Consider the following 55,537-nt stretch of genomic DNA (forward strand, 5'->3'; position numbering starts at 1 on the left):
TTGACGCGCAGGGGCGCGGCGAAATCGTCTCGAGCCCGCGCGTGGTCACGGCGGACCGGATGAAGGCAGTCGTCGAGCAGGGCACCGAATTGCCGTATCAGGCGAAAGTGGGGCAGGGCGTGTCGGGCGTGCAGTTTCGCCGCGCTACCCTCAAACTGGAGGTCGAGCCGCAAATCATGCCGGACGGCCGGGTGGTTCTGGACCTCGACGTCGCCAAAGACAGCGTTGGCGAACAGACCGACGCCGGGCCCGCGATCAACACCAAACACGTGCAAACGCGCGTCGAAGTGGAGGATGGTGGTACGGTGTCGATCGGCGGTATTTACGCGACCGATGACCGGGACGATGTGACTCGAGTGCCGGTTCTGGGCAAAATACCGTTTTTAGGTGCGCTTTTCCGCCATCGGGCTCACCGCGACCACCGCAGCGAACTGGCTGTTTTCATCACGCCGCGCGTCGTTCAGACAAATTAGGGCACGCTCCCGCCGCTACCGGGAAAATGCTGGGCCGCCCTGGGTTTTTTGCTCCGCCGGACGTTCGCTTTGGGGATTCCCCGTTGCGGCGGCTGGCGCGAAGCGACAGGGCGGGTGGCGTTCCCAGGCGGCGCGCAGGCTCGACAAGGCAGCCGCTTTGCCAGTAAGCTGCGGCACGAACCATACCGGATTAGCCAGAGGACACCGTTGCAAGCGCGGGACGCACACGCCAATGTATTTTTCGTAGGGCTCATGGGGGCAGGAAAAACCACCGTGGGCCGGGCCATTGCGCGCCGTCTCGATCGCCCCTTCTTCGATTCCGACCATGAAATCGAGGCACGCACGGGCGCGCGCATCCCGGTGATCTTCGAGATGGAGGGCGAAGCGGGCTTCCGCGAGCGCGAAGCGAGCGTGATTTCCGACCTTACCGCGCGCGACAATATCGTGCTCGCGACCGGCGGCGGCGCCGTGCTGCGGCCGGAAAACCGCGAGGCGCTGCGAAATCGCGGTCTGGTGATCTATCTGCGCGCCAATCCTCACGACCTGTGGCTGCGCACCCGGCGCGACAAGAATCGCCCGCTTTTGCAGACCGAAGACCCCAAAGCGCGTCTCGAAGCACTCTACGAAGTGCGCGACCCGTTATATCGGGAATGCGCGCATTTCGTGATCGAAACCGGCCGGCCTTCGGTCAACGGACTCGTCAACATGGTTCTGATGCAGCTCGAGATGGCCGGCGTCGCCAAACTTCCTGCGTCATAATGGATCGTATGATTACCGTCAATGTCGAACTGGGCGAGCGCGCCTACCCCATCCATATCGGTGCCGATCTGATCGGCCAGACTGCGTTGTTCGCGCCGCATATCGCCGGCAGTTCGGTCACCATCGTCACCAATACCACCGTCGACCCGCTTTATGGCGACACGCTGCGCGCCGCGCTGGCGCCGCTTGGCAAGCAGGTCTCCACGGTAGTTTTGCCGGACGGCGAGGCATACAAGAACCTCGAAACCCTGAACCTGATTTTCGACGCGCTGCTTGGCGCCCGGGCCGATCGCAAGACCACGCTGATCGCGTTGGGCGGCGGCGTGATCGGCGACATGACGGGTTTTGCGGCGGCCTGCTACATGCGCGGCGTGCCCTTCATCCAGGTGCCGACCACGTTGCTTTCGCAGGTGGACTCGTCGGTGGGCGGCAAAACCGGCATCAATCACCCGCTCGGCAAGAACATGATCGGCGCGTTCTATCAGCCGCAGGCCGTGATCGCCGACATCGGCGTGTTGCGTACGCTGCCGGCGCGTGAACTGGCGGCGGGCGTCGCTGAAGTGATCAAGACCGGCGCTATCGCCGACGCGGGTTTCTTCAGCTGGATCGAAGCCAATATCGAAGCATTGAATCGCTGCGAACCCGCGGCGCTCGCCGAGGCGGTCAAGCGCTCGTGCGAGATCAAGGCGTCGGTGGTCGCGCAGGACGAACGCGAAGGCGGACTGCGCGCCATCCTCAATTTCGGCCATACCTTCGGCCATGCGATCGAAGCCGGTCTTGGTTACGGCGAGTGGCTTCATGGCGAGGCGGTCGGCTGCGGAATGGTGATGGCGGCAGATCTGTCCGTGCGGATGGGCTATCTCGACGAAGCGGCGCGCAAGCGTCTGGTCGACGTGATCGTCGCCGCGCATTTGCCGATCCGGGCGCCGGCGCTCGGCGACGCGCGCTATGTCGAACTCATGCGGGTCGACAAGAAGGCGGAAGCCGGCGCGATCAAATTCATTCTGTTGAAGCGTTTCGGTGAGACGCTGATCACCCAGGCGCCCGATGCCGAGGTGCATGCCACGTTGGCCGCCGCCGTCTGAATCGCGCGAGGCATCCAGCAACGCATCACGCACCAGCGTCACGAGGCGCCGCCCATGTTTCGGAGAACCCGGTGACTGACAGGCGCAGCGACGTTGTAAAGCATGACCCGGCGGCACGCGCGGCGACAGGCGGCGCGCCGACGCAGGAAGCACTCGAAGCCCATCTTGCGCCGTACGCGGCGCATTCCGCGCAATCGCGCGGCCGTCGCTATCCGGAAGCCGCGCCCAGCGCGCGCACCGAATTCCAGCGGGACCGCGATCGTATCGTCCATTCGACGGCATTTCGCCGGCTCGAGTACAAAACGCAGGTCTTCGTCAATCACGAGGGCGACCTGTTTCGCACGCGTCTGACTCATAGCCTGGAAGTGGCGCAGATCGCGCGTTCGGTTGCACGCAATCTGCGTGTGAACGAGGACCTCGTCGAAGCCATTTCGCTCGCCCATGATCTTGGCCACACACCGTTTGGCCACGCGGGTCAGGACGCGCTCAACGAATGCATGCGCGAACATGGCGGCTTTGAGCACAATTTGCAGAGCCTGGCGGTGGTCGACGATCTTGAGGAGCACTACGGCGCGTTCAACGGCCTGAACCTGTGCTTCGAAACGCGTGAGGGTATTCTCAAGCATTGCTCGCGCGAGAATGCGCGGCGGCTGGGTGCATTGGGCGAGCGCTTTCTCGAGGGGCGGCAGCCGTCCGTCGAGGCGCAGATCGCGAACGTTGCCGACGAGATCGCGTACAACAACCATGATGTCGACGACGGCTTGCGTTCGGGCCTGCTCACCGTGGAGCAGCTCGCTGAAGTGGAGTTATGGCAGGTGCACTACGAGGCGGCGCGCAACGACTTTCCTCAGATCGAGGGCCGGCGGCTCATTCACGAGACGGTTCGCCGCATCATCAATACGCTGATCGTCGATCTGATCGATACGACCAAGGTGAATCTCGAACGGCATGCGCCGGCGTCGCTGGATGCCGTGCGTTCATCGCCCGCGCTCGTCGCGCATAGCGAAGCGATTGCCGCGCAGGCGGCCGCGCTCAAGCGCTTTCTGTTCAAAAATCTGTATCGCCATTATCGCGTGATGCGCATGGCCAACAAGGCGCGCCGCGTCGTCGCGGGTCTGTTCGACGCATTCACCGACGATCCGCGGCTGTTACCGCCGAGCTATCAGTCAACGGACGCATCGCTGCAACCGCGGCTGATCGCCCATTACATCGCGGGTATGACGGATCGCTATGCGGTCAAGGAGTACCAGCGCCTGTTCGTGATTGACGATAACTGATCAGGCGTCGTTTGAGGTTTGCGTGCGGCTGGGCTGTCTTCTTTGATGTTCGCGTCCGCCGCACATTGCCTTGACGTCGACAGCACGCACGGAGCGGCTCTCCGCAACGATGGAGCGGCTGACCACACGTACACGAGCTGATGACCGCGCACGCGAGCTGCTGACCGCGCGCGCCCAAGCTGATGACCGTACGCACGCGAGCCGCTGGCCGCACGTACCCGAGTTGATGATCGGTACGCATGCGAGCCGCTGGCCATATGCACGCAAGCCGCTGACCGCACGCACGCAGGCCGCTGATCGCACCTACGCGAACTGCTACCCGCACGCATGCGACTTGCTGACCGCACGCCCCCAAGCTACCGACCTACGCACCCGAGCCAGCACCGCCGTCCGGCGACAGCCAGCCTCAGCAGGAATCGCCCGTTGGAGGCGACCCCGCTCGTCGTCTGCTCGCGCTTTAGCGCAACCGCGAAGCGAACAGCGCGCCGGCAATCAACGCCACGCCGCCGACGATCGCAATCGTCTGCCACGGATTTTCATGCACGTAGTCGTCGGCATCCGAGATGGCGACTTCGGCGCGTTCGCGCACGGCTTCGCGCGTGTCGCTCAAGCGGGCGCGCGCTACTTCGAGTTGCTTGCGAAGTTTGCTGCGCAGCGCCACTGCATCGGCCTGGGTGCCGTCCGCCAGCGTCGATTCGAGTTCCGACATTAGCGTGCGCAGTTCGCCTGCGATATCTTCGGCCGCATGGCGGCTATGGCGAGCGATACGCCGCGCACGGCGGCTGGTGCTGGTCCAGGATTCGCCGAGGGCGTCTCGCGTATTCGGAAGTGCAGTCATGGTCGCTCCGTCGATGAGGTGAAAGGGTCCCGCGCGTTGTCACGAAGACGCACTCTCACGTCCGAACGCGGGAAACACCCGGTGAACGCAACTTTGGTGCCAAACCCGGAGGCCCCATCCGCCGTGGCGCGGGCGCATATTCGTCAGCACATATTGCACTGGCTGGCGCGATTGCGGGTCAAATTTACAAACGCTTGCGCCTCGCCACGGCTTTGCCTGCAAAGGTGGCAAAGGAGACGCGTTCGGCGCGCGCCAAAAAGTAAAACGCCGCCATAGGATGCATGACGGCGTTGTCCAAGCCACGAAAATTCGACTACCCTAACTCAACGGCCCCTAATTTTTCCGAAGCGTTAGAAACGGTAACCGATATTGACGTAGGAAACGATCGGGTTCAGTTTGATCTTGGTTTGCGATTGCACATTCAGCGTGCCGACGGGCGTGTTCGCAGCAGTGTTGAGCTTCGCGGTCGTGCTGAGCGGCAGGTAGGAAATCGATACGCCCGCGAACCAGTGCTGGTTGAAGGCGTAGGTGAAGCCGGCATTAAACACCGGCTCCCACGAACTATCCGTAGTGACGCTGGTCGGACCATGCAGAACGTTTGCCTCGAATGCGCTGTTGGTGATCTTTTCGTCGGTGAACCAGATGCGGCTCACGCCAACGCCGAGATACGGCCGGAACGTGGCGGTCGGGGCATTGAAGTAGTACTTGAACAGCAGAGTCGGGCTCCACTGTTTTGCCTGACCCAGCTTGCCGAATTGTGCGAGGCTGCCCGAACCTTCCAGGTCGAACGAGGGCGGGATGCCGATCACGAACTCTGCTGCGATGTGGTCGGTGACGAAGTAGCCGGCAGTGAAACCAAGGGTGTCGGCTGAACTGAGTGTTGCACCGGTATTGGTTTCAGTGATGTTGGTCGGGCTACCACCAATGCTTGTTACTTTGAGCGGCTCGCTGCTCGATTGAGGCGCAAGATGGAACCAGCCCGTCGTGACGAAAAAGCTTCCGGCCGATTGCGCGTGAGCTGCCGTTGTCATGCAGGCTAGCGCCGCGATCCCCGTTACGGCCTGTTTTAATTTCATAAGTGCTCCTCCAAAAAAGGCCCGCTCATTATGACGAGAACGTTTGAAACAAACCATACGCGGCGGTTAGAGCTTTCTCCCTAAGCTCCGCGCGGTTTCTGGCTCTGCCGCGCCGCGTCTAACCTTGCGCGGATGCGGTTCTTCGGACCTTCGGGTATGTACCAACGCGACTATTGGATACTCCAGCATGGCACGGCTTGCACGTCTCTATGTCCCTGACCAGCCGCAGCACGTCATCCTCCGCGGGCTCGATCAGCAGCCCGCATTCGTCGACGACCAGGACTACGAGCTTTTCATCGATTGTTTGAAAGCGGCTTCACGCGACCACCATCTGTCCATCCACGCGTATGCGTTGATGCCAGGCGCGGTGCAACTGCTCGTCACGCCGACCGAGGAGTCGAGTCTGCCGAAGGCAATGCAGGCGGTCGGGCGCCGATACGTGGCGCACTTTAACAGGCGCTATGCGCGCCGGGGCACATTGTGGGAAGGGCGCTACAGAGCGACGGTGATCGAAGGCGAGCGCTACTTTCTGCTGGCGAGCCGTGTCGTAGAGATGTGCCCGGTGCGCGCCGGGCTCGTCGGCGCGCCGGAAGATTACCGCTGGTCGAGTTACCGCCATCACATCGGCCTGACACTCGACAGCCTGATTACCGATCATCCGCTGTACTGGTCGCTCGGCAATACGCCATTCGAACGGCAGCGCGCGTACCGGGAACTGTGCGAGCAGCCGCTCGATGAACGGGAAGCCAGCCAGCTTCAGCAGGCCACCCTGAAAGGCTGGGTTCTGGGCAGCGACACCTACCGCGAGTGGGCGGCGCGGGCCGCCAACCGGCGTGTATCGCCGCTGCCGCGCGGGCGGCCGCGGAAAGTCCGTGAGACGCCGCAACAGCAATAAAACGTTTCGCATCAAAGGGCTGCATCGAAACGGCATCTCCGCATGCCGTTTTCTTTTGCACGTTTTTGATGTGGCACCAATAAAAAATAGCCGCAATGCACCAACTTGATAATTGGGGTTCAATCATCACATTTTATTTGCTATTCCATTGATTCGTCGCGTATATTCCGAATTCCGGCGCTTTTTGACACGCGTAGCATCGAGCGTTGAGCGCGCCGTCGCGGTTGCGAACTCGGTTGTGAATCGCACTGCGGCAATAGAAAAACGGTTTAACGGCCTGTCCGGCCCCTTACAGACGGTGTCCCCATGAACGACCACCAGCAACCGATTCACCCGGTTCCCGCCGCGCAAGGTCTGTACGACCCGCAAAACGAGCATGACGCCTGCGGCGTCGGCTTTGTCGCTCACATCAAGGGCAAGAAAAGCCACGAGATCATCGAGCAGGGCCTGAAGATTCTCGAGAACCTCGACCACCGGGGCGCCGTCGGCGCGGATCCGCTGATGGGCGACGGCGCGGGCATCCTGATCCAGATCCCGGACGGCTTCTATCGCGAGGAAATGGCCAAGCAGGGCGTGGTGCTGCCGCCGCACGGCGAATACGGTGTCGGCATGGTGTTCCTGCCGAAGGAACACGCGTCGCGTCTCGCCTGTGAGCAGGAACTGGAACGCACGGTGAAGGCGGAAGGCCAGGTCGTGCTGGGCTGGCGCGATGTGCCGGTCGACCACACCATGCCGATTTCGCCTACCGTCAAGGCGAGCGAGCCGCTGATCCGCCAGATCTTCATCGGCCGCGGCAAGGACATCATGGTGACCGACGCGCTCGAGCGGAAGCTGTATATCATCCGCAAGACCGCGAGCCACCGCATCCAGGCGCTCAAGCTCAAGCACGGCAAGGAGTATTTCGTGCCGTCGTGCTCGGCGCGCACGGTCGTCTATAAGGGCCTGCTGCTGGCCGGCCAGGTCGGCGTGTACTACCGCGACCTGCAGGACGAGCGCACGGTGTCGGCGCTGGCGCTGGTGCACCAACGCTTCTCGACCAACACGTTCCCGGCGTGGGAACTGGCTCACCCGTACCGCATGATCGCCCACAACGGCGAAATCAACACGGTCAAGGGCAACGTGAACTGGCTCAACGCCCGTACCGGCGCGATCGCATCGCACGTGCTCGGCGACGACCTGCCGAAGCTCTGGCCGCTGATCTACCCGGGCCAATCGGACACCGCCTCGTTCGACAACTGTCTCGAACTGCTGGTGATGGCCGGCTACCCGCTCGTCCACGCAATGATGATGATGATCCCGGAAGCCTGGGAACAACACACGCTGATGGACGACAACCGCCGCGCGTTCTACGAATACCACGCCGCGATGATGGAGCCGTGGGATGGCCCCGCTGCGATCGCCTTCACCGACGGCCGCCAGATCGGCGCGACGCTCGACCGTAACGGTCTGCGTCCGGCGCGCTACATCATTACGGACGACGACCTCGTCATCATGGCGTCGGAAGCCGGCACGCTGCCCATTCCCGAGTCGAAGATCGTCAAGAAGTGGCGTCTGCAGCCGGGCAAGATGTTCCTGATCGACATGGAGCACGGCCGCATCATCGACGACAAGGAACTCAAGGACAACCTCGCGAACGCCAAGCCGTACAAGAGCTGGATCGATGCCGTGCGCATCAAGCTCGACGAAATCGAGGCGAAGGCCGAAGACGTCGCGACGGAACGCCGCGAGCCCGCCGCGTTGCTGGATCGCCAGCAGGCGTTCGGCTACACGCAGGAAGACCTCAAGTTCCTGATGGCGCCGATGGCGCAAGCCGGCGAAGAAGCGGTCGGTTCGATGGGCAACGACTCGCCGCTGGCGGTCATGTCCAACAAGAACAAGACGCTCTACCACTACTTCAAGCAGCTGTTCGCGCAAGTGACGAACCCGCCGATCGACCCGATCCGCGAAAACATGGTGATGTCGCTGGTGTCGTTCGTCGGTCCGAAGCCGAACCTGCTGGACACGAACAACATCAACCCGCCGATGCGTCTCGAAGTGTCGCAACCGGTGCTCGACTTCAAGGACATCGCGAAGATCCGCGAGATCGATCAGTACACGGGCGGCAAGTTCAGCTCGTATGAACTGAACATCTGCTATCCGGTGGCGTGGGGCAAGGAAGGCATCGAAGCGCGCCTCGCCTCGCTGTGCGCGGAAGCCGTGGACGCGGTCAAGTCCGGCTACAACATGCTGATCGTGTCGGACCGCAAGACCGATCGCGACAACGTGGCGATTCCGGCGCTGCTGGCCACCGCCGCGATTCACACGCACCTCGTGCAGCAAGGTCTGCGCACGAGCACGGGTCTGGTCGTCGAAACCGGCTCGGCGCGTGAAACGCACCACTTCGCGCTGCTCGCGGGCTACGGCGCGGAAGCCGTGCACCCGTACCTCGCAATGGAAACGCTCGGCCAGCTCGCAGCCGGCCTGAAGGGCGACCTGTCGCCGGAAAAGGCGGTCTACAACTTCACCAAGGCAGTCGGCAAGGGCCTGATGAAGGTCATGTCGAAGATGGGCATTTCGACCTACATGTCGTACACCGGCGCGCAGATTTTCGAAGCGGTCGGCCTGGCTGAAGACCTGGTGGTGAAGTACTTCAAGGGCACCTCGTCGAAGGTGGGCGGCATCGGTCTGTTCGACGTGGCGGAAGAAGCTATCCGTCTGCACCGCGAAGCGTTCGGCGACAACCCGATTCTCGCCAACATGCTCGACGCAGGCGGCGAATACGCATACCGCGTGCGCGGCGAAGAACATATGTGGACGCCGGACGCGATCGCCAAGCTGCAACACTCGGCGCGCAGCAACTCGTACCAGACGTACAAGGAATACGCGCATCTGATCAACGATCAGACCAAGCGCCACATGACGTTCCGCGGCCTGTTCGAATTCAAGTTCGATCCGACCAAGGCCATCCCGCTCGACGAAGTCGAACCGGCGAAGGAAATCGTCAAGCGTTTCGCCACCGGTGCAATGTCGCTGGGCTCGATCAGCACGGAGGCTCACGCCACGCTGGCAATCGCCATGAACCGTATCGGCGGCAAGTCGAACACGGGTGAAGGCGGCGAGGACGTGAACCGTTACCGCAACGAGTTGCGCGGCATTCCGATCAAGAACGGCGACACGATGAAGTCCGTGATCGGCGACGAAGTGATCGTGGACATTCCGCTGAAGGCGGGCGATTCGCTGCGCTCGAAGATCAAGCAGGTGGCGTCGGGCCGTTTCGGCGTGACGGCGGAATACCTCGCGTCCGCTGATCAGATCCAGATCAAGATGGCGCAGGGCGCAAAGCCGGGTGAAGGCGGTCAGCTGCCGGGCCACAAGGTGTCGGAATACATCGGCAAGCTGCGTTACTCGGTGCCGGGCGTCGGCCTGATTTCGCCGCCGCCGCACCATGACATCTACTCGATCGAAGATCTGGCGCAGCTGATTCACGATCTGAAGAACGCCAACTCGGCGGCCAGCGTCTCGGTGAAGCTGGTGTCCGAATCGGGCGTCGGCACGGTTGCCGCAGGTGTGGCCAAGGCCAAGGCCGATCACGTCGTGATCGCCGGTCATGATGGCGGCACGGGAGCGTCGCCGCTGTCGTCGGTGAAGCATGCCGGCACGCCGTGGGAACTGGGTCTGGCAGAAACGCAGCAAACGCTGGTGCTGAACCAGTTGCGCGGCCGTATCCGCGTGCAGGCCGACGGTCAGATGAAGACCGGCCGCGACGTCGTGATCGGCGCGCTGCTCGGCGCGGACGAGTTCGGTTTCGCGACGGCGCCGCTCGTCGTCGAAGGCTGCATCATGATGCGCAAGTGCCATCTGAACACCTGCCCGGTCGGCGTCGCGACGCAAGATCCGGTGCTGCGTGCGAAGTTCCAGGGCCAGCCGGAACACGTCGTGAACTTCTTCTTCTTCGTTGCAGAAGAAGCGCGCGAAATCATGGCGCAACTGGGCATTCGCAAGTTCGAAGACCTGGTCGGCCACGCCGAACTGCTCGATACGAAGAAGGGCATCGAACACTGGAAGGCGAAGGGTCTCGACTTTTCGCGCGTGTTCTATCAGCCGCAAGTCTCGGCGGAAGTGGCGCGCAAGCATGTCGACGTGCAGGACCATGGTCTGGACAAGGCACTCGACCACACGCTGATCGAAAAGGCGAAGGCGGCGATCGAGAAGGGCGAGCACGTCTCGTTCATCCAGCCGGTGCGTAACGTGAACCGTACGGTCGGCGCGATGCTGTCCGGCACGATCGCGAAGAAGTACGGCCACGACGGCCTGCCCGACGACACGATTCACATCCAGTTGAAGGGCACCGCGGGTCAGAGCTTCGGCGCGTTCCTCGCGAAGGGCATCACGCTGGATCTGGTCGGCGACGGCAACGACTATGTCGGCAAGGGCCTGTCGGGCGGCCGCATCATCATCCGTCCGACCAACGATTTCCGCGGCAAGTCGGAAGAGAACATCATCTGCGGCAACACGGTGATGTACGGCGCGATCGAAGGCGAGTCGTTCTTCCGCGGCGTGGCAGGCGAGCGTTTCTGCGTGCGTAACTCGGGCGCGACGGCGGTTGTCGAAGGCACGGGCGACCACGGTTGCGAATACATGACGGGCGGCACGGTGGTCGTGCTCGGCGAAACGGGCCGTAACTTCGCGGCCGGCATGTCGGGCGGCATCGCCTACGTGTACGACCCGGACAACTCGTTCGCGGGCAAATGCAACAAGTCGATGGTCGCGCTCGATCCGGTCTTGCAAACGGCCGAACAGGAACGCACGGTCGACAAGGGCCTGTGGCACACCGGCACGACCGACGAAGCGCTGCTCAAGGGACTCATCGAGCGTCACTTCCAGTTCACGGGCTCGCCGCGTGCGAAAGCGCTGCTCGAAAACTGGGACGCGTCGCGCCGTCAATTCGTGAAGGTGTTCCCGACCGAATACAAGCGCGCGCTGGGCGAAATGGCCGCGAAGAAGGCGAACAAGGAAGTGCTGGCCGCCTGATTCGCAACGCTGTTCATCAGCAAGACGTCACCTTTAGCCGTACCCGCCGCGTGCGACCGATCCACGGTGCCGCGCGGCGGGTGTAGATCACCCCACCTGATTAGATAGAGAAGAGAACCACATGGGCAAGGCAACCGGTTTTCTCGAGTTCGAACGCCGCCACGAGGCGTACGAAGCTCCGCTCACGCGTGTGAAGCACTACAAGGAATTCGTCGCCGCATTGACCGACGACGAAGCCAAGATTCAAGGCGCACGTTGCATGGACTGCGGCATTCCGTTTTGCAACAACGGCTGCCCGGTGAACAACATCATTCCGGACTTCAACGACCTGGTGTTCCATCAGGATTGGAAGAACGCGATTGAAGTGCTGCACTCCACCAACAACTTCCCCGAGTTCACGGGCCGCATCTGCCCGGCACCGTGCGAAGCGGCGTGCACGCTCGGCATTAACAACGACCCGGTCGGCATCAAGTCGATCGAACACGCGATCATCGACAAGGCATGGACCGAAGGCTGGGTCGCTCCGTTGCCGCCGAAGCACAAGACCGGCAAGAAGGTCGCCGTGGTCGGATCCGGCCCCGCTGGGTTGGCCGTCGCGCAGCAACTCGCGCGCGCGGGGCACGATGTCACCGTGTTCGAAAAGAACGACCGCATCGGCGGGTTGCTGCGTTACGGCATTCCCGACTTCAAGCTGGAGAAGTGGCTGATCGATCGCCGCATGCGTCAGATGGAAGCCGAAGGCGTGACGTTCCGCGCCAACGTGTTCATCGGTAAAGCGGATTCGCTGCCGGCCTATATCGGCAACACGGCGAAGGAAACCATCACGCCGGATCAGTTGAAGGAAGAGTTCGACGCGGTCGTGATCGCGGGCGGTTCGGAAACGCCGCGCGATCTGCCGGTGCCGGGCCGTGAGCTGGAAGGCATCCACTACGCGATGGAATTCCTGCCGCAACAGAACAAGGTCAATGCCGGTGACAAGGTCGCGAACCAGTTGCTCGCGAAAGGCAAGCATGTGGTCGTGATCGGCGGCGGCGATACGGGTTCGGACTGCGTGGGCACGTCGAATCGTCATGGCGCGAAGAGCGTCACGCAATTCGAACTGCTGCCGCAGCCGCCGGAAGAAGAGAACAAGCCGCTCGTGTGGCCTTACTGGCCGATCAAGCTGCGCACGTCGTCGTCGCATGACGAAGGCTGCTCGCGCGATTGGGCGGTCGCGACCAAGCGTCTCGAAGGCAAGAACGGCAAGGTCGAGAAGCTGATCGCGGCGCGCGTCGAGTGGAAGGACGGCAAGATGCAGGAAGTGCCGAACTCGGAATTCGAAATGAAGGCCGATCTGGTGTTGCTCGCCATGGGCTTTACGCAGCCGGTGTCGCCGGTGCTGGAAGCGTTCGGCGTCGACAAGGATGCGCGTGGCAACGTGCGTTCGTCGACCGAAGGCGACAAGGCGTATTACACGTCGGTGGACAAGGTGTTCACCGCGGGCGACATGCGTCGCGGCCAGTCGCTGGTGGTGTGGGCGATTCGCGAAGGCCGCCAGTGCGCGCGTTCCGTCGACGCGTTCCTGATGGGTCATTCGGAACTGCCGCGCTAAACGTCTCCGGCCGGTTTTCGCGCCTTGGCGCCAGAACCGGCCACTGCTTGCAGGAAGAGGTGGAGACGACACTGTGCCGCGTCAGCGGCGCATCGAGCGGTGAAAAAACAAAACCGGGCACCTGAGAGGGTGACCCGGCTTTTCTATTTCGGCGCGCAACGACGCTACGTGCCTGACTTGCGATAGCGCGCCAACGTCAGTCCGTCCAGATCGATCTCCGGCTTGCGGTGCGTGATCAGATCCGCGACCACGCGCCCCGAACCCATCGACATCGCCCAGCCCGTCGAGCCGTGCCCGAGGTTCAACCACAGTTTCTCGATGCCGGACGGGCCGAGTAGCGGCGCGCCATCGGGCGTCATTGGACGGCGGCCCACCCAGAAATGTGCGGACGTGGGATTGGCCGCGTGCGGGAACCAGTCGCTGAGCACTTTCATCAGCGTTTGCAGGGCCTGTTCGCGCAAGGTGGTTTCACGATTGCCGAGTTCGGCGGTGCCGGCCACCCGCAGGTTGTCGCCGAAGCGAGTATTCGCCGTCTTCAGCGATTCGTCCATCAGCGCGGCGTGCGGGGCTTTCTCGTCATCGGTGACGGGCAGCGTCGCCGAATAGCCTTTCACGGGATAAAGCGGCACCTTCACGCCGAGCCGCGCGAGCAGCGTGGCACTGTCGACGCCCAGCGCCACCACTACCGCATCCGCATGCAGCATCTCGGCGCCGCGCTCGCTCTCGATACGCACCGCGCGCACCGCACCGCCTTGCACATCGAGCGACGTGACGCGCGTGTCAAAACGAAAGCGCACGTCGTTGCGCTCGCAGATTGCGCGCAGTTCACGGGTGAAGCGGGCGCAATCGCCGGCTTCGTCGTCGGGCAGATAGAGGCCCGCGAGCGGCGCCTGACGCGCCCAGCGCAAGCCCGGCTCGATCTCGACACACTGCGCCGCGCTGACTTCCCGGTGCGCAATGCCGGCGTCACGCAGCACGGCGAGCGCCGGCTGCGCGAGTTCGACGTCGTACTCGCTGCGGAACAACTGCAGATAGCCCTGGCTGCGGCCATAGTCGAACGGATGGCGGCTGCGGAATTCGTGTAGAGACTCGCGGCTGTAGTAGGCAATACGCTGCATGCGCTGCTTGTTGACGCGAAACCGTTCGAGATCGCATTCACGCAGCCAGCGCGCAATCCAGCGCCACTGGGCCGGGTCGAAGGTCGGGCGGAAGATCAGCGGCGAGGCCGGCTTGAACAGGTATTTGAGAATCTTCGCCGGCATGCCGGGCGCGGCCCAAGGCGTCACATAGCCCGGCGCGATCACGCCCGCATTGCCGAAACTGGTGGAGAGCGCGACGTCCGGCTCGCGCTCGATCACGGTGACTTCGCAGCCCTGCTGGCGCAGGTAAAAAGCGGTGGCGACGCCGATCACGCCGCCGCCGAGAACAATCGTTTTCATGTGTGTGTAGGGCGGATTCAGGCGGCAGGGCGGGTAGCCCCGAGCACCTTGCCCTTGGTCTCAGGCAGACACACCGCGGCGACGATCACGAGCAGATAACCGGAGCCCGCCACGATGCCCATTGCCTTCACCAGTGTCATGGTTTGGGACAGTGTACCGACCAGAATCGGAAAGAATGAGCCGAGTCCGCGCCCGAGGTTGTAGCAGAAGCCTTGTCCCGAGCCGCGTATCGCATTCGGATAGAGCTCCGACAGATACGCACCCACGCCCGCGAAAATCCCTTGCACCACGATGCCGAGCGGAAAGCCGAGCGCGAGCATCATGCCGTCGGTAATGGGCAGCATGGTGTAGACCATGCCGAGCACGAACGAGCCGATGGCGAACAGCACGAACGACGCGCGCCGGCCGATCTTGTCGCACAGAATGGCGCCGACGATATACCCCGTGAACGAGCCGACGATCAGCACGATCAGATAGCCACTCGTGTTGAACACCGACAGATGGCGCACGGTCTTCAGATAGGTCGGCAGCCAGGTGGTAATTGCGTAATAGCCGCCGAGCATGCCGGTGCACAGCGCGCTGCCGAGCAGGGTGGTTCTGAGGTGAGCGGCCGAGAAGATTTGCAGGAAGTGCGAGGTGTCGAAACCACTTTCGCGGGCCCGGCGCGTTTCGAGAAAGATATCCGGATCGCTCACGTTGCGGCGAATGTAGATGATCCACGCAGCGGGAAGCAGGCCGATCCAGAAGCATGCGCGCCAGGCGTACTGTTCCGGCAGCAGCGCGAAGAAGGCCCAGTAAATGATCGCCGCAGCCGCCCAGCCGAACGACCAGCTGCTTTGCACGGTGCCCACGGCTTTCGCGCGATGCTGAGGCGAGCGAATGGTTTCGGCCATCATGATCGTCACGACCGACCATTCACCGCCGAAGCCGATGCCCTGTAACGTGCGCGTGGTGAGCAGTTGCCAGAACGAATGGGTGAAGCCGGACAGAAAGGTGAACAGCGCGAAGGTGGCGATGGTCCACTGCAGCACGCGGATGCGGCCATAGCGGTCGGCGAGAATGCCGGCGAGCCAGCCGCCCACCGCCGACGAGATCAGCGAACTGGTGGCGATCATGCCGGCTTCGCTCTTGGTCATGCCCCATGTCGCGATCAGCGTCGGAATGAGGAAGGAGTAAATCATGAAGTCGAAGGCATCGACTGCGTAGCCGCCGAATCCGGCGTACAGGGTGCGGCGCTCGCGCTGGGTCAGTTCGGTGAACCATTGGAGAGAAGGCATTTTTGTTGTGGTCTCCAGGACTTGTCGGCCGGCCGTGGGCACGAAGGTGGGGTGTTTGTATTCTACGGGGCGGAGGATAGTGGGGCCAGTCATGCTCAAAAATGGCCCGCGTTCCTTACCAACTACTACCGTGTAACCCAAAATATATCGAGCGTGGTTACACTGCGTGCGCAGCGCCGATGCTGCGATTCGCCTTCTCCGCCTCTCACCTCCGCGCCAGCCACGCCTAATGCCCGCCACCGCAAAAACCTGCTCGCCGTCCCGTCTCTCCGCGAGCACGTTTGTGCGGCCGCCGCAGATATCGGCCCACGAGACCATGGCATCGCGCCGGTGCTTTCTGAAGCGCTCAGCCGGCGTCCTGCTGATCTCCGGCGTGGGCGGCTCGCTGCTGTCCGCGTGCGGCGGCGGCAACCTCAGCGATGATTCGCCGGCAACGCCGCGCCTTGCGTCGGTCAGCAACTTCCGCGACGTCGCCGGAGCGGTACCGTATCCGACCGTCGACGGCAGGCAGATGCGCCGCGGCGTGTTCTATCGCGCGAACGTATTGACGCTCGACGCCGCCGACCAGGCCACGATCGACCGGCTCAGCATTGCATCGGTCTACGATCTGCGCACGCCGGCGGAAATCGCGCGAACCGCCGATATTCTGCCGGGCGGTGCGACAGCCCAGACGCTCAACGTGCTGGGCACCGCCGACTTCGTCGCGCCGGCCTTCGACACGGCGGCGGCCGCGGTCGCGTTCATGGAAGCGCAGGCGCGCGGCTACGTCACCGGCGCCGCCCAGCGCGCCGCTTACGGTGGGCTCCTAACAAGTCTGGCCGACGGTCCCGGCGCGCAACTGCTTCACTCCAGCGCGGGCAAGGATCGCGCGGGTTGGGTCGCCGCGCTCCTGCTCAGCATCGCGAACGTGCCGCTCGACGTGATCATGCGGGACTATCTGTTGAGCAACGTCTATCTGGCGCCGTGGATCAAGGCGCAAACCGACGCGCTGCGCGCGCAGGCCGGCGACGCTGTCGCTTCCGTCCAGGCGCCGTTGTTGAGTGTTCAGGAAAATTATCTGCAGGCCGGGTTCGATCAGGTGCAGGCGAGCTACGGGACGATGTCGAGCTATCTGACACGAGGCCTCGGCCTCTCGCAGAGGACGATCGATACCTTGCAGCGCCGCCTCGTGATCTGAACCACAAGAGCCTTGCGTTCACCGAAGGCAAAAAAAACCGCCCCAAACGACAGGGCGGATAGAGAAGGGCGGCATCGAGGTTGCCGGGGGCGACTATAAAGCCGCCGCGCCTGTGAAAGAGCCTCCAGTAAGGGCGCGTAAGCGCGTCCGGCCGTGCTCACGCCAGCGCCTGCACCACGGGCAATTCGATCCGCACTTCCAGACCGCCCTGCGCGTGATTGCGCACATGACAGCGTCCGCCGCGATCGTGCGCGAGCCGCGCGACGATCGCGAGGCCGAGGCCGCAATGGCCTTCGCCGCCACGCGCGGCGTCGAGTCGCACGAACGGCTTCATGGCGGCCGCGATGCGGTCGTCGGGAATGCCGGGGCCGTGGTCGCGCACGCTGATCACCCAATGGCCATCGTGGCGCGCGGTGCCGATATCGACGGGCGGAGTGCCATGTTCGAGCGCGTTATCGACCAGATTCGTGACCAGCCGGTCGAGCAATGTGCGCGGCAGCGTAAACGACGAACCGGCGCGCAGATCGAGCGTGAACAGCGGCGTTTCGGTGCTGTCGCTGGCGGAGAACTGTTCCTGCAGAAAGTCGTCGACTTCGACCGGCGGCCCGGCTTCGGCGGACTGGCCCGCGAATTCGAGAAACTGCTGGACGATGTTGGTCAGCGAGTCGACATCGCGGATCAAACCGGCGCGTTCGTTTTCCGCCACCAATACGCTCGCGCGCAGCTTCAGGCGCGTGAGCGGCGCTTTCAGATCGTGCGCGACGCCGGCCAGCATCACGGCCTGGTCGTCGCCGGCTTCGTTCAAGCGCCGCATCATGTCGTTGAACGAACCGATCAGGTCGCGCAATTCGCGTGGGCCTTGCACTGTTACGGGTTCCGGGCGGCCGCCCGAGCCGAACGCACGCGCGGCGTCGGCGACGCGCGACAGCGGCCGCTGCATCTGCCACGCGACGAACACGGAAAGGATCAACGCGGCGAGCAGCATCGAAATCGATTCGATCAGAAAGCGCGGGCGCGGCGGTACGTCGACCGGCACGACGACCCAGTTCGATTTGCCGGGAAACAGCACCCACAACTGCGGCGGGCGCAGGTCGTCGACGGCGATACGGGTGCCGGGCGGCAGATTCTCGCGCAGATGCCGGCTCAGTTCGACCAGCGGATGATGCGTCGGCTCTTGCAGATGCACGCTAGCCGGCATGTTCCAGGTGGGCACGAGGTGCACGCGCATGGCGGGCGCTAGCGCGGCGCCTTTCATCGGCTCGCCGTTGACGGCCTGCAACACGAGCAGAATGCCGCGCGCGAAGCCGTCGATTTCATGACGCGGCGGCTGCATCACCACCAGCACGAACCAGCCGGCCTGAATCGCGAACAAGACCGCTGCCGAGAGTAACGCCATCCTGCCGAACAGCGTGTTCAGCGGGTTTTTCATGCGCTTGCGGCAGCCTCGTCGGCGAACGGCGTGCCGTCGGCGTCGGGCACGAACACATAGCCTTTGCCGCGCACCGTTTGCACGTAGCAGGGATTGGACGGATCGTCTTCGATCACGCGGCGCAGGCGCCAGATCGGCACGTCGAGGCTGCGGTCGCGGAAAGCGAGGTTGTCGCGATGCACGAGATCGTGAATCAGCACGCGCGAGAGCACCTTGTACGGATTGTTGACGAAGATCTTCAGGAGCGCGAACTCACTGTCGCGCAGCGGCAGCTTCGAATTGTCCCGGCACAGCGAACGGGTTGCGAAATCGAGTTCGAACGGGCCGAAGCGATACGGCTTGCGGGCTTCCGGCGCGCTCGTGGTGGACGGCCCACGCCGGCGCAACACGGTGTGGATGCGCGCGAGCAATTCGCGTGGATCGAACGGCTTGGTCAGGTAGTCGTCCGCGCCGAGCGAGAGCCCGACAATGCGGTCGGCCACCGTGCCGCGCGCCGTCACGAAGATCACCGGAATGTCGTCGCCGGCGGCGCGCAGCGCGGTGAGCGCGCGCAGGCCGTCGGTGTTCGGCATCATGATGTCGAGCACGACGACCGACGGCCGTTCACGCTCGAGCCGGCGCTGGAGATGGGTGCCGTCGTGCAGCACGGACGCGTCGAAGCCGTTCGATTGCAGAAACTTGCAAAGCAGATCGCGTACGACCGGATCGTCGTCGACGATGAGGACCTGTGGATTCATGGCGAAATTTTAGACTGGCGCGTGCAACGCGCGTCCGACTCTTTTCTTACCAATGCTTACGTCACGCCGCGCCGCTGCGGGCGATGCGCTTGTCAGGCCCGCCACACAAGGCTCGCGGCATATTTCAGCGCGGCCATGTTCGGCAATGCGCGCAGCCATGCTGCCACTCCCTTCGCATAGCCAACATTCCTCCGAAGAAAGACTCTGTGCCTATTTGAAAGCGACCGCAACGGCGCGCAACGGCTCGTAAGAACCGCCGGAAAGCGCGCTTTCCTTCATGCATCGGCGCTGGCCGCCCGGCGGGATGATTCGTCGTGCAGTACGTTGCGCCGCATGCTGAAAACAGCCTAACGCCTTGGGCCCACGGCAGGCGGCGTGAAATCGAAACCTAGCGCCACGCGAGGCTCATCATGACCGTTCCCAGCAATCTCTCATCCACCCGCTTTTCGTCCCTGGCGGCGACGCCGCCAGCAGGCAGGCCCGCAGCCGCCAACAACTCGGGCTCCGCTGCGCAGCCGCGGGAGTCCGCCGGCCAGGCGCAGCCGTCGCTGCCCGCCGGGCTCGTCGGCCACCATGTCAATACGACAGCCTGACCTCCTGAGGCCCGTGTGTCGACCCCGAGAATCCTTCATCGCTTCATGCGTGTCGCCGCGTGGTTGACGCTCGGCGCGGCGCTGCTGCCCCTGGGTGGCTGCGCCGTCGCCGCGCTGCCGTGCCGGCTGACTTCGGCCACGCTGAAAATCATCCCGGTGGTTGGCCATGCCGCGGCCTCGCCGTTCGACATGTGTTCATCCGCCATCGACTGAATCATGACACTCAAACGGATTGCCTGCGCGCTAGCGTTACTGGGCGGCGTGTTCTCGTTGACTGCGCAAGCGCAGCCGCTCGTGCGGGAGGCGAGTGCGGCGAGTGCCGCAACGAAAGAGCCTCCCGCCGACGCGCGGCGGCGCTCGCCAGACGCGCCATTCGCGTTTCGAGGCGTGGCGCTCGGCATCACGCTCGACGAATTCCGCGCCGGCTCGACCGTGCGGGCCACGCCGCTCGGCAGCGTGCCGGTCTGCGAGACGGACGTGCAGGCAGGCGCGCTCGGCATGCGGCTCAAGTCGCACGACAGCCTGACGGTGGCGTGCCGCTGGGCGCATCGCGCGGACAACGGCTGGGAGGTGTCGCAAGCGGTGGTCGACGGCGCGCCCGCGCTGGAGCATGTGCTGCGTTTCGCGCGTGTGGACGGACAAAGCGCGCTGCGTCTGTACGAGATTTCTTTCGTGATCGACGAGATCACCGCCGACGACTTGCGCGAAGCGCTCGCGGACCGATACGGGCCGCCGCGTCTCGCGACGCGGACCGTGTCGGCGTCGTCGGGCGCGATGCCCACGTATGTCTGGGAAAACGCCGTGAGTTCGATCACGTTGTGCTTTCTGCCGGGCACACGCAACGGCACGCTCACCTATTTGCTGAAGGGCTCGGATGCGTGGGTGAAGTCTGTGGTGCGGCAGTGGCAGGCGAGCGGCGCGGAGGCTGGTTGATGAGCGGCATTGAGTGGGGCCGCAAGGCCCGTTTCGAACCCGGCCGACCCGGCCAAGGAGTAGGTATGACTGCGGGCATGACTGCGCTACGTCTCACTGTCGCGCTAGGCGCGGCGATCTGCGTTGCGGCTTGCGGGAGCACGCAGCAAAGCTCGATCGTCGATACGCCGATGGCGCCGCCGCTTGCCTCGGCGCCACTGAACGTCAACACGCAAGGCGCGATCTATCAGGCCGGCAGTCCGCTGCTCCTGTACGAGACGCCGCGTGCCCAACATATCGGCGATGTATTGACGATCCGTCTCTCGGAATCGTATAGCGGCAATAACAGCGCGACCGCGGCGGCGAGTCGCTCGAGCAGCATTACCGCCGACGCCGCCGACCATTCCACCAACGCTGCCGCGCGCCTTGCGCGACTGTTCAACATCGGCTCGGCGAGCACCGAATACAAAGGGCAGGGCAGTCTCACCGATGCGAGCGGCATGAGCGGCACGCTCGCTGTCACCGTGATCGGCACGATGTCGACCGGCAACCTCGTGGTGTCGGGCGAGAAGGTCATTGCGATGAGCGGCAACCGCGACAGGTTGCGCCTGTCGGGCATCGTCAATCCTAAGGATATCGAAGCGGGCAACTACGTGGCGTCGAGCAAGGTTGCGAACGCGCGTATCGAACAGGCCGGTGTGGGGATGGTGTCCGACGCCACGACCATGGGCTGGCTGCAAAGAATGTTCATGAGCGTGCTGACGTTCTGAGCACGTTCTGAGCCGTCGACGCATTGCGAACCTGCCAGCCAGGAGGTGCGATAGCCATCGCACCTCGCGTCACATGCTAGGCCGGCGGCGCACCGCGTTCGGCCGCACCGATTTCACCGTCCGGCACGAACACGTAGCCGCGTCCCCACACGGTTTGCACATAGCGTGGCTCGGACGGATCGACTTCGATCAGCCGGCGCAGACGCCAGATCGACACATCAAGGCTGCGATTGCGATGTATCTCGCTGTTGCCGTGCAGTTTCTCCAGCAACTGCGCGCGCGTGAGCACGGTCATCGCGTGGGTGACGAATATCTTGAGCATGGCGAATTCGCTCGAACGCAGCGCAATGCGCTCGCCTTCGTGACGCAATTCGCGCGCCGGGAAATTCACTTCGAAACGGCCGAAGCGATACGGCGCGCGCTGCTCCGGCGCGCTCGGAGCAATCACGCTGCGACGGCGCAGCACGGTGCGAATCCGCGCAACCAGTTCGCTTGGTTCGAAGGGCTTGCCGAGATAGTCGTCCGCGCCGAGTTCTAGGCCGATCACGCGATCGATCGGATCGGCACGCGCGGTCAGCAGAATCACGGGAATGTCGTCGCCGGCCACGCGCAACGCGCGCAACGCGCTGATGCCGTCGAGTTGCGGCATCATGATGTCGAGGACGATCAGGTCGGGCCGCTCGTCCTGCAATTTGCGCTGCAGGCCGAGGCCATGTTCGAGCGTGTCGACCTTGAAGCCGCGCCCTTGCAGATATCCGCTGACGAGTTCACGTATCACGGGATCGTCGTCGACGACCAGAATGGATGGGTTCATTCAGGTCATCTTAGAGAACCGCGCGTGCGCAGCAAAGCGCGTCACGCTTTCGAATCCTTTCCCCTGTAAGAGAAAGCAAGCGATCTGTGCGCCTAGTTCGCCTGGGAAGTCTGAATGGTCTGTGGCGGCTGGCGAGAGAAGTCGGTTCGATCGACGACCATTCGCTCGATCAGGCCATTGAGCTTGGTCGATGCCGAAGAGAAGCGGTCGGTGTTCAGGCCCCCGGTCTGATAGCGGGCGGTGACGAGAATACGGCCGTTCTGAATCAGCGTCAGGTCGATGATCGACAGATACTGGATCGTTTCGTCGCTGAACGAACGGCGGCCGTAATCGATCGCGGCGTTGTAGACGAGCCGCGCCTCGCAACCGGCGGGCGACGTGCCCGGATTGTAGACTTCCGAACGAATGCCTCGCCGGTCGAGCGCGAGTTGCAGCGCCGGCACGAAATCGCCGACCGACACGTTCTGATTCACTTCGATGCAGACGTTGCGCAAGTCAGCCGGCCGGCCGTTGACGAAGGTCGGCGATGAATAGTTCGCCGCGATCGCGTAGCCCGCCTGAATCACCGAACCGGTGGCGTCGGCGGCCTGAATCAGCGTCCACGCGCAGCCGTTCAGGCCGACCGCCAGCGTGGCGGAGACGGCGAGCCACGCGCAGGGACGCTTCAACATGCGCCACGCAGCCCGCGGGGCTCGCGTGAATGCGTGGGCGGGCATGCTCGGCATGAAGGTCATGAGGCGGCGCCAGGTGACGGTCGGTGAATTCCGTAAATCACAGTGGACAACGGCGATCAGGCTCACGTTCAGCGCGTGACGCGCAGGCGCAATTCGTTTTGCCCTTGCACGCTTGCCGTGACGCTGACGCGCCGCGCGGGGGTGGTCACGATGAAATGCTGGCGCGTTGGCGTATTGATGTCGTGCACGACGTTCGGGAAGCAGGCAGCGATGTCGGCGCCGAATTCTTCCAGCGGATCGGAGACGACGCCGTCCGCTTGCCAGTGCGCGCGCCAGTGGCAGTCGTAGGCATGCGAGTTGGCGCGGCAGTCGTCGGCGCTTTCTGTGCCCGGCAGTTGTGCGGCGGCTTGGGTCTGCAACTGCCGGAAATCAGCGGCGTCGACGATGTGCTTGAGCGCGGGGCAAACGTCGGCGGGCTCGTTAGCCGGGTTAGCCTGGTTCGCTTGTGCCGCATAAGCGGCGCTCGTGACGAGCAGCGCGCCAAGAGCAAGCGCGAGACGCGGGGTCAAAGGATGGGAGCGGCGATCGAATGACATGTCGGGAATCCAGTAGCGGTGAATGACGTGGGGCAGGACGTGGTACGGCCCGCACGACTATCGTCGCCGCCGGAGGGCATTTTCAAAGCGCGGAACAGCTTGCCCGCTTCGCAAATGCTTTCGAACTCTTCTCGCGTGTTTCGGAATGTTGCGCCGCGTTGCGTTGCGTTGCTTTGCGCGGCGTGGCGTGCGGTGCGTCGCTCAGCCGAGAGTCAGGCCGCCGTCGACGTGGATTACCTGGCCGGTGATGTGGCGCGCTTCGTCGGAGAGCAGGAATGCGATCAGCGCGGCGATATCCGTGGGCTCGGCGACATGGCCGAGCGGCGTCGCTTCGGCGGCGCGAGTCCACACCGATGCATTATCGGCACTCGGTCCGCGATCTTTACGGGTAAAGCCGGGTGCCACGCAATTGACTGTCACGCCGTGCGGCGCGAGTTCCGCAGCCGCGGTTTTCGCCAGCGATTCGAGCGCCGCTTTCGCGGCGGCCGTTGCGGCAAACGGCGCGTCCGCGCGGTAGCGATGCGCGACGAACGAGCTGAGCGCGACCACGCGGCCGCGCTTCGACGTCTCCAGTGCGGGTGTCGCACGTTTGACGAGTGCCGCGAACGCGGCCGGCATGGCCGCGAAGGCTGCGCTCAACGCGTCGGCATCGAGCGCATTCAGCGTTTGGCGCTGCGCGTGTCCGGCGTTGGCGACCAGTTGATCGAGCGCGCCGAAGTTCGCCAGCGTTTGATGGATCACGTGTTCCGCGGCGCCGCGTTCGGCTAGATCGCCGAACACCGTCGCGCAGCGTGCGCCGTTCGCGCTGCAATCGGCGGCGACTTGCGCGAGTCGTTGGCGCGCTTCGTGATCGGCGCCGCGTGCGTGCAGCATCAGGGCCGAGCGCGGCGCGGCGATGCGTCGGGCCAGTGCGGCGCCAATGCCGGAGCCGGCGCCGGTGATCAGCGCGACACGCTCGAATCCGGCGCTGCCCGCGTCGTTCAGGTCGGCGATGGCGCTTATGTCGCTCATGCGGCGATCGCTTCGTCCGAGCGCTCGACGTCGAGCGTCTCGTCGTGGAACGCAGCGAGCGACTCGCGATGCGCGACACTGACAATCGCCGCCTTCGGCAGCCGTTCCGTGAACAGGCGATACAGGCGCGCCTCGTTGTCCGCGTCGAGCGCGCTGGTCGCTTCGTCGAGGAACAGATAGTCCGGCTTGTGCAGCAACACGCGCGCGGCGGCGAGGCGCTGTTGCTCGCCCGGCGAGAGAATGCGGGTCCAGTGCCCCGATTCCTGCAGACGGTCCGCGTATTCCGACAGATGGCAGACGACGAGCGCTTCGCGGCATTCGTCGTCGGTGTAGGTGTCCACGGAGGATGGGTAGGCGAGCGCCGCCTTGAGGGTGCCGATCGGCATGTAGCTGACCTGCGGGATGAACATGATGCGCGCGTTGACCGGTGCGTCGATCGAGCCGTCGCCGAACGGCCACAGGCCGGCGAGGGCGCGCATCAGCGTGCTCTTGCCCGAACCCGACGGGCCGCGCACCAGCCAGCGCGAGCCCGGCCGGATCGCCACATCGCGAATGCGCGACAGCGGGTTGCCGTTAGGCAGGGCGAGTTTGAGGCCCTCGGTGGAGAGCTGGTCTTCGTCGACGAAATGCAGATTGATGCCGCCGTGCGCGGTTGCCGGCGAGACCGATTCCTTCAGCCGCGGTGCGTGCACGACGCGCTTGAATTCACGCAACCGGTTCACGGTGGCGCGCCATTCGACCAAGGTGCCGTAACTGTTGATGAACCACGAGAACGAGTCGCTGACGGTGCCGAATGCGCTGGAAATCTGCATCAGCACACCGAACGTGAAGGCGCCGGCGAAGTAGCGGGGCGCGGCGACCACCAGCGGAAAGATGATCGCGATCTGGCCGTAGAAGCTCAGCACGAACGTGAGGCGCTTGGTGTACTTCATCACCTGCCACCAGTTGTCGCGGATGCGGCCGAACAGCGAGTGTGCGTTCTTCTTCTCGGTTTCCATACCGTTGTAGAAGGCGATCTGCTCGGCGTTTTCACGCAGACGGATCAGGCCGAAACGGAAATCCGCCTCGACTTTCTGCGCCTGGTAGTTGATCGGCACGAGCGGATGGCCGACCTTCTGGATGATCAGCGAACCGACCACGGCGTAGAGTGCCGCCGCCCACACCATATAGCCGGGGATCTCGATCGGCATGCCGCCGAGCGAAATGGTCAGCGCGCCGGCAAGCGACCACAGGATCGTGATGAACGACACCAGCGTGACGACCGTGGAGAGCAGGTCGAGCGTGAGTGAAAGGGTGCTGGTGGCGAACGATTGCAGGTCGTCGCTGATCCGCTGGTCGGGGTTGTCGGCGAGGCGGTCGCGCTCGATCCGGTAGAACGCGCTGTCATTCAACCACTCGTTCAGGTAGCGCGTGGTCAGCCACTGGCGCCAGCGAAAGCCGAGCATCTGGCGCAGGTAACGGCCGTACACCGCGAGGATGATGAAGCCGAACGCGAGCCCCGAGAACACCATCAGCAGGTGCGGGAAGTCATGCACGTTCTTGGTTTGCAGCGCGTTGTAGAAGTCGGCGCTCCAGCGATTCAGGCGCACGTTGATCCACACCACGAGCAGATTCATCACGATGATCGCGATGAGCAGGCCCCATGCCGTTTTTCGTTCTTCGGAAACCCAGTAGGGTTTGATCAGGCTCCAGGCGGAGACTTTTTCGTCGGGCGGCAGCGCGGGGCTGGCAGTGGTATTCGGTGTCATGAGCATCCTGAAGTAGTGCTGGCCCATTAGGGGCTGACCCATGTGGGGCTGACCCATCGGGGCAGGTCCGTCTGCGGGCTGCCCTGCGGCGGGTTTGCGGTACAGGCCCGGGCGTCGTGCTCGACGAACGCACGCGCGGGTGAGCGTCCGATTCTGGCGCGAAGCCCTTAAGCGAAAATTAAGTTGCGCCGCGAGGCCTCGCCCCGATACCGCGCGAACGCGGCGTGGCCGTCTGGTGCGCCGGCCGCGCCGCGTTCGTGCGGCATCTGTGCTGGCATTGTGCCAGAGCACCGCCCCAGGCCGTATTGATTAAGCGAAAGATGGTGCCGGATCAAACCGCGTGCGGCGCGGCGGGGCGCTGGTTTGCGGGGGGCGCGTCTTTTATGGTCTAATGGACTTCGACGAAACAGGGGTGCTTCGCGCCACAGGCGGCATGGTTTTCATGCTGCGGCGGCGAGGCTGAGAGAGACCCTTTGCACCCGATCCGGGTAATACCGGCGCGGGAAGTTTCCGGAAGCAGCCAGTCTTCCATTCCCCGCCGGGCGGCGTTAGTCATTGGAACGCGCATTGCCCGGCCGGCCTCACCCGCCGGTTTCGTCCTGGGTACGTGCGTTTTGTTGGCCGTACGGAAAGGACTCGATGACCGCCTATTCTTCAGATATGTGTTTTGCTCTTCGGCACGCCGCTGGTGCGCCGTGCCGCTTTGCCTTTGCTTGCCATCCTGAATGGGAGTGCGCACGATGACGCGTTCTGCGCAACCCGATTTCGCCGTTCTCGGCGGTGGCCTGTGCGGGCGGCTGGTCGCGTGGCGTCTCGCCGGTGAGGGGCATCGCGTGGCGCTGTATGAGCGAGGCGATGCCGCCGGTTCGCAAGCCGCCGCGTGGGTCGCCGCGGCCATGCTTGCGCCGCTCGCGGAAGCCGCGAGTGCCGAGCTGCTCATCACGCGCCTTGGCGCGAGTTCGCTCGATACATGGCCGCAAGTGCTTGCCGAGTTGCCCGAGCCGGTGTTCTTTCAGCGCAATGGCACGCTGGTCGTCTGGCATCACGCCGACCGCACCGAAGCACCGCTGTTCGAGCGCCGCGTGCGCTCCAATGCGCCGGCTGAATTGCTGGACGGCGGTTTCGTCACGCTGTCGGGCGCGCAACTCGGCGCCGCCGAGCCCGCGTTGGCGGGCCGTTTCAATCAGGGCTGGCTGTTGCCACATGAAGGCCAGCTGGATAACCGTCAGGTGCTGAGCGCGCTGGCCGCGGGCCTCGCGCAACGTGGCGTCGAAACGCACTGGAATACGGCGGTCGACGATCACGCGCTGCCGCCCGCCCGCGTCACGATCGACTGCCGCGGCCTCGGCGCGAAGCCCGTGCTGCCCACGCTGCGGGGCATTCGCGGCGAAGTCGCGCGCGTGCATGCGCCCGGTATCAAGCTGACGCGGCCGGTGCGGCTGCTGCATCCGCGCTATCCGCTCTATATCGCGCCGAAGCAGGACGATCTCTACGTGATCGGCGCCACCGAAGTGGAAGGCGAGGACATGTCGCCGGTCAGCGTGCGCTCGGCGCTCGAACTGCTGAGCGCGGCGTTTTCCGTGCATCCCGGCTTCGGCGAGGCACGCATCCTCGAACTGAATTCGCAGTGCCGCCCAACTTTGCCGGACCACCGTCCGGCCTTGCTGTGGGATGGCGCGCAGACGCTGCGCGTGAACGGCCTGTACCGGCACGGCTACATGATCGTGCCCGAAGTCGCCGACGAAGCCGTGCGCTTCGCCGCGGCGCTGCTCGACGGCCGCATCGGCGACGCCGATGCTTTCGCCGACTGGCAGCGCGATGCGCGCTGGAGCGAGCTCTTTCAACTGGACGCCGCGCGGGAGCCGGCATGAGCGTTGCGCAAGTGGTCCACACCCAAACGAGCGCCGCATACCATGCCGCTTTCGCCATCGATTGAACCGTATTCGAACACCATGGACATTCATATCAATCAGAAGCCGTTGTCGCTACCCGAAGGCGCGACTGTCGCCGACGCGCTCGCCGCGTACGGCGCACGTCCGCCGTTCGCGGTCGCGCTGAACGGCGATTTCGTGGCGCGCACCCAGCATGCGGCGCGCGCGCTGCAGGCGGGCGACAAGCTCGATGTCGTGCAACCCGTGGCCGGCGGCTGAGCGCCTCGCCGGGATGCCCGATTGCAGGAAACCAAGGATTATGCAAATGACCTCCTCCCAAACTGCCGACGCGCTCACGCTCTACGGCCAGACCTTCGCGAGCCGTGTGCTGCTCGGCACCTCGCGCTATCCGTCGCTGCAATCGCTGTCCGATTCCATCGACGCGGCGCTCCCCGGCATGGTGACCGTCGCGCTGCGCCGGCAAATGAACGAAGGCGGCGCGGAAGCGGGCTTCTTCGACCTCCTCAAGCGCCACGGCGTACCGCTGCTGCCGAACACGGCCGGTTGCCTGACCGTCGGCGAGGCGGTGACGACCGCGCATATGGCGCGCGAAATCTTCGAAACCGAGTGGATCAAGCTCGAACTGATCGGCGACGACTACACGTTGCAGCCCGACCCGGTCGGCCTGATCGAAGCGGCCGCGCAACTGGTCAAGGACGGCTTCAAGGTGCTGCCGTACTGCACGGAAGATCTCGTGATCGGCCGCCGTCTGCTGGACGCCGGTTGTGAAGCGCTGATGCCGTGGGGCGCGCCGATCGGCACCGGCAAGGGCGTGATCAATCCGTACGGCCTGCGCGTGTTGCGCGAGCGGCTGCCGGACGTGCCGCTGATCGTCGACGCCGGACTCGGCGTGCCGTCGCATGCGGCGCAGGTCATGGAATGGGGCTTCGACGGCGTGCTGCTGAACACCGCCGTCTCACAGGCCACGCACCCCGACGCAATGGCGCGCGCCTTCGCGCTCGGCGTCGAAGCGGGCCGCCAGGCTTTTCTGGCGGGGCCGATGGCCGCGCGCGAAAGCGCGCACGCGAGCACGCCGGTGGTCGGCATGCCGTTCTGGCATCAAGACGGGAGCGCCGCATGACGCAGAGTTTGACATTGAAGGATCGCGACCTCTTCTGGCCGCCCGCCGACGAACTCACCGAAGCCGCCGAGCGCATCCGCGCCCGGCTGGGCGACTGGCCGCCGACGCATGCGCAGTGGCGCATCTGTCTGACCGCGCCGGAGGAACTGAACGGCGGCGACCTGATTTTGATTGCCGACGCGCAGCAGCACGGCGAACAGATGGCGCGCTGGCTGGTGCACGGCGCCGGCGTGATCGAAGCCGCCGAGGAAAAGGCCACGCTGCATCTGGGCGGTGAAAAATACCGCCTGGAAGGCCATCTGGCGGAAGACTGGATTCCCGCGCTGGCGGCTTTCCTCGACTGCGGTTTCGATCCGCATGACGCGCTGGTCCTGGCGCTGGCCTGGCGCGACGGCGACGAAACTCGTGCCGACGACGCTTTTCCCGCCGATATCAACCACTTCCCGCGTCTTGCCGGCTTGCCCGAGGCGCCGCCGCAGGCTTTTGCACGCTGTCCCGAGCGGCTCGGCCTGTATCCGGTGCTGCCGACCGCTGAATGGGTCGAACGGGTGGTGGGCTTTGGCGTGAAGACAGTGCAACTGCGCCGCAAATCCGCCGAACCCGCCGACGAACTGAAGCGCGAAATTGCTCGCTGCGTGGCCGTTGGCCGCCAGTACGACGCTCAGGTCTTCATCAACGACCACTGGCAGGCCGCGCTCGAAGCCGGCGCGTACGGCGTCCACCTCGGTCAGGAAGACGTGCATACGGCTGACCTCGCCGCGCTCGCGGCGGGAGGCGTGCGTCTCGGCCTGTCGACCCACGGTTTCTACGAAATTCTGAAAGCGCTGCATTTCCGGCCGAGCTACATTGCACTGGGCGCGGTGTTTCCGACCACCACCAAGGTCATGCCGACCGAGCCGCAGGGCCTGCGGCGTTTGGCCCGCTACGTGCGACTGCTCGACGGCGTCGTGCCGCTGGTGGCGATCGGCGGCATCGACCTGCAGGTGCTGCCCGACGTGCTGGCGACAGGCGTCGGCTGCGCGGCCGTGGTGCGCGCGGTAACGGAAGCGGCCGATCCGGCGGCGGCCGTTTCTGCACTGCAACAAGCGTTTACGCAATAATCGTGAGAATTGGTTAAGGGTCGGGGCAGCGTCACGGCAACTTTTGCACGGTGGCCCTATAATTCGCCTTCCGTGTAAAAGGACTGTCAGTTTCGTGTCTTCTTCCCCCGAGACCTTACTCGAGTTGCGCGACGTCGACTTCGGTTACGGCGACCGGCTCGTCCTGTCGAACCTGAATCTGCGCTTCAAGCGCGGCCAGGTGGTCGCGGTCATGGGCGGTTCGGGCTGCGGCAAGACCACGGTGCTGCGCCTGATCGGCGGCCTCGTGCGCGCGCAGCGCGGCGAGATCCTGTTCCACGGCCAGGACGTCGGCCGGCAAACGCGCGACGGCCTCTACGCGCTGCGGCGCAAGATGGGCATGCTGTTCCAGTTCGGCGCCCTGTTCACCGACATGTCCGTGTTCGACAACGTCGCCTTCGCGCTGCGTGAGCACACCGACCTTCCCGAAGAACTGATCCGCGATCTGGTGCTGATGAAGCTCAACGCGGTCGGCTTGCGCGGCGCGCGCGACCTGCTGCCGTCGGAGATCTCGGGCGGCATGGCGCGGCGTGTGGCACTGGCGCGCGCCATCGCGCTCGATCCCGAACTGATGATGTACGACGAGCCGTTCGCCGGTCTCGATCCGATCTCGCTCGGCATCACCGCGAACCTGATCCGTGCGCTGAATCAGGCGCTCGGTGCCACGTCGATCCTCGTCACGCACGACGTGCCGGAATCGTTCGCGATCGCCGATTACGTCTACTTTCTCGCCAATGGCGGGGTTCACGCCGAAGGCACGCCCGCTGAACTGCGGGAGTCGACCGATCCCACCGTGCGCCAGTTCATCGACGGCGCGCCGGACGGTCCCTTCAAGTTTCACTATCCCAGCAAGACGCCGCTCGCGGCGGACTTCGGTATCGGCGGAGGTCAGCCATGATCAGTATGATCGGCCGCTCGGTGCTCGACGGGCTGGGCACGGCCGGCTATGCCACGCGTTTCTTCTTCCGGCTGCTGCTCGAATTCTTCCCGTTGTTGCGCCGTCCACGTCTTGTCACGAAGCAGATCCACTTCGTGGGTAATTATTCGCTGGTGATCATTGCCGTGTCGGGCCTGTTCGTCGGCTTCGTGCTCGGTCTTCAGGGCTATTACACGTTGAACCGGTACGGCTCCGAGGAGGCGCTCGGGTTGCTGGTCGCGCTGTCGCTCGTGCGTGAACTCGGCCCGGTGGTCACGGCGCTGCTGTTCGCGGGGCGCGCCGGCACGTCGCTCACAGCTGAAATCGGCTTGATGAAAGCAGGCGAGCAGCTGACCGCGATGGAAATGATGGCCGTGGACCCGGTCAAGGTCGTGATCGCGCCGCGCCTGTGGGCGGGCATCATTTCAATGCCGATCCTCGCCGCGATCTTCAGCGCGGTCGGCGTGCTCGGTGGCTATGTGGTGGGCGTTCTGCTGATCGGCGTCGATGCCGGCGCGTTCTGGTCGCAGATGCAAGGTGGCGTCGATGTCTGGCGCGACGTCGGCGCCGGCGTTGTCAAAAGCGTGGTGTTCGGCCTCGCGGTGACGTTCGTTGCGCTGTTTCAAGGCTATGAAGCCAAGCCGACGCCGGAAGGCGTGTCGCGCGCCACGACCAAGACCGTCGTGTACGCGTCACTTGCGGTGCTCGGCCTCGATTTTCTGCTGACCGCATTGATGTTCAGCTAAGGCTGCGCCGCACTTTTTTAGCTGGCGGCGCGTGATTCGACGCGCGCGGCGGAAGTGCCAACGGCGTGGCGGATTCACTTTGGGATAACGATGAAAAAGACTGCTCTCGACTTCTGGGTCGGCCTGTTCGTGGTGTTGGGTTTCGTGGCGTTGCTGTTTCTGGCGTTGAAGGCCGGCAACATGAGCTCGTTGTCGTTCCAGGCAACCTATCCGGTGAAGCTCAAGTTCGACAACATCGGCGGATTGAAGGCGCGCGCGCCCGTGAAGAGCGCGGGCGTGACGGTTGGCCGCGTCGGTTCGATCGGCTTCGACAGCAACGCGTACCAGGCCGTCGTCACGATCGATCTGGACAAGCAGTACCAGTTTCCGAAAGACACGTCGGCGAAGATCCTGACCTCGGGTCTGCTCGGTGAACAATACATCGGGCTCGAACCCGGCGGCGACAGCGAGATGCTCAAGGCGGGCGACACCATCTCCATGACGCAATCGGCGATCGTGCTGGAAAACCTCATCGGACAATTCCTGTACAGCAAGGCTGCGGATTCGGGTGCGTCCAAGCCTGGCGCCGCCGCGAGCACACCCGCGCCCGTGGCGCCGAGCCTGCCCGCGTCCGGCGCGGGCGCTCAATAAGGAGAACAAGAATGCAGACCACACGCATCAGGGCCGCGCGCGCTTTCCCGGTCGCAAGGCTGGCGGTAGTCGCAACGCTGCTCGCCGGCTGTACGACCGTGCAGACGCCGACCAAGGGCGACCCGCTCGAAGGCTTGAACCGCACCATGTTCACCGTCAACGACAAGATCGACCAGTACGCGCTCAAGCCGGTCGCGAAGGGCTACGTGTGGGCGACCCCGCAGCCGGTGCGCGACAGTGTGACGAACTTCTTCTCGAACATCGGCGACGTCTACATTGCGGCGAACAACCTGCTGCAATTGAAGATCACCGACGGTGTCGAAGACATCATGCGGATCGTGATCAACACGGTCTTCGGTGTGGGCGGTCTGTTCGACGTGGCGACGCTTGCCAAGCTGCCCAAGCACGACAACGACCTCGGCTTGACGCTCGGTCACTACGGCGTGCCAGCGGGCCCGTACCTCGTGCTGCCGCTGTTCGGGCCGAGCACCGTGCGCGACGCGGTCGGATCGATCGGCAATTACTATGTGAACCCGCTCAGCTACATTCATCCGGATGGTCTGAGCTGGGCGCTGTACGGCCTGAACGTGGTCAATACGCGCGCCAATCTGCTGAGCGCGAGCGATGTGCTTGAAGGCGCCGCGCTCGACAAATATTCGTTCGTGCGCAACGCGTATCTGCAGCGCCGTCAGTACCTGCTGTCCGACAACAAGCAGGCGCAAGGACTGCCGAACTACGGCGACGAAGCGCCGCTGCCGAACTACGGCGACGTCGACGGCAGCGCGGCGGGTGCGCCGACTGGCGCCGCGACGGGTACGGCCGGCGCGGCAGGCACGCCGGGTGCTGCTGCCGCGAAGGCGGCGCCGGCTTCCGGGGCGACCGCGGCAACGCCGCCGCAGGCGGCATCGGGCACGGCGGCAGCGCCGGAAGCCGCGTCGGGCAGCGTCGAATCGCCGCCGCTCGACCTCAACGGCGGCCCTGAAACGACGCAGATCCCGGCTGGCCAACTGGTTCCGCCCTCGCGTTTCAACTTTCCGTCATTCAAATTGCGTTGATCGTGCAGCCGTAACAGATCGATACGACTCTCGCAGTTTGCGCATGGATTGCGGCTGAACTCGCGTGTTAATGTCGGCTCAAACGGTTGCACTATTTTTAAGGCAGGGCTCCATATGAAAAAATTGTTCTTGATTCCGTTGTTTGCCGCGCTGTTCTCATTTGCCAGCGCCGGCGTCTCGGCACAAACCGTCGACTCCAATTCCCCCGACGGCATGATCAAAACGGTCACCCAGCAGGTGATCGATGCAGTGCGTGCCGACAAGTCGATCCAGCAAGGCGACATTTCGCACATCACCACACTCGTGAACGAGAAGATCCTGCCGTACACGGATTTCCGTCGCACCACCCAGCTGGCGATGGGCCGCAACTGGCGCACCGCATCGCCGGAGCAGCAAAACGCAGTGGTCGAGCAGTTCAAGATGCTGCTGATCCGTACGTACTCGGGCGCGCTGGCCCAAGTGCGCGATCAGCAGATCCAGTACAAGCCGTTCCGCATGAACCCGGACGACACCGACACGGTGGTGCGCTCGGTCGTGATGAACAACGGCTCGCCGATCGAACTCGACTACCGTCTGTACAAGACGCCACAAGGCTGGCGCGTGTATGACATCAACGTGCTCGGCGCATGGCTGATCCAGGCGTATCAGCAGCAGTTCAACGAGCAGATTCAGCAGAAGGGCGTGGACGGGCTGATCCAGTTCCTCACGCAGCGTAACCAGCAACTCGCCGCGGGCAAGCAGTCGTGAGCGAAGTGCTGAGCCCCGTCGCCAACCGCTTCGAGAGCGGCGCGACGCTGACCCACGAGAGCGCGAACGCCGCGCTCTCGGCGGGTTTGCAACGTATCGCGGCGGGCGCGAACGGCGTGGACTGCGCACCGCTCGCGCAGTTCGATTCGTCCGCGCTGGCCGTCCTCCTCGCGTGGCAGCGTGCCGCCCAGGCGCGCGGCGGCGCGTTCGAGATCGTCAATCTGCCGGCTGGTCTCGCCAGCCTCGCGCAAGCCTACGGCGTCGATACTCTCTTATCGGCGCGACATTGACGCTCTGAGCGCGTCACTTCCAAACCTCCCGCCTGAGATAGGGCCACCGATTTTTGCCCTATAATCAAACGTTTTTTGGGGCTCATAACCGGCCCCAATTCCGTTTCTTCCAGCATTTGTGCGCCCCCTCCGGGCTCCTTTAGGCGCCGCGACGCACGCGGCCCACAGTCAATGTCAGCCATAGAAATTCGTAACGTCAAGAAGCGCTACAAGGACTTGCAGGCGCTCAAGGGCGTCAGCCTTACAGTTGAAGAGGGCGAGTTCTTCGGGCTGCTCGGTCCGAACGGCGCGGGCAAGACAACGCTCATCAGCATCCTCGCCGGGCTCGCGCGCGCCGATGAAGGCAGCATCGCCGTGCGTGGCCACGACGTGGTCAGCGATTTCCGCGCTGCGCGTCGCGCACTCGGCGTGGTGCCGCAGGAGCTCGTGTTCGATCCGTTCTTCACGGTGCGCGAAACCTTGCGCATTCAGTCCGGCTACTACGGTCTGCGCAACAACGACGCGTGGATCGACGAGATCATGGCCAATCTCGACCTCACCGACAAAGCCGACGCCAATATGCGCGCACTGTCGGGCGGTATGAAGCGCCGCGTGCTGGTCGCGCAGGCGCTCGTGCACCGGCCGCCGGTGATCGTGCTCGACGAGCCGACCGCGGGCGTCGACGTCGAATTGCGGCAAACGCTTTGGAAATTCATTTCGCGCCTGAACCGCGAAGGCCACACTATCGTGCTGACCACGCACTATCTGGAAGAAGCCGAATCGCTGTGCGATCGCATCGCCATGCTGCGGCGCGGCGAGGTCGTGGCGCTCGAGCGCACCAGCACGCTGCTGCAACGTTTTGCCGGTATGCAACTGTTCCTGCGGTTCGCGCAAGGCGTATTGCCGGCCGATCTGCGTCCGCTCGAAGTGGAGAGCGGCACGGGCAACGGCAACGGCCGCCAGCATCTGCTGCGTCTTGCAAGCTACGACGACGTCGAAAAAATTCTCGCGCAGTGCCGCACGGCGGGCTGCACATTCGAAGAAATCGAGGTCCGCAAAGCCGACCTCGAAGATGTGTTCGTTCAGGTAATGAACGGTCCGGAAGTGATCGAGGGGCTTGCATGAGCGGTTTCCGTACGCTGTTTTACAAAGAGCTCCTGCGGTTCTGGAAGGTGGCGTTCCAGACGGTGCTGGCGCCGGTCATTACCGCGCTGCTCTATCTGACGATTTTCGGTCACGCCTTGCGCGGTCACGTGCAGGTCTATCCGGGTGTCGAATACACGAGTTTCCTGATTCCGGGTCTCGTGATGATGAGCGTGCTGCAGAATGCATTCGCCAATAGCTCGTCCTCGCTGATCCAGTCGAAGATCACGGGCAACCTGGTGTTCGTGTTGCTGCCGCCGCTGTCGCACTACGAGATGTTCGGCGCCTATGTGCTCGCGGCCGTGGTGCGCGGTCTCGCCGTGGGTTTCGGCGTGTTCATCGTGACGATCTGGTTCGTGCCCGTCAGCTTCACCGCGCCGCTGTTCATCATTCTGTTCGCCATTTTCGGCGCGGCGATTCTCGGCACGCTGGGTTTGATCGCGGGTATCTGGGCCGACAAATTCGACCAGCTCGCCGCGTTTCAAAACTTTTTGATCATGCCGCTCACGTTCCTCTCGGGCGTGTTCTACTCGACTCACACGCTGCCACCGGTGTGGCGTGAAGTGTCGCGGCTCAATCCCTTTTTCTACATGATCGACGGCTTTCGCTACGGGTTCTTCGGGATGTCGGATATCAATCCGCTCGTGAGCCTCGCGATCGTCGCCGGTTTCTTTGTGGTGCTGGCCGTGGTGGCGATGCGCATGCTCGCTTCCGGCTACAAACTGCGCCACTGATCAGGAGCTTCTCTCATGTTGCCGACTCCCGAACAGGTCAAGCAATACATCGCGGCTGGGCTCGCCTGCCAGCATCTCGAAGTCGAAGGCGACGGCCAGCATTTCTTTGCGACCATCGTTTCGCCGAGCTTCGAAGGCAAGCGTCTGATTCAACGCCATCAACTCGTGTACGCGGCGCTCGGCGACCGCATGCGCGAAGAAATCCACGCGCTCAGCATGAAGACGCTGACGCCCGCCGAATGGCAGAACGCATAATCTGGAAATTTAGTGCGAATTACTCAAGAAGGGCGCGACGCCGGTAGCGGCGCGCCGAACACAGTCAAAGCAGCCCCGGCCGAAGTCCGGGTCAATCAGGAACTGACAGGCATGGATAAACTCGTCATTGAAGGTGGCTACCCGCTGTCGGGTGAAGTCGTCGTCTCGGGTGCGAAGAATGCGGCGTTGCCGATTCTGTGCGCGGGTCTGCTGAGCGCGGAACCGGTGCATCTGGAGAACGTGCCCGACCTGCAGGACGTGCGCACGATGCTCAAGCTGCTCGGCCAGATGGGCGTGCAGATCGAGAGCGGCGAAGGCCGCGTGTCGCTGAACGCGTCGAAGGTGGATAACCTCGTCGCGCCGTATGAGATGGTGAAGACCATGCGCGCGTCGATCCTCGTGCTCGGCCCGCTGGTCGCGCGCTTCGGTCACGCGCGTGTCTCGCTGCCGGGTGGCTGCGCAATCGGCGCGCGTCCGGTGGATCAGCACATCAAGGGCCTGCAGGCCATGGGTGCCGAGATCACGATCGAGCACGGCTTTATCGAAGCCCGCGCGAAGCGTCTGAAGGGCACGCGCATCGTCACCGACATGATCACCGTGACCGGCACCGAAAATCTGCTGATGGCAGCCGTGCTGGCTGAAGGCGAAACCGTCATCGAGAACGCGGCACGTGAGCCGGAAGTCGGCGACCTCGCGCATCTGCTGGTCGCGATGGGCGCAAAGATCGAAGGCATCGGCACCGATCGCCTCGTGATTCAGGGCGTCGACAAGCTGCATGGCGCGAAGCACACGGTGATTCCCGATCGCATCGAAGCCGGCACGTTCCTGTGCGCGGTGGCGGCAGCCGGTGGCGACGTCATGCTGCGTAAAGTGCGTCCGCTGATTCTCGAAGCGGTGACCGAAAAGCTGCGCGAAGCCGGCGTCACGGTCGAAGAAGGCGACGACTGGATGCGCGTGCGCATGGACAAGCGTCCCAACGCGGTTACGTTCCGCACCTCCGAATACCCGGCGTTCCCGACCGACATGCAGGCGCAGTTCATGGCGCTGAATACGATCGCGAACGGCACCTCGCAAGTCGTCGAGACGATCTTCGAGAATCGCTTCATGCACGTGCAGGAATTGAACCGGCTCGGCGCGAACATCACGATCGACGGCAACACCGCGCTCGTGAGCGGCGTCGAGCAGCTCTCCGGCGCGAAGGTCATGGCGACCGATCTGCGCGCGTCCGCGAGTCTCGTGATCGCCGCCTTGCGTGCCGACGGTGAAACGCTGATTGACCGGATCTATCACCTCGACCGCGGTTACGACCGGATGGAAACCAAGCTCACCGCTATCGGCGCGAAGGTGCGCCGTATCTCGGGGAGCCAGGCATGAGCGCGATGCCGCAAACTTCGTCGTCGCCGGCGGTGAGCGCGCCGCTCACGCTGGCGTTGTCGAAAGGGCGTATCTTCGAGGAGACGCTGCCTCTGCTCGCCGCAGCCGGCATTGAAGTGGCGGAAGATCCGGAAACCTCGCGCAAGCTGATCCTGCCGACCACGGACGCCAATGTGCGCGTGATCATCGTGCGCGCCACCGACGTGCCGACCTATGTCGAATACGGCGCGGCCGACTTCGGCGTGGCGGGCAAAGACGTGCTGCTCGAACATGGCGGCAGCGGCCTGTATCAGCCGGTCGACCTGGATATCGCGCGCTGCCGCATGTCGGTCGCGGTCGCGGCCGGTTTCGATTATGCGAACGCGGTGCGCCAGGGCGCGCGCTTGCGCGTGGCGACCAAGTACGTTGAAACCGCGCGCGAGCATTTCGCCGCCAAGGGCGTGCACGTCGATCTGATCAAGCTGTACGGTTCGATGGAACTGGCGCCGCTGGTCGGCCTGGCCGACGCAATTGTCGACCTGGTGAGCTCGGGCAACACCTTACGCGCCAACAATCTTGTCGAGGTGGAGGAGATCATGCAGATTTCGTCGCGCCTCGTTGTGAACCAAGCGGCGCTCAAGCTCAAGCGCGCCGCGTTGCGGCCGATCCTCGACGCGTTCGAACGCGCGTCGAAAGCCGGCTCGACGACGGCCTGATACTGATCGTGTTGGTGTGACCACGTTCTAGAGCGCGCCTTACCGAAACGGATACCCGTATGTCTATCAAGATTCGCAAACTCGATTCCACTGCTCCCGACTTCCAGAAGTCGCTGCACGCGGTGCTCGCGTTCGAGGCGAGCGAAGACGAAGCAATCGAGCGCTCGGTCGCGCAGATTCTGAACGACGTGAAGGCGCGCGGCGACGCCGCGGTGCTCGAATACACGAGCCGCTTCGACCGTGTCGAAGCCAGGAGCGTGAGCGCGCTCGAACTGCCGATGGCGGAGCTGGAAGCGGCGCTGGAAGGTCTGGAGCCCAAGCGCCGCGCGGCGCTCGAAGCGGCGGCGGCGCGGGTGCGCGGCTATCACGAGAAGCAGAAGATCGAATGCGGCAGCCATAGCTGGCAATACACGGAAGCCGACGGCACCGTGCTCGGCCAGAAGGTCACGCCGCTCGATCGCGCGGGCATCTACGTGCCGGGCGGCAAGGCGGCGTATCCGTCGTCGGTGCTGATGAACGCGATTCCGGCGCGGGTGGCCGGCGTGCGCGAAATCGTCATGGTCGTGCCGACGCCGGACGGCGTGAAGAATCCGCTGGTGCTCGCTGCCGCGCTGCTGGGCGGCGTGGATCGCGTGTTCACGATCGGTGGTGCGCAGGCGGTCGGCGCGCTCGCGTACGGTACGGAAACGGTGCCCGCGGTCGACAAGATCTGCGGTCCCGGCAACGCTTATGTCGCGTCGGCCAAGCGCCGGGTGTTCGGCACGGTCGGCATCGACATGATCGCCGGGCCGTCGGAAATTCTCGTGCTGTGCGACGGCACGACCGACCCGCGCTGGGTCGCGATGGACCTGTTCTCGCAGGCCGAGCACGACGAACTCGCGCAGTCCATTCTGCTGTGTCCGGACGACGCGTTCATCGGCCGCGTGAAAGACGCGATCGACGAGCTGCTGCCCACCATGCCGCGCCGCGACGTGATCCAGGCGTCGCTGGAAGGCCGCGGCGCGCTGATCAAGGTACGCGACATGGAGCAAGCCTGCGCGATCGCCAACGACATCGCGCCGGAACACCTCGAAATTTCCGCGCTGGAGCCGCAGCAGTGGGGCCAGCTGATCCGCCATGCCGGCGCGATCTTCCTCGGCCGCTACACCAGCGAAAGCCTCGGCGACTACTGCGCGGGGCCCAATCACGTTTTGCCTACGTCTCGTACCGCACGGTTCTCGTCTCCTTTGGGCGTCTATGATTTCTTCAAGCGTTCGAGCGTGATCGAGGTCAGCGCGGAAGGCGCGCAGACGCTCGGCGAGATTGCCGCCGAACTCGCTTACGGCGAAGGCCTGCAGGCGCATGCCCGCAGCGCCGAATACCGGATGCGGCAAAACGGCTGAGCGCGTTGAATCCGGCGTTCGAACCGCGGGCATCGAGCCGATGCCCGTGAACGCCAGCGACGGATTGCGCGCGGTTCCACGTTCAATAACGACAACAGAGACCAACCTGGGGCGGCCAGCATGCCGCCGAAGCCGGGCCGGCGTTTCCTCGCGGCCCGCTCCACCGACCTATGACGACACCTCAAGACATCATCCGCCGCGACGTGCTCGCGATGACGAGCTATCCGGTTCCGGACGCGACGGGCTATATCAAGCTCGACGCGATGGAAAACCCGTTCCCGCTGCCGCCGGTGCTGGCCGCGCATCTGGGCGAGCATCTGGCCGGGGTCGCGCTGAACCGCTATCCGGCGCCGCGCCCGGATGCGCTGATCGAGAAGATCAAGCGTGTGATGAAAGTGCCCGCCGGCTGCGACGTGCTGCTCGGCAACGGCTCGGACGAAATCATCAGCATGGTGTCGGTCGCGTGCGCGCAGCCGGGCGCCAAGGTGCTCGCGCCGGTGCCGGGCTTCGTGATGTATCAGATGTCGGCGAAGCTGGCGAATCTCGAGTTCGTCGGTGTGCCGCTGAAGGCGGATTTCACGCTCGACACCGAAGCGATGCTGGCCGCGATCGCCGAGCACCAGCCGGCGATCGTTTATCTCGCGTATCCGAACAACCCGACCGGCACGCTGTTCGACGACGCCGACATGGAGCGCATCATCGCCGCGGCCAGTAAGAGCCTCGTGGTGATCGACGAGGCCTACCAGCCGTTCGCGCAGCAAAGCTGGCTGCCGCGCGCCGACGCGTTCGACAACGTCGTGGTTATGCGCACGGTGTCCAAGCTCGGTCTGGCCGGCATCCGTCTCGGGTATCTGGTCGGCAAGCCGGCCTGGCTGACCGAATTCGACAAAGTGCGGCCTCCGTACAACACCAACGTGCTCACGCAAGCCGCCGCCGATTTCTTGCTCGATCACATCGACGTGCTCGATTCGCAAGCCGCGCAATTGCGTGAAGAACGGACGAAACTCGCGCACGCGGTGGCCGAGTTGCCGGGCGCCGAAGTGTTCCCAAGCGCCGGCAACTTCCTGCTGGTGCGCGTGCCGGATGCATCGGTCCTGTTCGAAACGCTACTGGCGGCGCGGGTTTTGATCAAAAACGTGAGTAAAATGCATCCATTGCTGGCCAATTGCGTGCGTTTGACCGTCGGTTCGCCGGAAGAAAACGCGCAGTTGCTCGCCGGACTGAAGCTCGTATTGCATTGAAAGCGTGCCGAATGGCCGCGCAAACGCTTGTCCCGACTGCGGAAAGCACGCGCGGCCCGACGTTTTCCCATCCCACCTACCTATCGCTTTCTAGCTAGATTCGAGGAATTACCATGCGCCTTGCGGAAGTCGTTCGCAACACCAGCGAAACGCAGATCCGTGTGAAGATCAATCTGGACGGCACCGGTCAGCAGAAGCTGGCCACCGGTGTGCCGTTTCTGGACCACATGCTCGACCAGATCGCGCGGCATGGATTGTTCGACCTCGAGATCGAAGCGCATGGCGATTTGCATATCGACGACCATCACACGGTCGAAGACACCGGCATCACGCTCGGCCAGGCCGTTGCGAAAGCGATCGGCGACAAGAAGGGCATCCGCCGTTACGGCCATTCTTACGTGCCGCTCGACGAAGCGCTGTCGCGTGTCGTGATCGACTTTTCCGGCCGTCCGGGGCTCGAATTCCATGTGCCGTTCACGCGCGCGCGTATCGGAACGTTCGACGTCGATCTATCCATCGAATTTTTCCGCGGCTTCGTGAATCACGCCGGCGTGACGCTGCATATCGACAACCTGCGCGGCCTGAACGCTCATCACCAGATGGAAACGGTGTTCAAGGCGTTCGGGCGTGCGTTGCGCATGGCTACCGAACTGGACGAACGCGCGGCGGGGCAGATTCCGTCGACCAAGGGCAGCCTTTAAGCGCTCATTAGCTGGCTCATTTACCTGGACCGGGAGCGGCGCCGATTGCGCTCGCGCCCGGTGTGCGATGGACATTCTGAAGTCGTTTATTTCGCTGCTGGCGCTGATCAACCCGGTCGGCGCCATTCCGTTTTTCATGAGCCTCACGGCGCATCAGAGCGACGCCGAGCGGCGCAGGACCATCCGGATCGCGGCGATTTCGGTGTTCTGCGTGATTGCGGTGACCACGCTGCTCGGGCAGCAGATCATCAGCTTCTTCGGCATTTCGGTCGGCTCGCTCGAAGTGGGCGGTGGGATCATCATGCTGCTGATGGCGATCAACATGCTGAACGCGCAGATCGGCAACAGCCGTTCCACGCCGGAAGAGCGCCACGAAGCCGAGCAGAAGGACAACATCGCGGTCGTGCCGCTGGCGATTCCGCTGTTGACCGGTCCGGGCGCGATCAGCACCACGATCATTTATGCGGCCGGTTCGGCGCACTGGTACGACCGGATCAGCCTCGTCGCGATCGGCGCGGTGTTGGCGGCGATCTGTTTTTTTTCGCTGCGACTTGCCGAACCGATTGCCCGCTGGGTCGGTCGCACGGGTATCAACATCGGTACGCGGCTCATGGGTTTGATGTTATCGGCGCTGGCGGTGGAATTCATCGTCGATGGATTGAAGGCATTGCTGCCTAACTTGAAATGAAAACTTCGATAGCGATTGTGGATTACGGAATGGGCAACCTGCGTTCGGTTGCCCAGGCGCTGCGCAAAGCCGCGCCGGAAGCGGATGTGGCGATTGTCGACCGGCCGGAAGCGATTCGTGCCGCCGACCGCGTAGTGCTGCCAGGCCAGGGGGCGATGCCCGACTGCATGCGCAGTCTCGGCGACTCCGGCCTGCAGGACGCGGTGATCGAAGCGTCGCGCAGCAAGCCGCTAATGGGCGTGTGCATCGGCGAGCAGATGCTGTTTGACTGGAGCGCGGAGGGCGACACGCCCGGCCTCGGCCTGCTGCCCGGCAAGGTGCTGCGCTTTGACCTGGAAGGCCAACTGCAGGACGACGGCTCGCGCTTCAAGGTCCCGCAAATGGGCTGGAACCGCGTGCGTCAGACGCAGCCGCATCCGCTGTGGGACGGTGTCGCCGACAACGCGTTTTTCTACTTCGTGCACAGCTACTACGTGGTGCCGGACAACGCCGCCCATACCGCGGGCGAAACGGTCTACGGCGTGCCCTTTACCTCGGCGGTGGCGCGGGATAACATCTTCGCGACCCAATTCCACCCGGAAAAGAGCGCCGAAGCGGGGCTGCGCGTGTATCGCAACTTCGTGCACTGGAACCCGTGAGCGCCTTTCTTCATCCTGTTGCCGTGCGTCGCTCCGCCATAAGCGGAACGGGCGCCGTGCGCCACAATTGCGACACCACGATTTCGCTTGCCCACGACGCCACGCAAGGGCGTCGAAAGAGTTGTACTAAACTAGCGAAACGGCGTCCCGGCGGGCTGGACCTTCAGCCGCTCGCGCCGACCCTCAACCCATTCCCAGACAACACCCGATTGCTATGCTGCTGATTCCCGCCATCGACCTGAAAGACGGTCAGTGTGTACGCCTCAAACAGGGCGATATGGACCAGGCGACGATATTTTCCGAGGAACCGGCGGCGATGGCCCGACATTGGGTCGATCGCGGTGCCCGGCGTCTGCACCTCGTCGACCTGAATGGCGCGTTCGCCGGCAAGCCGAAGAACGAAGACGCGATTCGCGCGATCATCGAAGAGGTGGGCGGAGAGATTCCCGTTCAGCTGGGCGGCGGCATTCGCGACCTGAATACGATCGAGCGCTATCTGGACGACGGTTTGTCGTACGTGATCATCGGCACGGCGGCGGTGAAGAATCCTGGCTTTCTGCAGGACGCCTGCACGGCGTTCGGCGGCCATATCATCGTCGGGCTGGATGCGAAAGACGGCAAGGTCGCAACCGACGGCTGGAGCAAGCTGACCGGTCACGAAGTGGCCGATCTCGCGCGCAAGTTCGAGGACTACGGCTGCGAGTCGATCATCTACACCGACATCGGCCGTGACGGCATGCTGCAGGGCATCAACATCGAAGCAACGGTGCGTCTCGCGCGCGCGGTGAAGATTCCGGTGATCGCGAGCGGCGGTTTGTCGAACCTCGCGGACATCGAATCGCTGTGCGAAGTCGAAGACGAAGGCATCGAAGGCGTGATCTGCGGCCGGGCCATCTACTCGGGCGATCTCGACTTTGCGGCGGCGCAAACCCTCGCAGACCGGCTGCGCGAATCGGACGACGCTTAAGGCGGGGAGGCGGGGCCGGCAGGCTCGCCGCTCGCGCCTCGTGCGTTCGTCCGCTCGGCATCGCGGTGATCAAATCACCGGCGTCCGAGCAGCGCGGCCTGACACCGGCATACCGTCTCGAGCCGGTTGCGTGGAACTCACCGGCGGCGTGGCTCGCCGCGCCGGCACTGTGCCGCTCGTCCAGGCGAGCGGCCTCATCAGCGGTATTGGCAGAATTGCAAGATCATGGCTCTAGCTAAACGCATCATCCCCTGTCTCGACGTCACGGCTGGCCGCGTGGTCAAGGGCGTCAACTTCGTCGAACTGCGCGATGCGGGCGACCCCGTCGAAATCGCCCGCCGTTACGACGATCAGGGCGCGGACGAACTCACCTTCCTCGACATCACCGCGACCTCGGATCAGCGCGATCTGATCCTGCCGATCATCGAAGCGGTCGCCTCGCAAGTGTTCATTCCGCTGACGGTCGGCGGCGGCGTGCGCGCCGTCGAAGACGTACGGCGCCTGCTGAACGCGGGCGCGGACAAGATCAGCATGAATTCGTCGGCGGTGGCGAATCCGCAGCTCGTGAAAGACGCAACGGACAAATACGGTTCGCAATGCATCGTCGTCGCGATCGACGCCAAGCGCGTCTCCGTGCAAGGCGAAACGCCGCGCTGGGAAGTCTTCACACATGGCGGGCGCAAGGCAACCGGTCTGGATGCGATCGAATGGGCGCGCAAGATGGCCGAACTCGGCGCCGGCGAAATCCTGCTGACCAGCATGGATCGCGACGGCACCAAGAGCGGCTTCGACCTCGCGCTCACGCGCGCGGTGTCCGACGCGGTGCCGATCCCGGTGATCGCCTCGGGCGGCGTGGGCAATCTGCAGCATCTGGCCGACGGTATCAAAGAGGGCCACGCGGACGCGGTACTCGCCGCGAGCATTTTCCACTACGGCGAACACACCGTGGGCGAGGCCAAGCGCTTCATGGCCGATCAGGGCATTTCGGTGAGGTTGTGACGTGGTGAATCCCTCGGCAATCAATTGGCTCGACAAGGTCAGGTGGGACGCGAACGGCCTCGTGCCCGTGATCGCGCAGGAAGCGTCGACGAACGACGTGCTGATGTTCGCGTGGATGAACCGCGAAGCGCTGGCGAAAACCGTCGAAACGGGCCGTGCGGTGTATTTCTCGCGATCGCGTCAGCGGCTGTGGTTCAAGGGCGAAGAGTCCGGCCACGTGCAGCATGTGCATGAACTGCGGCTCGATTGCGACGAAGACGTCGTGCTGCTGAAAGTGGAGCAGGTGTCGGGCATTGCCTGCCACACCGGCCGCCACTCGTGCTTTTTCCAGAAATTCGAAGGCTCGGTGGAGGATGGCGACTGGGTCGCCGTCGATCCGGTGCTGAAAGATCCCGAACACATCTACAAATGACGCAATCCACGCAAACCACGTCGGCTAACCCCGCTTCCACGACCGACACGCTGCTGCGCCTCGCGGCGATCATCGACAGCCGCAAAGGCGGCGATCCGGACGTCTCGTACGTGTCGCGCCTGTTCCACAAGGGCGACGACGCGGTGCTGAAGAAGATCGGCGAAGAAGCCACGGAAGTCGTGCTGGCCGCCAAGGATGCGCGCCACGGCGGCGCGCCGAAGGCGCTGGTGGGCGAAGTCGCGGACCTGTGGTTTCACTGTCTCGTGATGCTGTCGCACTTCGATCTGAGCCCGGCGGACGTGCTCGCCGAACTCGAGCGCCGTGAAGGCATGTCGGGCATCGAGGAAAAGGCGCTGCGCAAGAGCCGCGACCGCGAGCAGAACGGCGACTGAGCGGCGACTGAGCGACGGCTGTGCCGCGACGATCCGCGGCCGTCTTGAAGTGGCGAGCATCGGCGCCCATATTGCACTGAACACATCTGACGCGCATCCTCGGGAGGACGCAAGCATGGAACAGTCGCACGAAAGCTATCCGCCGCCGGCTTACCGCAATGCCCTCGAACCGGAACGCGAGCGCAGCCTGCGCACGCTCACCCACGTGCTGTATGCGCTGTACGCGGTCCACTGGCTGACAGGCGGCCTGACGATCCTGATCGCGATCATCATCAACTACGTGAAACGGCCCGACGTGGTGGGCACGCCCTACGAAGCCCATTTCGAATGGCAGATCCGCTCTTTCTGGATGGCGCTGCTGGGTTATGCGATTGGCGGCGTGCTGCTGTTTGTCGTGATCGGCATTCCGGTACTGTGGGCCGTGAGCATCTGGATGTTGTACCGTATTATCAAAGGCTGGCTGTATCTGTACGATAACAAGCCGCTCGCGAATCCGCGTGGCTGGTTCTGAGTTTCGTCCGACTGTTGCCGGGCCTGACATGAACTGCGCCGCGCACGCTTCGCGCTCCAGCCATACTGCGTCAGGAATACGATGAGCCACGACCCGAACTGCCTTTTCTGCAAGATCGCCGCCGGCGAGATCCCGTCGACCAAAGTCCACGAAGACGAAGAGTTCGTCGCCTTTCGCGACATTCGTCCGGCCGCCGAAACGCATGTGCTGGTGATCCCGCGCAAGCACATCGCCACGCTGTCGAATTGCACCGAAAGCGATGCACCGCTGCTTGGTAGAATGCTTGTCTTGACCGCGCGTCTGGCCGATCAGTTGGGCGTGGCGTACACCGGTGGCGAAACGGGCTTTCGCACGGTAATCAATACCGGTCCTGGCGGCGGGCAAGAGGTGTATCACATTCACGCACATATTCTCGCGGGACCTCGCCCCTGGCAGCGCATGGGCTGACAAGGGCAACGCTGACAGGGCAGCGCGGCGGCGTGGCGAGTTTTGTTCGTGGACAATAGCGCGAGCGTTGTTTTTGCCGCATTGTAACGACGCCGACGCGATCGTCTGGCCACAATGACATTCCGTGTCGCGGGTTGAATCGGAAGAACTCGCGGTAACGTATAGATGAAGCGCACGCGCTTCGATTCATGCCGCAAGGCGCACGAGTTTCACCGCATCATGGTGCGGTATCGGGGTTAAGGAGAGTAGTCATGGGTTCGTTGAGCATTTGGCATTGGCTGATCGTGTTGTTGATCGTGGCGCTCGTCTTCGGCACGAAGAAGCTGCGCAATATCGGCACCGATCTGGGTGGCGCGGTGAAGGGCTTCAAGGAAGGCATGAAGGAAGCCGAAACGCCGGCAGGCGAAGCGCAACAGCGCGAACTGCCGCGTAACGGCGCCGTGGATGTGGATGCGAAGGAAAAGGCGCCGCGTTCCGGCGATTACCGCTAAGCCGCGGCTTAACCGCGTTACTGACGGACATTCCACTTCATGCTGGACCTCGGTCTAACCAAGATGGCGCTGATCGGCGTCGTCGCGCTGGTCGTACTCGGGCCTGAGCGCCTGCCACGCGTCGCCCGTACGGCCGGCGCGTTGTTCGGCCGCGCGCAGCGATATATCAACGACGTGAAGGCCGAAGTCACGCGCGAAATCGAACTCGACGAACTGCGTCGTATGAAAAGCGAGTTCGAGGCCGCCGCGACCAACGTCGAAACCTCTGTTCAGGACAATCTGCGCAAGCATGAGGGCGAGCTGAACGACGCGTGGAACAGCGGCACGTCGGTGTCGCCGAGCATTGCGGGCGGCGCGCTCGAAGACGTTGGCAACGCAGGCAATACGTCGTGGCCGAGCAGCACGCCGGCTGCGGCGCCCAAACGCAAGAACTGGCGCGTCAAGCAGACGGCCATGCCCACCTGGTACAAGCGCGCGACCACGCGCCGCACGCGCGTGCAGTCGGGTGCGGCGCGCGTGGCGCGGCATACGCCGGCCACCATGCGTCGTCCGACGCGCTTCTTCTGATGATCAGAACGACAATCTCTAACCGAGGGCCGGTGTGAGCGACCCCCAGCAAACCCAGGACGAAGGCACTGAAGAGACCTTCATTTCCCACCTCGTAGAATTGCGCGACCGTATCATTCGCGCCGGCCTTGCCGTCATCGTGGTGTTCGTGGGACTCGTGTATTGGGCGCCGGATATTTTCCGGTTGCTGGCGCGGCCTCTGATGCAGAACTTGCCGAAGGACGGCAAGATGATCGTCACCGACGTAACCGGCTCGTTCTTCGTGCCGATGAAGGTGACCATGCTGGTGGCCTTCGTGATCGCGCTGCCGATCGTGCTGTACCAGATCTGGGCGTTCGTCGCGCCGGGTCTTTATCAGCATGAGAAGAAACTGGTCGGGCCGCTGGTCGGCAGCAGCTACACGCTATTCCTGTGCGGCATGGCGTTCGCGTATTTCGTGGTGTTCCCGACCATTTTCCGCGTCATGGCGCACTACAACGCGCCGCTCGGCGCGGAGATGACCACGGACATCGACAATTACCTGAGTTTCGTGCTGACCATGTTCATCGCGTTCGGCGTGACGTTCGAAGTGCCGATCGTCGTGGTGCTGCTGGTTCGGATGAACGTGGTCACGCTCAAGAAGCTCAAGGAGATCCGTCCGTATGTGATCGTCGGCGCGTTCGTGATTTCGGCCGTGGTCACACCGCCGGATGTGTTCTCGCAACTGATTCTGGCGATCCCGCTGATCGTGTTGTACGAAGCTGGGATTATTGCGGCGCGGTTGATTGTGGGTAAGCAGCCGGCGGTGATTGAGGACGCGGGCGCGTCGGATTAATGCTTAGGCGTGAATAAAACGAAAAGGGCGGTCTATTGCAGACCGCCCTTTTTATTGCGCGCTCGTTGGTCGCGGTTAGTTCATCCGAAGCTTTCGTGCGTGCACAATCATTTATCGATCGGCCATTGGATACAACGGCCCTGTAAAAGCAGAGGTTCACCTGTGAAGACAGAGACTTGGAGCAGTCTGAAAGCGTTTGTTGCGGAAGATGCCGGAAAACCGATTGTCGGTCGGCTCCAACTGGCGAGGGACACGGACCTGCATCACGATCTGGATATCGATACAGCGCGTATCGCGGAATTGATGAGGAGATGGGCCGCACGCTTCGGCGTGGATGTGGGCGGTTTCGATCTGCACTACCATTACCCGGCTGCGAAGCTGAACATTGGCCCTTTCTTCGCCACCGTGGCCAAGTCGCCGTTCAGCGCCAGTGCGCGTGAAACTTTCGGCGGTAGATCGCTCACGCTCGGGATGCTCGAAGAGGCAATGAAAGCGGGGCGGTGGCAAGCGTAGCTCAACACGACCTGGCCCCCGCGTACCTCAACCCCCATCATCATCCTGCTGATCACCACCGCCGCCGTTGTCCTCAACCGGTTGTTTCGGTGGAGGCGGCCGCTTGCCGATGGTGACATCGAGATCCATCTCACGGCTCTTGCGCACGAGGTGCACCTTCGCTGCCGTGCCCGGTTTGATCTGCGCGATCACATTCAGCAGGCGAGTGGTGTCAGTGATCTCCTGCCCGTTCACGCTCACGAGAATATCGCCCGGCTTGATGCCAGCACGGTCCGCAGGGCCGTTCTTCAGCACACCCGCCACGATCGCCCCAGACTTCTGCTCCAGCCCGAACGATTCGGCGATTTCCGGCGTGACGTCCTGCGGCTCGACGCCGATCCAGCCGCGCGTGACCGAACCCGTGGTGATGATGCTCTCCAGCACGCTGCGCGCCGTCGACACAGGAATCGCGAAGCCAATGCCGAGCGAGCCGCCAGAGCGCGAATAGATGGCGGTGTTGATGCCGAGAAGGTTGCCTTTCACGTCGACCAGTGCGCCACCCGAGTTACCCGGGTTGATGGCCGCGTCGGTCTGAATGAAGTTTTCGAACGTGTTGATACCAAGGTGATTGCGCCCGAGCGCGCTGACAATACCCATGGTCACCGTCTGGCCGACGCCGAACGGATTGCCGATGGCGAGCACTACGTCGCCCACGCGCGTCTGGTCCATGCGGCCGAGCGTGATGGTGGGCAGGTTGGTCATGTTGACCTTGAGCACGGCCAGATCTGTTTCCGGATCGACGCCGATCACTTTCGCATTCGTGGTGCGGCCGTCGGCTAGCGCAATTTCGATCTGGTCGGCGCCGTCCACGACGTGCTGGTTCGTTAGAATGTAACCTTCCGAACTCACTATCACGCCGGAACCCAGATTCGACGCGGGCTGTTCCTGCTGCTTGCGCTTATTCTTGTCGCCGAAGAAGTAGCGGAACAGCGGGTCTTTCGCACGCGGGTCGGGTGGCAGTGAGCCATCCTTGCTGGAGAACACATTGACGACCGCGGGCATGGCCTTTTGCGCGGCGTCCGCATAGGACGCCTGGGCTGGGCCGCTGCCGATGCCTGGCGCCACTTCCCGTAGGGCGACGATCGGTTCGGCGAGTTGCTTGCCGAATTGCCCCTGGCGCTGCAGCCACTGCGGTTTGAGCGTCGCAATGATGAACATGAGCGCCAACAGCACGGTCACCGCTTGGGCAAAGAACAGCCAAAAGCGTCTAAGCATCTGAAGACTAGAGGTTTATATGGATCGGATCGAACTTGAATTGTACTTGAACAATCTCCTTGAAACCGCGCGCTTCAAGGACTATTGCCCCAATGGACTGCAGGTCGAAGGGCGTCGCAAGATCAATAAGCTCGCGACCGGCGTGACCGCTTCGGCGGCCTTCCTGGAGGCCGCGCTCGACTGGGGCGCGGACGCCGTGCTGGTCCATCACGGCTACTTCTGGCGCAACGAGGCGCCGCAGATCACCGGCCGCAAATATGCGCGTCTGAAACTGCTGATCGCCAACGAACTGAATCTGTTCGCTTATCACCTGCCGCTCGACGACCACCCCGAGTTCGGCAACAACGCGCAGATCGGCGCGAAGATGGGCTGGATCAGCGACGCGCGCTTCGGTGAGAACGACCTCGGCTGGCTCGCCACGTTTCCGATGCCGATCACGCTCGCTCACTTCACCGCGCAAGTCGAGCAGACACTCGGCCGCACGCCGCTCGTGTTCGGCGACGCGGATCGCGAACTACGTCGCGTGGCCTGGTGCACGGGCGCCGCGCAAGGCATGTTCGACGCGGCCATCAACGCGGGTGCCGACGTCTACCTGACCGGCGAAGTGTCGGAGTCGGTCATGCACACCTCGGCGGAAAGCGGCGTCGCATTTCTCGCGGCCGGCCACCATGCAACGGAGCGCTTCGGCGTGCAGGCGGTGGGCAAGCATCTGTCCGAGCAGTTCGATATCGAACACCTCTTTATCGATATCCCTAATCCCGTTTGAATCACCGGATTTACGTAAAACGCATTAGCTAAGCAAAAGGCACGAATAACGCAGAGGGCACTTAAAAGGAGGTGCGAAAAAGTTTGCGATCCGTACGGAGTAACCCTGATTTATCAAGGGCTTCGCACGGTTTTTGGCAATCGGCCCTTGTAAATGGCGACTCCATTCGCGCAAACTAGCGGCGGTAGAAGCGACGTGAAGGAAAAATCCAACTCAGAAGTGGGGCGTGTGATGCGAGACAAGGAAGATGAACGCGTCGACGGCAGCCGCCGTACCTGGCTGATAGCGACGACCGTAGCAGGTGGCATTGGAGGCGTTGCCACTGTCGTACCCTTTGTTAGTTCGTTTGCACCATCTGAAAAGGCCAAGGCAGCAGGTGCCCCGGTCGAAGTCGATATTAGCGATCTCAAGCCCGGCGACATGAAGACCGTTGCCTGGCGCGGTAAGCCGGTGTGGATCATCAACCGCACCGACAGGATGCTCGCCGATGTCCAGAAAGCCGATAACGAAGTAGCGGATCCCCACACCAAGAATCCTTTTTCGATGCCGTTGCCGGAGTACTGCAACAACGAGTTCCGTTCACGCGCCGACCACAAGAACCTTTTCGTCGCCGTTGCCGTGTGCACCCATCTGGGTTGTACGCCGACGCCGCGCTTCCAGGAGGGCGCGCAGCCGAATCTTCCGGACGACTGGCCAGGCGGCTTTCTGTGCCCGTGCCACGGCTCGACCTATGACATGGCCGGCCGCGTCTTCAAGAACAAACCTGCGCCGCAGAACCTCGACATCCCGCCTTACATGTTCACGTCGGCTACCGGCCTCGTGATCGGCAAGGACGAGAAAGGAGAAGCGTAATGGCGATCGAACACGAAGTAGAGACGACCGGGCTGGTCGGCTGGATCGACCGGCGCTTTCCGCTGACCTCCACCTGGAAGAAGCACGTTTCCGAGTACTACGCGCCGAAGAATTTCAACTTCTGGTATTTCTTCGGTTCGCTCGCGCTCCTGGTGCTGGTCAATCAGGTCGTCACCGGCATCTTCCTCACCATGAACTACAAGCCCGACGCGACGCTCGCGTTCTCGTCGGTCGAGTACATCATGCGCGAGGTGCCGTGGGGCTGGCTGATCCGGTATATGCACTCCACGGGCGCGTCGATGTTTTTCGTCGTCGTGTATCTGCATATGTTCCGCGGGCTGATGTACGGCTCGTACCGCAAGCCGCGCGAGCTGGTGTGGATCTTCGGCTGCGCTATTTTTCTGTGCCTGATGGCCGAGGCGTTTTTCGGCTATCTGCTGCCGTGGGGCCAGATGTCGTTCTGGGGCGCGCAGGTGATCGTGAACCTGTTCTCGGCGATTCCGTTCATCGGGCCGGATCTGTCGCTGTGGATTCGTGGCGACTACGTGGTCTCGGACGTCACGCTGAACCGCTTCTTCGCGTTTCACGTGATTGCGATTCCGCTCGTGCTGATCGGTCTGGTGGTCGCCCACCTGGTCGCGCTGCATGAAGTCGGCTCGAACAATCCGGACGGCATCGAGATCAAGGCGAAGAAGGATCCGGACGGCATTCCGCTCGACGGCATTCCGTTCCACCCGTACTACTCGGTGCACGATTTCATGGGCGTGACGGTGTTCCTGCTGATCTTCGCCGCGATCATTTTCTTCGCGCCGGAGATGGGCGGCTACTTCCTCGAAGCGAACAACTTCGTGCCGGCCAACCCGTTGCAGACGCCGCCGGAAATCGCGCCGGTCTGGTACTTCACGGCCTTTTACGCGATGCTGCGCGCCACCACCGATCCGTTCAAGATTGTGTTGATGGTCGTGATCGCGCTGCTCGGCCTGCTCGCGCTGGTGCGCGCGCGCGGCAAGTGGAAGCTCGGTCTGCCGGTGCTCGCGGTGCTGGTGATTCTGGCCATGGCGTTCACCGAATCGAAGTTCTGGGGCGTGGTGGTGATGGGCAGCGCGGTGGTATCGCTGTTCTTCCTGCCCTGGCTCGACCGCTCGCCGGTCAAGTCGATCCGTTACCGGCCGTTCTTTCATAAGGTGTTCTACGGCATCTTCGTGCTCGCGTTTCTGACCCTAGCCTTCCTCGGCACGAAACCGCCGTCGCCGGTCGCCACGTTGATCGCCCAGATCTGCGCGCTGATCTACTTCGCGTTTTTCCTCGGTATGCCGTTCTGGACGCGGCTTGGCACGTTCAAGCAGCCGCCCGAGCGGGTGCGGTTCAAGCCTCACTAATCGCGAGCCAGGAGAACACGAAATGAAAAGACTGCTTACGAAGTGCGCGCTGGTCGGCGCGACACTGCTCGCGGTGCTGGCCGCCCCGGCTCACGCGGACGAGAATTTCCCGCTCGACCGCGCGCCCGATAACGCGGAGAATTTCGCTTCTTTGCAGCACGGCGCGCAATTGTTTGTAAACTACTGCCTGAATTGCCACAGCGCGAATCTGATGCGCTACAACCGGCTGACCGACATCGGCATCATGCCGAACGAAATTCAGGCGAACCTGCTGTTCACCACGGATAAAATCGGTAACACCATGACCGTGGCGATGCGGCCCGAAGACGCGAAAGCGTGGTTCGGCGCGAGTCCGCCAGATTTGTCGGTGGAAGCGCGAGCGCGCGGCAAAGACTGGCTCTACACGTATTTGCGCAGCTTCTACCGCGACAATACGCGGCCGACGGGCTGGAACAATCTGGTGTATGAAAACGTGAGCATGCCTCACGTGCTGTGGCAGCTTCAGGGGCAACGTACCGCGAAGTTCGGTGACGAAACCGACGAAAAAACTGGCGAGACGGTACACAAATTTGTCGGCTTCCAGCAGGTCACTCCGGGGACGATGTCGCCGGTAGATTATGATTCTGCTGTGGCCGACCTCGTGTCGTACCTGTCATGGATGTCCGAACCGACCCAGAAAACCCGCAAACAGCTTGGCGTGTGGGTGCTGATGTTCCTCGGTATCCTGAGCTTTTTCGCCTGGCGACTGAACGCCGCGTACTGGAAACATATCAAATAATCACGCCGTCACCCGGCGTGGGGCCGGCGCCAGGAAAAACCTGCTGAACGGTTTTTCCGCGCGCTGGCCTTTCAGCTTTTTGAGGAAACGTAAACATGATGGTTCTGTATTCCGGCACAACTTGCCCGTTCTCCCAGCGCTGCCGGCTGGTGTTGTTCGAAAAGGGCATGGACTTCGAGATCCGCGACGTCGACCTGTTTAACAAGCCGGAAGACATCGCCGTGATGAATCCGTACGGTCAGGTGCCGATTCTCGTCGAACGGGACCTGATTCTGTACGAATCGAACATCATCAACGAGTATATCGACGAGCGCTTCCCGCACCCGCAGCTGATGCCGGCCGATCCGGTTCAGCGTGCCCGCGCTCGCCTGTTCCTGCTCAACTTCGAAAAAGAGCTGTTCGTGCACGTCGGCACGCTCGAAAACGAAAAGGGCAAGGCCGCCGAGAAGAATCACGAGAAGGCCCGTCTCGCGATCCGCGATCGTCTGACGCAGCTCGCGCCGATCTTCCTGAAGAACAAGTACATGCTTGGCGAAGAGTTCTCGATGCTCGACGTCGCGATTGCTCCGCTGCTGTGGCGTCTGGACCACTACGGCATCGAACTGTCGAAGAACGCCGCCCCGCTGATGAAGTACGCCGAGCGCATTTTCAGCCGCCCGGCTTACATCGAAGCGCTGACGCCTTCGGAAAAGGTGATGCGTCGTTGAGTTTGGCTTTGGGGTGAGGGCGCCGCGCGGCTGGGTGAGCGCGGGCCCGCGCCCGGTAAGAGGACTGTTGATGCAAGAGATTTCCACCAAGCCTTACCTGCTGCGCGCGCTTTACGAGTGGTGCACGGATAACGGCTATACCCCGCACATTGCGGTCCGGGTC

At 63.3% G+C, this 55,537-nt stretch carries 59 protein-coding genes and 1 riboswitch (2 of these 60 cut by a window edge); of the genes, 47 read left to right on the plus strand and 12 right to left on the minus strand.

Features of this window, described 5'->3' with window-relative positions; translation table 11 throughout:
* The 4 genes from P0D71_RS19420 to P0D71_RS19435 all read left to right on the plus strand — a co-directional run.
* A protein-coding gene (locus tag P0D71_RS19420; RefSeq protein ID WP_408481620.1) for a type IV pilus secretin PilQ crosses the window boundary here: on the plus strand, window positions 1-473 show its 3' end. 1,324 nt of this gene lie to the left of the window's left edge; only the last 473 of its 1,797 coding nucleotides appear in the window; its start codon lies beyond the left edge, outside the window; the stop codon is at window positions 471-473.
* A gap of 207 nt (window positions 474-680) precedes the next feature.
* Entirely contained in the window at window positions 681-1,232 is a 552-nt protein-coding gene (locus P0D71_RS19425) for a shikimate kinase (protein ID WP_091798410.1), read from the plus strand.
* Window positions 1,232-2,317 carry a 3-dehydroquinate synthase gene (aroB, locus tag P0D71_RS19430; RefSeq protein WP_408481622.1) on the plus strand — a complete coding sequence of 362 codons (1,086 nt, stop codon included), beginning with the start codon at window positions 1,232-1,234 and terminating at the stop codon, window positions 2,315-2,317. The genes P0D71_RS19425 and aroB overlap by 1 nt, the downstream gene beginning before the upstream one ends.
* Window positions 2,318-2,388: 71 nt before the next feature.
* A complete protein-coding gene (locus P0D71_RS19435) occupies window positions 2,389-3,594 on the plus strand; it encodes a deoxyguanosinetriphosphate triphosphohydrolase (RefSeq protein ID WP_408481623.1) in 1,206 nt (401 codons plus the stop codon).
* Window positions 3,595-4,051: 457 nt separating this feature from the next.
* Here the strand turns inward: P0D71_RS19435 and P0D71_RS19440 are convergent, their stop codons facing one another.
* A complete protein-coding gene (locus tag P0D71_RS19440) occupies window positions 4,052-4,432 on the minus strand; it encodes an ElaB/YgaM/YqjD family protein (protein ID WP_408481624.1) in 381 nt (126 codons plus the stop codon).
* A gap of 350 nt (window positions 4,433-4,782) precedes the next feature.
* Complete coding sequence (locus P0D71_RS19445; RefSeq protein ID WP_408481680.1) at window positions 4,783-5,508, minus strand: OmpW/AlkL family protein; 726 nt, start codon at window positions 5,506-5,508, stop codon at window positions 4,783-4,785.
* A gap of 187 nt (window positions 5,509-5,695) precedes the next feature.
* Between P0D71_RS19445 and P0D71_RS19450 the strand changes: the two genes are divergently transcribed.
* The 3 genes from P0D71_RS19450 to P0D71_RS19460 all read left to right on the plus strand — a co-directional run bounded on the left by P0D71_RS19450 (window position 5,696) and on the right by P0D71_RS19460 (window position 13,004).
* Entirely contained in the window at window positions 5,696-6,403 is a 708-nt protein-coding gene (locus P0D71_RS19450) for a transposase (RefSeq protein ID WP_095418067.1), read from the plus strand.
* 306 nt (window positions 6,404-6,709) lie between these two features.
* A complete protein-coding gene (locus P0D71_RS19455; RefSeq protein ID WP_091798420.1) occupies window positions 6,710-11,413 on the plus strand; it encodes a glutamate synthase-related protein in 4,704 nt (1,567 codons plus the stop codon).
* Between the two features lie 121 nt (window positions 11,414-11,534).
* Window positions 11,535-13,004 carry a glutamate synthase subunit beta gene (locus P0D71_RS19460; protein WP_091798423.1) on the plus strand — a complete coding sequence of 490 codons (1,470 nt, stop codon included), beginning with the start codon at window positions 11,535-11,537 and terminating at the stop codon, window positions 13,002-13,004.
* Window positions 13,005-13,168: 164 nt separating this feature from the next.
* Here P0D71_RS19460 and P0D71_RS19465 read toward each other — a convergent pair whose 3' ends face one another.
* Window positions 13,169-14,443: a D-amino acid dehydrogenase gene (locus P0D71_RS19465; RefSeq protein WP_408481625.1), complete on the minus strand. Its 1,275-nt coding sequence runs from the start codon at window positions 14,441-14,443 to the stop codon at window positions 13,169-13,171.
* 17 nt (window positions 14,444-14,460) lie between these two features.
* Complete coding sequence (locus P0D71_RS19470; protein WP_408185636.1) at window positions 14,461-15,720, minus strand: MFS transporter; 1,260 nt, start codon at window positions 15,718-15,720, stop codon at window positions 14,461-14,463.
* 229 nt (window positions 15,721-15,949) lie between these two features.
* Between P0D71_RS19470 and P0D71_RS19475 the strand changes: the two genes are divergently transcribed.
* Entirely contained in the window at window positions 15,950-16,897 is a 948-nt protein-coding gene (locus tag P0D71_RS19475) for a tyrosine-protein phosphatase (protein ID WP_408481627.1), read from the plus strand.
* A 157-nt stretch (window positions 16,898-17,054) separates the two neighbouring features.
* Here the strand turns inward: P0D71_RS19475 and P0D71_RS19480 are convergent, their stop codons facing one another.
* Both P0D71_RS19480 and P0D71_RS19485 read right to left on the minus strand, forming a co-directional pair.
* The gene (locus tag P0D71_RS19480; protein ID WP_408481628.1) at window positions 17,055-18,326 is read right to left on the minus strand and encodes an ATP-binding protein; all 1,272 of its coding nucleotides are present in this window, start codon (window positions 18,324-18,326) and stop codon (window positions 17,055-17,057) included.
* Window positions 18,323-19,063 (minus strand): response regulator, encoded by a 741-nt coding sequence (locus P0D71_RS19485; RefSeq protein ID WP_408301885.1) that lies wholly within the window; start codon window positions 19,061-19,063, stop codon window positions 18,323-18,325. Before P0D71_RS19485 ends, P0D71_RS19480 begins: the two co-directional genes overlap by 4 nt.
* Before the next feature lie 638 nt (window positions 19,064-19,701).
* On the opposite strand from P0D71_RS19485, the gene P0D71_RS19490 reads away from it, so the two are divergent.
* The 3 genes from P0D71_RS19490 (at window position 19,702) to P0D71_RS19500 (ending at window position 21,338) form a co-directional block, all read left to right on the plus strand.
* Entirely contained in the window at window positions 19,702-19,869 is a 168-nt protein-coding gene (locus P0D71_RS19490; protein ID WP_216668815.1) for a DUF6726 family protein, read from the plus strand.
* 3 nt (window positions 19,870-19,872) lie between these two features.
* On the plus strand, window positions 19,873-20,589 hold the full coding sequence (locus P0D71_RS19495) for a hypothetical protein (protein WP_408481629.1): 717 nt from the start codon (window positions 19,873-19,875) through the stop codon (window positions 20,587-20,589).
* A gap of 77 nt (window positions 20,590-20,666) precedes the next feature.
* Window positions 20,667-21,338 (plus strand): flagellar basal body L-ring protein FlgH, encoded by a 672-nt coding sequence (locus P0D71_RS19500; RefSeq protein ID WP_091800977.1) that lies wholly within the window; start codon window positions 20,667-20,669, stop codon window positions 21,336-21,338.
* Window positions 21,339-21,414: 76 nt separating this feature from the next.
* Here P0D71_RS19500 and P0D71_RS19505 read toward each other — a convergent pair whose 3' ends face one another.
* The 5 genes from P0D71_RS19505 to P0D71_RS19525 all read right to left on the minus strand — a co-directional run bounded on the left by P0D71_RS19505 (window position 21,415) and on the right by P0D71_RS19525 (window position 26,181).
* Window positions 21,415-22,152, minus strand: coding sequence for a response regulator (locus P0D71_RS19505; protein ID WP_408481630.1), 738 nt, complete (start codon window positions 22,150-22,152; stop codon window positions 21,415-21,417).
* A 92-nt stretch (window positions 22,153-22,244) separates the two neighbouring features.
* Window positions 22,245-22,823, minus strand: a complete 579-nt coding sequence (locus P0D71_RS19510) for a hypothetical protein (protein ID WP_286162016.1) — start codon at window positions 22,821-22,823, stop codon at window positions 22,245-22,247.
* A gap of 131 nt (window positions 22,824-22,954) precedes the next feature.
* Window positions 22,955-23,422, minus strand: coding sequence for a hypothetical protein (locus tag P0D71_RS19515; RefSeq protein WP_408185643.1), 468 nt, complete (start codon window positions 23,420-23,422; stop codon window positions 22,955-22,957).
* A 201-nt stretch (window positions 23,423-23,623) separates the two neighbouring features.
* Complete coding sequence (locus P0D71_RS19520; protein WP_408301891.1) at window positions 23,624-24,433, minus strand: SDR family NAD(P)-dependent oxidoreductase; 810 nt, start codon at window positions 24,431-24,433, stop codon at window positions 23,624-23,626.
* Window positions 24,430-26,181, minus strand: coding sequence for an ABC transporter ATP-binding protein/permease (locus P0D71_RS19525; RefSeq protein WP_408301893.1), 1,752 nt, complete (start codon window positions 26,179-26,181; stop codon window positions 24,430-24,432). Before P0D71_RS19525 ends, P0D71_RS19520 begins: the two co-directional genes overlap by 4 nt.
* Window positions 26,182-26,579: 398 nt before the next feature.
* Window positions 26,580-26,704, plus strand: a riboswitch (TPP riboswitch).
* Between the two features lie 217 nt (window positions 26,705-26,921).
* Between P0D71_RS19525 and P0D71_RS19530 the strand changes: the two genes are divergently transcribed.
* The 30 genes from P0D71_RS19530 to P0D71_RS19675 all read left to right on the plus strand — a co-directional run bounded on the left by P0D71_RS19530 (window position 26,922) and on the right by P0D71_RS19675 (window position 49,638).
* On the plus strand, window positions 26,922-28,052 hold the full coding sequence (locus P0D71_RS19530) for an FAD-dependent oxidoreductase (RefSeq protein WP_408301895.1): 1,131 nt from the start codon (window positions 26,922-26,924) through the stop codon (window positions 28,050-28,052).
* An 81-nt stretch (window positions 28,053-28,133) separates the two neighbouring features.
* Window positions 28,134-28,331: a sulfur carrier protein ThiS gene (gene thiS, locus P0D71_RS19535; RefSeq protein ID WP_408301978.1), complete on the plus strand. Its 198-nt coding sequence runs from the start codon at window positions 28,134-28,136 to the stop codon at window positions 28,329-28,331.
* 46 nt (window positions 28,332-28,377) lie between these two features.
* Window positions 28,378-29,193, plus strand: a complete 816-nt coding sequence (locus P0D71_RS19540; RefSeq protein WP_408301897.1) for a thiazole synthase — start codon at window positions 28,378-28,380, stop codon at window positions 29,191-29,193.
* On the plus strand, window positions 29,190-30,293 hold the full coding sequence (gene thiE / locus P0D71_RS19545; protein WP_408301899.1) for a thiamine phosphate synthase: 1,104 nt from the start codon (window positions 29,190-29,192) through the stop codon (window positions 30,291-30,293). Before P0D71_RS19540 ends, thiE begins: the two co-directional genes overlap by 4 nt.
* Window positions 30,294-30,387: 94 nt before the next feature.
* The gene (locus P0D71_RS19550; protein WP_091798466.1) at window positions 30,388-31,209 is read left to right on the plus strand and encodes an ABC transporter ATP-binding protein; all 822 of its coding nucleotides are present in this window, start codon (window positions 30,388-30,390) and stop codon (window positions 31,207-31,209) included.
* Complete coding sequence (gene mlaE, locus P0D71_RS19555; RefSeq protein WP_408185647.1) at window positions 31,206-31,973, plus strand: lipid asymmetry maintenance ABC transporter permease subunit MlaE; 768 nt, start codon at window positions 31,206-31,208, stop codon at window positions 31,971-31,973. The genes P0D71_RS19550 and mlaE overlap by 4 nt, the downstream gene beginning before the upstream one ends.
* Before the next feature lie 90 nt (window positions 31,974-32,063).
* Window positions 32,064-32,603, plus strand: coding sequence for an outer membrane lipid asymmetry maintenance protein MlaD (gene mlaD / locus P0D71_RS19560; RefSeq protein WP_408185648.1), 540 nt, complete (start codon window positions 32,064-32,066; stop codon window positions 32,601-32,603).
* Window positions 32,604-32,614: 11 nt separating this feature from the next.
* On the plus strand, window positions 32,615-33,658 hold the full coding sequence (locus tag P0D71_RS19565) for an MlaA family lipoprotein (RefSeq protein ID WP_408301902.1): 1,044 nt from the start codon (window positions 32,615-32,617) through the stop codon (window positions 33,656-33,658).
* Window positions 33,659-33,772: 114 nt separating this feature from the next.
* Window positions 33,773-34,405 (plus strand): MlaC/ttg2D family ABC transporter substrate-binding protein, encoded by a 633-nt coding sequence (locus P0D71_RS19570; RefSeq protein ID WP_408301904.1) that lies wholly within the window; start codon window positions 33,773-33,775, stop codon window positions 34,403-34,405.
* On the plus strand, window positions 34,402-34,695 hold the full coding sequence (locus P0D71_RS19575; protein ID WP_091798483.1) for an STAS domain-containing protein: 294 nt from the start codon (window positions 34,402-34,404) through the stop codon (window positions 34,693-34,695). The genes P0D71_RS19570 and P0D71_RS19575 overlap by 4 nt, the downstream gene beginning before the upstream one ends.
* Window positions 34,696-34,866: 171 nt before the next feature.
* On the plus strand, window positions 34,867-35,799 hold the full coding sequence (locus tag P0D71_RS19580; RefSeq protein WP_091798486.1) for an ABC transporter ATP-binding protein: 933 nt from the start codon (window positions 34,867-34,869) through the stop codon (window positions 35,797-35,799).
* Window positions 35,796-36,551: an ABC transporter permease gene (locus tag P0D71_RS19585; RefSeq protein ID WP_091798489.1), complete on the plus strand. Its 756-nt coding sequence runs from the start codon at window positions 35,796-35,798 to the stop codon at window positions 36,549-36,551. The genes P0D71_RS19580 and P0D71_RS19585 overlap by 4 nt, the downstream gene beginning before the upstream one ends.
* Before the next feature lie 15 nt (window positions 36,552-36,566).
* Window positions 36,567-36,806 (plus strand): BolA family protein, encoded by a 240-nt coding sequence (locus P0D71_RS19590; protein WP_006052280.1) that lies wholly within the window; start codon window positions 36,567-36,569, stop codon window positions 36,804-36,806.
* A gap of 111 nt (window positions 36,807-36,917) precedes the next feature.
* Window positions 36,918-38,180, plus strand: coding sequence for a UDP-N-acetylglucosamine 1-carboxyvinyltransferase (murA, locus tag P0D71_RS19595; protein ID WP_408301980.1), 1,263 nt, complete (start codon window positions 36,918-36,920; stop codon window positions 38,178-38,180).
* Entirely contained in the window at window positions 38,177-38,875 is a 699-nt protein-coding gene (gene hisG, locus P0D71_RS19600) for an ATP phosphoribosyltransferase (RefSeq protein WP_091798495.1), read from the plus strand. Before murA ends, hisG begins: the two co-directional genes overlap by 4 nt.
* Before the next feature lie 59 nt (window positions 38,876-38,934).
* Window positions 38,935-40,257 carry a histidinol dehydrogenase gene (gene hisD, locus P0D71_RS19605; RefSeq protein ID WP_091798498.1) on the plus strand — a complete coding sequence of 441 codons (1,323 nt, stop codon included), beginning with the start codon at window positions 38,935-38,937 and terminating at the stop codon, window positions 40,255-40,257.
* A gap of 170 nt (window positions 40,258-40,427) precedes the next feature.
* A complete protein-coding gene (gene hisC, locus P0D71_RS19610; RefSeq protein WP_408481632.1) occupies window positions 40,428-41,498 on the plus strand; it encodes a histidinol-phosphate transaminase in 1,071 nt (356 codons plus the stop codon).
* Window positions 41,499-41,611: 113 nt separating this feature from the next.
* Complete coding sequence (gene hisB, locus P0D71_RS19615; RefSeq protein ID WP_007180208.1) at window positions 41,612-42,199, plus strand: imidazoleglycerol-phosphate dehydratase HisB; 588 nt, start codon at window positions 41,612-41,614, stop codon at window positions 42,197-42,199.
* A gap of 67 nt (window positions 42,200-42,266) precedes the next feature.
* Window positions 42,267-42,887, plus strand: a complete 621-nt coding sequence (locus P0D71_RS19620) for a YchE family NAAT transporter (RefSeq protein WP_007180209.1) — start codon at window positions 42,267-42,269, stop codon at window positions 42,885-42,887.
* Entirely contained in the window at window positions 42,884-43,525 is a 642-nt protein-coding gene (gene hisH / locus P0D71_RS19625) for an imidazole glycerol phosphate synthase subunit HisH (protein WP_091798507.1), read from the plus strand. The genes P0D71_RS19620 and hisH overlap by 4 nt, the downstream gene beginning before the upstream one ends.
* A 214-nt stretch (window positions 43,526-43,739) precedes the next feature.
* A complete protein-coding gene (hisA, locus tag P0D71_RS19630; protein ID WP_042329166.1) occupies window positions 43,740-44,492 on the plus strand; it encodes a 1-(5-phosphoribosyl)-5-[(5-phosphoribosylamino)methylideneamino]imidazole-4-carboxamide isomerase in 753 nt (250 codons plus the stop codon).
* A gap of 225 nt (window positions 44,493-44,717) precedes the next feature.
* Window positions 44,718-45,491, plus strand: a complete 774-nt coding sequence (gene hisF, locus P0D71_RS19635) for an imidazole glycerol phosphate synthase subunit HisF (RefSeq protein WP_408301910.1) — start codon at window positions 44,718-44,720, stop codon at window positions 45,489-45,491.
* 1 nt (window position 45,492) lies between these two features.
* Window positions 45,493-45,903, plus strand: a complete 411-nt coding sequence (hisI, locus tag P0D71_RS19640; protein ID WP_177205060.1) for a phosphoribosyl-AMP cyclohydrolase — start codon at window positions 45,493-45,495, stop codon at window positions 45,901-45,903.
* A complete protein-coding gene (locus tag P0D71_RS19645) occupies window positions 45,900-46,295 on the plus strand; it encodes a phosphoribosyl-ATP diphosphatase (protein WP_091798513.1) in 396 nt (131 codons plus the stop codon). The genes hisI and P0D71_RS19645 overlap by 4 nt, the downstream gene beginning before the upstream one ends.
* 115 nt (window positions 46,296-46,410) lie before the next feature.
* On the plus strand, window positions 46,411-46,806 hold the full coding sequence (locus P0D71_RS19650) for a DUF4870 family protein (protein ID WP_091798516.1): 396 nt from the start codon (window positions 46,411-46,413) through the stop codon (window positions 46,804-46,806).
* An 81-nt stretch (window positions 46,807-46,887) separates the two neighbouring features.
* Window positions 46,888-47,253 (plus strand): histidine triad nucleotide-binding protein, encoded by a 366-nt coding sequence (locus P0D71_RS19655; RefSeq protein ID WP_091798519.1) that lies wholly within the window; start codon window positions 46,888-46,890, stop codon window positions 47,251-47,253.
* Between the two features lie 251 nt (window positions 47,254-47,504).
* A complete protein-coding gene (gene tatA, locus P0D71_RS19660; protein ID WP_007180217.1) occupies window positions 47,505-47,744 on the plus strand; it encodes a Sec-independent protein translocase subunit TatA in 240 nt (79 codons plus the stop codon).
* Window positions 47,745-47,783: 39 nt separating this feature from the next.
* Complete coding sequence (gene tatB / locus P0D71_RS19665; protein WP_091798523.1) at window positions 47,784-48,311, plus strand: Sec-independent protein translocase protein TatB; 528 nt, start codon at window positions 47,784-47,786, stop codon at window positions 48,309-48,311.
* A 34-nt stretch (window positions 48,312-48,345) separates the two neighbouring features.
* Complete coding sequence (gene tatC / locus P0D71_RS19670; protein ID WP_091798526.1) at window positions 48,346-49,125, plus strand: twin-arginine translocase subunit TatC; 780 nt, start codon at window positions 48,346-48,348, stop codon at window positions 49,123-49,125.
* 162 nt (window positions 49,126-49,287) lie between these two features.
* Entirely contained in the window at window positions 49,288-49,638 is a 351-nt protein-coding gene (locus tag P0D71_RS19675) for a DUF1493 family protein (RefSeq protein ID WP_408481633.1), read from the plus strand.
* 27 nt (window positions 49,639-49,665) lie between these two features.
* Here the strand turns inward: P0D71_RS19675 and P0D71_RS19680 are convergent, their stop codons facing one another.
* A complete protein-coding gene (locus P0D71_RS19680; protein WP_091798532.1) occupies window positions 49,666-50,892 on the minus strand; it encodes a Do family serine endopeptidase in 1,227 nt (408 codons plus the stop codon).
* A 19-nt stretch (window positions 50,893-50,911) separates the two neighbouring features.
* Here P0D71_RS19680 and P0D71_RS19685 point away from each other — a divergent pair, with 19 nt between their 5' ends.
* The 6 genes from P0D71_RS19685 to P0D71_RS19710 form a co-directional block, all read left to right on the plus strand.
* Entirely contained in the window at window positions 50,912-51,658 is a 747-nt protein-coding gene (locus P0D71_RS19685; RefSeq protein ID WP_091798535.1) for a Nif3-like dinuclear metal center hexameric protein, read from the plus strand.
* 231 nt (window positions 51,659-51,889) lie between these two features.
* Window positions 51,890-52,510: a ubiquinol-cytochrome c reductase iron-sulfur subunit gene (gene petA, locus P0D71_RS19690; RefSeq protein ID WP_091798537.1), complete on the plus strand. Its 621-nt coding sequence runs from the start codon at window positions 51,890-51,892 to the stop codon at window positions 52,508-52,510.
* Window positions 52,510-53,889, plus strand: a complete 1,380-nt coding sequence (locus P0D71_RS19695; RefSeq protein WP_091798540.1) for a cytochrome b — start codon at window positions 52,510-52,512, stop codon at window positions 53,887-53,889. Before petA ends, P0D71_RS19695 begins: the two co-directional genes overlap by 1 nt.
* 22 nt (window positions 53,890-53,911) lie before the next feature.
* Window positions 53,912-54,667 (plus strand): cytochrome c1, encoded by a 756-nt coding sequence (locus P0D71_RS19700; RefSeq protein WP_408481635.1) that lies wholly within the window; start codon window positions 53,912-53,914, stop codon window positions 54,665-54,667.
* 95 nt (window positions 54,668-54,762) lie between these two features.
* Entirely contained in the window at window positions 54,763-55,374 is a 612-nt protein-coding gene (locus P0D71_RS19705) for a glutathione S-transferase N-terminal domain-containing protein (protein WP_006052302.1), read from the plus strand.
* Window positions 55,375-55,444: 70 nt separating this feature from the next.
* Window positions 55,445-55,537, plus strand: the 5' portion of a protein-coding gene (locus tag P0D71_RS19710; RefSeq protein ID WP_091798546.1) for a ClpXP protease specificity-enhancing factor. It continues 417 nt past the right edge of the window; only the first 93 of its 510 coding nucleotides appear in the window; the start codon lies at window positions 55,445-55,447; the stop codon falls past the right edge of the window.

Origin of the sequence: Paraburkholderia sp. RL17-383-BIF-A (assembly GCF_046028015.1) — a bacterium.
In the GTDB taxonomy this organism is placed as follows: Bacteria; Pseudomonadota; Gammaproteobacteria; order Burkholderiales; family Burkholderiaceae; genus Paraburkholderia.

What these genes read in the sequence shown, in the direction of transcription:
- P0D71_RS19500 (WP_091800977.1), top strand. Translation starts at nt 20,667, where the DNA reads ATGACTGCGCTACGTCTCACTGTCGCGCTAGGCGCGGCGATCTGCGTT.
- P0D71_RS19510 (WP_286162016.1), bottom strand. Translation starts at nt 22,823, where the DNA reads ATGTTGAAGCGTCCCTGCGCGTGGCTCGCCGTCTCCGCCACGCTGGCG.
- P0D71_RS19680 (WP_091798532.1), bottom strand. Translation starts at nt 50,892, where the DNA reads ATGCTTAGACGCTTTTGGCTGTTCTTTGCCCAAGCGGTGACCGTGCTG.
- P0D71_RS19700 (WP_408481635.1), top strand. Translation starts at nt 53,912, where the DNA reads ATGAAAAGACTGCTTACGAAGTGCGCGCTGGTCGGCGCGACACTGCTC.
- P0D71_RS19495 (WP_408481629.1), top strand. Translation starts at nt 19,873, where the DNA reads ATGACACTCAAACGGATTGCCTGCGCGCTAGCGTTACTGGGCGGCGTG.
- P0D71_RS19445 (WP_408481680.1), bottom strand. Translation starts at nt 5,508, where the DNA reads ATGAAATTAAAACAGGCCGTAACGGGGATCGCGGCGCTAGCCTGCATG.
- hisF (WP_408301910.1), top strand. Translation starts at nt 44,718, where the DNA reads ATGGCTCTAGCTAAACGCATCATCCCCTGTCTCGACGTCACGGCTGGC.
- P0D71_RS19685 (WP_091798535.1), top strand. Translation starts at nt 50,912, where the DNA reads ATGGATCGGATCGAACTTGAATTGTACTTGAACAATCTCCTTGAAACC.
- thiE (WP_408301899.1), top strand. Translation starts at nt 29,190, where the DNA reads ATGACGCAGAGTTTGACATTGAAGGATCGCGACCTCTTCTGGCCGCCC.
- P0D71_RS19655 (WP_091798519.1), top strand. Translation starts at nt 46,888, where the DNA reads ATGAGCCACGACCCGAACTGCCTTTTCTGCAAGATCGCCGCCGGCGAG.
- hisA (WP_042329166.1), top strand. Translation starts at nt 43,740, where the DNA reads ATGCTGCTGATTCCCGCCATCGACCTGAAAGACGGTCAGTGTGTACGC.
- P0D71_RS19525 (WP_408301893.1), bottom strand. Translation starts at nt 26,181, where the DNA reads ATGACACCGAATACCACTGCCAGCCCCGCGCTGCCGCCCGACGAAAAA.
- P0D71_RS19470 (WP_408185636.1), bottom strand. Translation starts at nt 15,720, where the DNA reads ATGCCTTCTCTCCAATGGTTCACCGAACTGACCCAGCGCGAGCGCCGC.
- hisD (WP_091798498.1), top strand. Translation starts at nt 38,935, where the DNA reads ATGTCTATCAAGATTCGCAAACTCGATTCCACTGCTCCCGACTTCCAG.
- hisB (WP_007180208.1), top strand. Translation starts at nt 41,612, where the DNA reads ATGCGCCTTGCGGAAGTCGTTCGCAACACCAGCGAAACGCAGATCCGT.
- P0D71_RS19485 (WP_408301885.1), bottom strand. Translation starts at nt 19,063, where the DNA reads ATGAATCCACAGGTCCTCATCGTCGACGACGATCCGGTCGTACGCGAT.
- P0D71_RS19475 (WP_408481627.1), top strand. Translation starts at nt 15,950, where the DNA reads ATGCCCGCCACCGCAAAAACCTGCTCGCCGTCCCGTCTCTCCGCGAGC.
- P0D71_RS19695 (WP_091798540.1), top strand. Translation starts at nt 52,510, where the DNA reads ATGGCGATCGAACACGAAGTAGAGACGACCGGGCTGGTCGGCTGGATC.
- P0D71_RS19570 (WP_408301904.1), top strand. Translation starts at nt 33,773, where the DNA reads ATGAAAAAATTGTTCTTGATTCCGTTGTTTGCCGCGCTGTTCTCATTT.
- petA (WP_091798537.1), top strand. Translation starts at nt 51,890, where the DNA reads ATGCGAGACAAGGAAGATGAACGCGTCGACGGCAGCCGCCGTACCTGG.
- P0D71_RS19705 (WP_006052302.1), top strand. Translation starts at nt 54,763, where the DNA reads ATGATGGTTCTGTATTCCGGCACAACTTGCCCGTTCTCCCAGCGCTGC.
- mlaD (WP_408185648.1), top strand. Translation starts at nt 32,064, where the DNA reads ATGAAAAAGACTGCTCTCGACTTCTGGGTCGGCCTGTTCGTGGTGTTG.
- aroB (WP_408481622.1), top strand. Translation starts at nt 1,232, where the DNA reads ATGGATCGTATGATTACCGTCAATGTCGAACTGGGCGAGCGCGCCTAC.
- P0D71_RS19490 (WP_216668815.1), top strand. Translation starts at nt 19,702, where the DNA reads ATGCGTGTCGCCGCGTGGTTGACGCTCGGCGCGGCGCTGCTGCCCCTG.
- murA (WP_408301980.1), top strand. Translation starts at nt 36,918, where the DNA reads ATGGATAAACTCGTCATTGAAGGTGGCTACCCGCTGTCGGGTGAAGTC.
- P0D71_RS19520 (WP_408301891.1), bottom strand. Translation starts at nt 24,433, where the DNA reads ATGAGCGACATAAGCGCCATCGCCGACCTGAACGACGCGGGCAGCGCC.
- P0D71_RS19455 (WP_091798420.1), top strand. Translation starts at nt 6,710, where the DNA reads ATGAACGACCACCAGCAACCGATTCACCCGGTTCCCGCCGCGCAAGGT.
- P0D71_RS19530 (WP_408301895.1), top strand. Translation starts at nt 26,922, where the DNA reads ATGACGCGTTCTGCGCAACCCGATTTCGCCGTTCTCGGCGGTGGCCTG.
- P0D71_RS19450 (WP_095418067.1), top strand. Translation starts at nt 5,696, where the DNA reads ATGGCACGGCTTGCACGTCTCTATGTCCCTGACCAGCCGCAGCACGTC.
- P0D71_RS19565 (WP_408301902.1), top strand. Translation starts at nt 32,615, where the DNA reads ATGCAGACCACACGCATCAGGGCCGCGCGCGCTTTCCCGGTCGCAAGG.
- tatB (WP_091798523.1), top strand. Translation starts at nt 47,784, where the DNA reads ATGCTGGACCTCGGTCTAACCAAGATGGCGCTGATCGGCGTCGTCGCG.
- P0D71_RS19580 (WP_091798486.1), top strand. Translation starts at nt 34,867, where the DNA reads ATGTCAGCCATAGAAATTCGTAACGTCAAGAAGCGCTACAAGGACTTG.
- P0D71_RS19540 (WP_408301897.1), top strand. Translation starts at nt 28,378, where the DNA reads ATGACCTCCTCCCAAACTGCCGACGCGCTCACGCTCTACGGCCAGACC.
- P0D71_RS19505 (WP_408481630.1), bottom strand. Translation starts at nt 22,152, where the DNA reads ATGAACCCATCCATTCTGGTCGTCGACGACGATCCCGTGATACGTGAA.
- P0D71_RS19645 (WP_091798513.1), top strand. Translation starts at nt 45,900, where the DNA reads ATGACGCAATCCACGCAAACCACGTCGGCTAACCCCGCTTCCACGACC.
- P0D71_RS19590 (WP_006052280.1), top strand. Translation starts at nt 36,567, where the DNA reads ATGTTGCCGACTCCCGAACAGGTCAAGCAATACATCGCGGCTGGGCTC.
- P0D71_RS19585 (WP_091798489.1), top strand. Translation starts at nt 35,796, where the DNA reads ATGAGCGGTTTCCGTACGCTGTTTTACAAAGAGCTCCTGCGGTTCTGG.
- hisG (WP_091798495.1), top strand. Translation starts at nt 38,177, where the DNA reads ATGAGCGCGATGCCGCAAACTTCGTCGTCGCCGGCGGTGAGCGCGCCG.
- hisH (WP_091798507.1), top strand. Translation starts at nt 42,884, where the DNA reads ATGAAAACTTCGATAGCGATTGTGGATTACGGAATGGGCAACCTGCGT.
- tatA (WP_007180217.1), top strand. Translation starts at nt 47,505, where the DNA reads ATGGGTTCGTTGAGCATTTGGCATTGGCTGATCGTGTTGTTGATCGTG.
- P0D71_RS19620 (WP_007180209.1), top strand. Translation starts at nt 42,267, where the DNA reads ATGGACATTCTGAAGTCGTTTATTTCGCTGCTGGCGCTGATCAACCCG.
- P0D71_RS19460 (WP_091798423.1), top strand. Translation starts at nt 11,535, where the DNA reads ATGGGCAAGGCAACCGGTTTTCTCGAGTTCGAACGCCGCCACGAGGCG.
- P0D71_RS19650 (WP_091798516.1), top strand. Translation starts at nt 46,411, where the DNA reads ATGGAACAGTCGCACGAAAGCTATCCGCCGCCGGCTTACCGCAATGCC.
- thiS (WP_408301978.1), top strand. Translation starts at nt 28,134, where the DNA reads ATGGACATTCATATCAATCAGAAGCCGTTGTCGCTACCCGAAGGCGCG.
- P0D71_RS19440 (WP_408481624.1), bottom strand. Translation starts at nt 4,432, where the DNA reads ATGACTGCACTTCCGAATACGCGAGACGCCCTCGGCGAATCCTGGACC.
- P0D71_RS19465 (WP_408481625.1), bottom strand. Translation starts at nt 14,443, where the DNA reads ATGAAAACGATTGTTCTCGGCGGCGGCGTGATCGGCGTCGCCACCGCT.
- hisC (WP_408481632.1), top strand. Translation starts at nt 40,428, where the DNA reads ATGACGACACCTCAAGACATCATCCGCCGCGACGTGCTCGCGATGACG.
- P0D71_RS19480 (WP_408481628.1), bottom strand. Translation starts at nt 18,326, where the DNA reads ATGAAAAACCCGCTGAACACGCTGTTCGGCAGGATGGCGTTACTCTCG.
- mlaE (WP_408185647.1), top strand. Translation starts at nt 31,206, where the DNA reads ATGATCAGTATGATCGGCCGCTCGGTGCTCGACGGGCTGGGCACGGCC.
- P0D71_RS19515 (WP_408185643.1), bottom strand. Translation starts at nt 23,422, where the DNA reads ATGTCATTCGATCGCCGCTCCCATCCTTTGACCCCGCGTCTCGCGCTT.